This window comes from Haladaptatus sp. T7 (assembly GCF_026008575.1).
Taxonomy (GTDB): Archaea; Halobacteriota; Halobacteria; order Halobacteriales; family Haladaptataceae; genus Haladaptatus; species Haladaptatus paucihalophilus.
The window spans coordinates 508,868-563,920 of record NZ_BROP01000001.1 but is presented as its reverse complement, the minus strand read 5'-3'; the positions used below and the strand labels follow the sequence as shown (position 1 = coordinate 563,920).

At 62.2% G+C, this 55,053-nt stretch carries 59 protein-coding genes and 1 tRNA gene (1 of these 60 running past the window's edge); 27 read left to right on the top strand and 33 right to left on the bottom strand.

Annotated features, from left to right (window positions below; translation table 11 throughout):
- Positions 1-54 precede the first annotated feature (54 nt).
- Complete coding sequence (locus OPC11_RS03120; protein ID WP_264780980.1) at positions 55-537, bottom strand: NYN domain-containing protein; 483 nt, start codon at positions 535-537, stop codon at positions 55-57.
- A 214-nt stretch (positions 538-751) separates the two neighbouring features.
- On the opposite strand from OPC11_RS03120, the gene OPC11_RS03115 reads away from it, so the two are divergent.
- Positions 752-2,332, top strand: a complete 1,581-nt coding sequence (locus OPC11_RS03115) for a S8 family peptidase (RefSeq protein WP_007977833.1) — start codon at positions 752-754, stop codon at positions 2,330-2,332.
- A 176-nt stretch (positions 2,333-2,508) separates the two neighbouring features.
- On the top strand, positions 2,509-4,200 hold the full coding sequence (locus OPC11_RS03110; protein WP_264780979.1) for a Na+/H+ antiporter: 1,692 nt from the start codon (positions 2,509-2,511) through the stop codon (positions 4,198-4,200).
- A 34-nt stretch (positions 4,201-4,234) separates the two neighbouring features.
- Here OPC11_RS03110 and OPC11_RS03105 read toward each other — a convergent pair whose 3' ends face one another.
- On the bottom strand, positions 4,235-4,993 hold the full coding sequence (locus OPC11_RS03105) for a plastocyanin/azurin family copper-binding protein (RefSeq protein WP_264780978.1): 759 nt from the start codon (positions 4,991-4,993) through the stop codon (positions 4,235-4,237).
- 59 nt (positions 4,994-5,052) lie between these two features.
- On the opposite strand from OPC11_RS03105, the gene OPC11_RS03100 reads away from it, so the two are divergent.
- A complete protein-coding gene (locus tag OPC11_RS03100) occupies positions 5,053-5,340 on the top strand; it encodes a hypothetical protein (RefSeq protein ID WP_264780977.1) in 288 nt (95 codons plus the stop codon).
- Here the strand turns inward: OPC11_RS03100 and OPC11_RS03095 are convergent.
- The gene (locus tag OPC11_RS03095; RefSeq protein ID WP_018128771.1) at positions 5,337-5,780 is read right to left on the bottom strand and encodes a hypothetical protein; all 444 of its coding nucleotides are present in this window, start codon (positions 5,778-5,780) and stop codon (positions 5,337-5,339) included. The genes OPC11_RS03100 and OPC11_RS03095 overlap by 4 nt on opposite strands.
- A 73-nt stretch (positions 5,781-5,853) precedes the next feature.
- On the opposite strand from OPC11_RS03095, the gene OPC11_RS03090 reads away from it, so the two are divergent.
- The 5 genes from OPC11_RS03090 to gcvPB all read left to right on the top strand — a co-directional run bounded on the left by OPC11_RS03090 (position 5,854) and on the right by gcvPB (position 10,629).
- Entirely contained in the window at positions 5,854-6,021 is a 168-nt protein-coding gene (locus OPC11_RS03090) for a hypothetical protein (RefSeq protein ID WP_175424197.1), read from the top strand.
- Between the two features lie 88 nt (positions 6,022-6,109).
- Positions 6,110-7,207: a glycine cleavage system aminomethyltransferase GcvT gene (gene gcvT / locus OPC11_RS03085; RefSeq protein ID WP_264780976.1), complete on the top strand. Its 1,098-nt coding sequence runs from the start codon at positions 6,110-6,112 to the stop codon at positions 7,205-7,207.
- Positions 7,204-7,587, top strand: a complete 384-nt coding sequence (gene gcvH, locus OPC11_RS03080; RefSeq protein WP_007977826.1) for a glycine cleavage system protein GcvH — start codon at positions 7,204-7,206, stop codon at positions 7,585-7,587. Before gcvT ends, gcvH begins: the two co-directional genes overlap by 4 nt.
- A gap of 280 nt (positions 7,588-7,867) precedes the next feature.
- Positions 7,868-9,208 (top strand): aminomethyl-transferring glycine dehydrogenase subunit GcvPA, encoded by a 1,341-nt coding sequence (gcvPA, locus tag OPC11_RS03075; RefSeq protein ID WP_069451746.1) that lies wholly within the window; start codon positions 7,868-7,870, stop codon positions 9,206-9,208.
- On the top strand, positions 9,208-10,629 hold the full coding sequence (gene gcvPB, locus OPC11_RS03070) for an aminomethyl-transferring glycine dehydrogenase subunit GcvPB (protein ID WP_264780975.1): 1,422 nt from the start codon (positions 9,208-9,210) through the stop codon (positions 10,627-10,629). The genes gcvPA and gcvPB overlap by 1 nt, the downstream gene beginning before the upstream one ends.
- Before the next feature lie 225 nt (positions 10,630-10,854).
- Here the strand turns inward: gcvPB and OPC11_RS03065 are convergent, their stop codons facing one another.
- The 5 genes from OPC11_RS03065 to OPC11_RS03045 all read right to left on the bottom strand — a co-directional run bounded on the left by OPC11_RS03065 (position 10,855) and on the right by OPC11_RS03045 (position 15,547).
- A complete protein-coding gene (locus OPC11_RS03065; protein WP_264780974.1) occupies positions 10,855-11,187 on the bottom strand; it encodes a hypothetical protein in 333 nt (110 codons plus the stop codon).
- 153 nt (positions 11,188-11,340) lie between these two features.
- Positions 11,341-11,508, bottom strand: coding sequence for a hypothetical protein (locus OPC11_RS03060; RefSeq protein WP_007977818.1), 168 nt, complete (start codon positions 11,506-11,508; stop codon positions 11,341-11,343).
- 48 nt (positions 11,509-11,556) lie between these two features.
- Entirely contained in the window at positions 11,557-12,561 is a 1,005-nt protein-coding gene (locus tag OPC11_RS03055; protein ID WP_264780973.1) for a bifunctional oligoribonuclease/PAP phosphatase NrnA, read from the bottom strand.
- A gap of 294 nt (positions 12,562-12,855) precedes the next feature.
- Positions 12,856-14,085: an orc1/cdc6 family replication initiation protein gene (locus tag OPC11_RS03050; protein WP_264780972.1), complete on the bottom strand. Its 1,230-nt coding sequence runs from the start codon at positions 14,083-14,085 to the stop codon at positions 12,856-12,858.
- Between the two features lie 976 nt (positions 14,086-15,061).
- Positions 15,062-15,547 (bottom strand): pyridoxamine 5'-phosphate oxidase family protein, encoded by a 486-nt coding sequence (locus tag OPC11_RS03045; protein WP_264780971.1) that lies wholly within the window; start codon positions 15,545-15,547, stop codon positions 15,062-15,064.
- Between the two features lie 128 nt (positions 15,548-15,675).
- Here OPC11_RS03045 and OPC11_RS03040 point away from each other — a divergent pair, with 128 nt between their 5' ends.
- The 3 genes from OPC11_RS03040 (at position 15,676) to OPC11_RS03030 (ending at position 16,781) form a co-directional block, all read left to right on the top strand.
- On the top strand, positions 15,676-15,918 hold the full coding sequence (locus OPC11_RS03040) for a glutathione S-transferase N-terminal domain-containing protein (protein ID WP_264780970.1): 243 nt from the start codon (positions 15,676-15,678) through the stop codon (positions 15,916-15,918).
- Entirely contained in the window at positions 15,915-16,448 is a 534-nt protein-coding gene (locus tag OPC11_RS03035) for a cob(I)yrinic acid a,c-diamide adenosyltransferase (protein WP_264780969.1), read from the top strand. The genes OPC11_RS03040 and OPC11_RS03035 overlap by 4 nt, the downstream gene beginning before the upstream one ends.
- A 165-nt stretch (positions 16,449-16,613) precedes the next feature.
- On the top strand, positions 16,614-16,781 hold the full coding sequence (locus OPC11_RS03030) for a hypothetical protein (protein ID WP_264780968.1): 168 nt from the start codon (positions 16,614-16,616) through the stop codon (positions 16,779-16,781).
- A gap of 38 nt (positions 16,782-16,819) precedes the next feature.
- Here the strand turns inward: OPC11_RS03030 and OPC11_RS03025 are convergent, their stop codons facing one another.
- Positions 16,820-17,962, bottom strand: a complete 1,143-nt coding sequence (locus OPC11_RS03025) for an acyl-CoA dehydrogenase family protein (RefSeq protein ID WP_264780967.1) — start codon at positions 17,960-17,962, stop codon at positions 16,820-16,822.
- A gap of 307 nt (positions 17,963-18,269) precedes the next feature.
- On the opposite strand from OPC11_RS03025, the gene OPC11_RS03020 reads away from it, so the two are divergent.
- From OPC11_RS03020 to OPC11_RS03010, 3 genes are all read left to right on the top strand, one after another.
- The gene (locus OPC11_RS03020; RefSeq protein ID WP_264781327.1) at positions 18,270-19,097 is read left to right on the top strand and encodes an RIO1 family regulatory kinase/ATPase; all 828 of its coding nucleotides are present in this window, start codon (positions 18,270-18,272) and stop codon (positions 19,095-19,097) included.
- 113 nt (positions 19,098-19,210) lie between these two features.
- Entirely contained in the window at positions 19,211-19,714 is a 504-nt protein-coding gene (locus OPC11_RS03015) for a cupin domain-containing protein (protein WP_264780966.1), read from the top strand.
- 190 nt (positions 19,715-19,904) lie between these two features.
- A complete protein-coding gene (locus OPC11_RS03010; RefSeq protein WP_264780965.1) occupies positions 19,905-21,443 on the top strand; it encodes an aldehyde dehydrogenase family protein in 1,539 nt (512 codons plus the stop codon).
- A 552-nt stretch (positions 21,444-21,995) separates the two neighbouring features.
- On the opposite strand, the gene OPC11_RS03005 is transcribed toward OPC11_RS03010, so the two are convergent.
- From OPC11_RS03005 to OPC11_RS02970, 8 genes are all read right to left on the bottom strand, one after another.
- Positions 21,996-23,657, bottom strand: a complete 1,662-nt coding sequence (locus OPC11_RS03005; protein WP_007977794.1) for a tRNA uridine(34) 5-carboxymethylaminomethyl modification radical SAM/GNAT enzyme Elp3 — start codon at positions 23,655-23,657, stop codon at positions 21,996-21,998.
- Between the two features lie 143 nt (positions 23,658-23,800).
- Positions 23,801-25,897: an OB-fold nucleic acid binding domain-containing protein gene (locus tag OPC11_RS03000; RefSeq protein WP_264780964.1), complete on the bottom strand. Its 2,097-nt coding sequence runs from the start codon at positions 25,895-25,897 to the stop codon at positions 23,801-23,803.
- Between the two features lie 271 nt (positions 25,898-26,168).
- Positions 26,169-26,363: a hypothetical protein gene (locus OPC11_RS02995; protein WP_007977790.1), complete on the bottom strand. Its 195-nt coding sequence runs from the start codon at positions 26,361-26,363 to the stop codon at positions 26,169-26,171.
- A 66-nt stretch (positions 26,364-26,429) separates the two neighbouring features.
- The gene (locus tag OPC11_RS02990) at positions 26,430-26,666 is read right to left on the bottom strand and encodes a hypothetical protein (RefSeq protein WP_264780963.1); all 237 of its coding nucleotides are present in this window, start codon (positions 26,664-26,666) and stop codon (positions 26,430-26,432) included.
- A gap of 115 nt (positions 26,667-26,781) precedes the next feature.
- Positions 26,782-27,045 (bottom strand): hypothetical protein, encoded by a 264-nt coding sequence (locus OPC11_RS02985; RefSeq protein WP_007977786.1) that lies wholly within the window; start codon positions 27,043-27,045, stop codon positions 26,782-26,784.
- A gap of 27 nt (positions 27,046-27,072) precedes the next feature.
- Complete coding sequence (locus OPC11_RS02980; RefSeq protein ID WP_264780962.1) at positions 27,073-27,684, bottom strand: YIP1 family protein; 612 nt, start codon at positions 27,682-27,684, stop codon at positions 27,073-27,075.
- A gap of 8 nt (positions 27,685-27,692) precedes the next feature.
- On the bottom strand, positions 27,693-28,280 hold the full coding sequence (locus OPC11_RS02975; protein WP_007977781.1) for a thymidine kinase: 588 nt from the start codon (positions 28,278-28,280) through the stop codon (positions 27,693-27,695).
- A gap of 41 nt (positions 28,281-28,321) precedes the next feature.
- Positions 28,322-28,903 (bottom strand): NAD(P)H-dependent oxidoreductase, encoded by a 582-nt coding sequence (locus OPC11_RS02970; protein WP_264780961.1) that lies wholly within the window; start codon positions 28,901-28,903, stop codon positions 28,322-28,324.
- Between the two features lie 66 nt (positions 28,904-28,969).
- Between OPC11_RS02970 and OPC11_RS02965 the strand changes: the two genes are divergently transcribed.
- Positions 28,970-29,767 carry a hypothetical protein gene (locus tag OPC11_RS02965; RefSeq protein WP_264780960.1) on the top strand — a complete coding sequence of 266 codons (798 nt, stop codon included), beginning with the start codon at positions 28,970-28,972 and terminating at the stop codon, positions 29,765-29,767.
- Here the strand turns inward: OPC11_RS02965 and OPC11_RS02960 are convergent.
- On the bottom strand, positions 29,757-30,662 hold the full coding sequence (locus OPC11_RS02960) for an A/G-specific adenine glycosylase (RefSeq protein ID WP_264780959.1): 906 nt from the start codon (positions 30,660-30,662) through the stop codon (positions 29,757-29,759). The genes OPC11_RS02965 and OPC11_RS02960 overlap by 11 nt on opposite strands.
- 144 nt (positions 30,663-30,806) lie before the next feature.
- Here OPC11_RS02960 and OPC11_RS02955 point away from each other — a divergent pair, with 144 nt between their 5' ends.
- Complete coding sequence (locus tag OPC11_RS02955) at positions 30,807-31,082, top strand: hypothetical protein (protein WP_007977771.1); 276 nt, start codon at positions 30,807-30,809, stop codon at positions 31,080-31,082.
- A gap of 39 nt (positions 31,083-31,121) precedes the next feature.
- A complete protein-coding gene (locus OPC11_RS02950; protein ID WP_007977769.1) occupies positions 31,122-31,445 on the top strand; it encodes a hypothetical protein in 324 nt (107 codons plus the stop codon).
- Here the strand turns inward: OPC11_RS02950 and OPC11_RS02945 are convergent.
- From OPC11_RS02945 to OPC11_RS02930, 4 genes are all read right to left on the bottom strand, one after another.
- Positions 31,442-31,795: a hypothetical protein gene (locus OPC11_RS02945; protein WP_264780958.1), complete on the bottom strand. Its 354-nt coding sequence runs from the start codon at positions 31,793-31,795 to the stop codon at positions 31,442-31,444. The two genes, OPC11_RS02950 and OPC11_RS02945, sit on opposite strands and share 4 nt — an antisense overlap.
- Positions 31,796-31,865: 70 nt before the next feature.
- Positions 31,866-32,516: a helix-turn-helix domain-containing protein gene (locus OPC11_RS02940; protein ID WP_264780957.1), complete on the bottom strand. Its 651-nt coding sequence runs from the start codon at positions 32,514-32,516 to the stop codon at positions 31,866-31,868.
- A 30-nt stretch (positions 32,517-32,546) separates the two neighbouring features.
- The gene (locus tag OPC11_RS02935; RefSeq protein WP_264780956.1) at positions 32,547-33,878 is read right to left on the bottom strand and encodes an aminotransferase class III-fold pyridoxal phosphate-dependent enzyme; all 1,332 of its coding nucleotides are present in this window, start codon (positions 33,876-33,878) and stop codon (positions 32,547-32,549) included.
- Between the two features lie 46 nt (positions 33,879-33,924).
- Positions 33,925-35,196, bottom strand: coding sequence for an MgtC/SapB family protein (locus OPC11_RS02930; RefSeq protein WP_264780955.1), 1,272 nt, complete (start codon positions 35,194-35,196; stop codon positions 33,925-33,927).
- Between the two features lie 93 nt (positions 35,197-35,289).
- Between OPC11_RS02930 and OPC11_RS02925 the strand changes: the two genes are divergently transcribed.
- A complete protein-coding gene (locus OPC11_RS02925) occupies positions 35,290-36,534 on the top strand; it encodes an AI-2E family transporter (protein WP_232423737.1) in 1,245 nt (414 codons plus the stop codon).
- Positions 36,535-36,545: 11 nt separating this feature from the next.
- On the opposite strand, the gene OPC11_RS02920 is transcribed toward OPC11_RS02925, so the two are convergent.
- Complete coding sequence (locus OPC11_RS02920; RefSeq protein ID WP_007977762.1) at positions 36,546-36,818, bottom strand: PadR family transcriptional regulator; 273 nt, start codon at positions 36,816-36,818, stop codon at positions 36,546-36,548.
- A 120-nt stretch (positions 36,819-36,938) separates the two neighbouring features.
- Here OPC11_RS02920 and OPC11_RS02915 point away from each other — a divergent pair, with 120 nt between their 5' ends.
- Positions 36,939-37,217, top strand: coding sequence for an amphi-Trp domain-containing protein (locus tag OPC11_RS02915; RefSeq protein ID WP_007977761.1), 279 nt, complete (start codon positions 36,939-36,941; stop codon positions 37,215-37,217).
- 241 nt (positions 37,218-37,458) lie between these two features.
- The gene (locus OPC11_RS02910; protein ID WP_264780954.1) at positions 37,459-39,684 is read left to right on the top strand and encodes a glycoside hydrolase family 3 N-terminal domain-containing protein; all 2,226 of its coding nucleotides are present in this window, start codon (positions 37,459-37,461) and stop codon (positions 39,682-39,684) included.
- Positions 39,685-39,998: 314 nt separating this feature from the next.
- Here the strand turns inward: OPC11_RS02910 and OPC11_RS02905 are convergent, their stop codons facing one another.
- The 3 genes from OPC11_RS02905 to OPC11_RS02895 form a co-directional block, all read right to left on the bottom strand.
- A complete protein-coding gene (locus OPC11_RS02905; RefSeq protein WP_171970517.1) occupies positions 39,999-40,145 on the bottom strand; it encodes a hypothetical protein in 147 nt (48 codons plus the stop codon).
- An 86-nt stretch (positions 40,146-40,231) separates the two neighbouring features.
- Complete coding sequence (locus OPC11_RS02900) at positions 40,232-41,215, bottom strand: DUF1028 domain-containing protein (RefSeq protein ID WP_264780953.1); 984 nt, start codon at positions 41,213-41,215, stop codon at positions 40,232-40,234.
- Positions 41,216-41,263: 48 nt separating this feature from the next.
- Complete coding sequence (locus tag OPC11_RS02895; protein ID WP_007977756.1) at positions 41,264-41,689, bottom strand: hypothetical protein; 426 nt, start codon at positions 41,687-41,689, stop codon at positions 41,264-41,266.
- 291 nt (positions 41,690-41,980) lie between these two features.
- Between OPC11_RS02895 and OPC11_RS02890 the strand changes: the two genes are divergently transcribed.
- Positions 41,981-42,697: a TFIIB-type zinc ribbon-containing protein gene (locus OPC11_RS02890; RefSeq protein WP_264780952.1), complete on the top strand. Its 717-nt coding sequence runs from the start codon at positions 41,981-41,983 to the stop codon at positions 42,695-42,697.
- Between the two features lie 20 nt (positions 42,698-42,717).
- Here the strand turns inward: OPC11_RS02890 and OPC11_RS02885 are convergent, their stop codons facing one another.
- The 4 genes from OPC11_RS02885 to glyA all read right to left on the bottom strand — a co-directional run bounded on the left by OPC11_RS02885 (position 42,718) and on the right by glyA (position 45,680).
- The gene (locus tag OPC11_RS02885) at positions 42,718-43,611 is read right to left on the bottom strand and encodes a bifunctional methylenetetrahydrofolate dehydrogenase/methenyltetrahydrofolate cyclohydrolase (RefSeq protein WP_264780951.1); all 894 of its coding nucleotides are present in this window, start codon (positions 43,609-43,611) and stop codon (positions 42,718-42,720) included.
- A 97-nt stretch (positions 43,612-43,708) separates the two neighbouring features.
- Complete coding sequence (locus tag OPC11_RS02880; protein ID WP_264780950.1) at positions 43,709-43,891, bottom strand: hypothetical protein; 183 nt, start codon at positions 43,889-43,891, stop codon at positions 43,709-43,711.
- A 283-nt stretch (positions 43,892-44,174) separates the two neighbouring features.
- A complete protein-coding gene (locus tag OPC11_RS02875) occupies positions 44,175-44,345 on the bottom strand; it encodes a hypothetical protein (RefSeq protein ID WP_175424088.1) in 171 nt (56 codons plus the stop codon).
- 87 nt (positions 44,346-44,432) lie between these two features.
- Complete coding sequence (gene glyA, locus OPC11_RS02870; protein WP_007977751.1) at positions 44,433-45,680, bottom strand: serine hydroxymethyltransferase; 1,248 nt, start codon at positions 45,678-45,680, stop codon at positions 44,433-44,435.
- Positions 45,681-45,786: 106 nt separating this feature from the next.
- Here glyA and OPC11_RS02865 point away from each other — a divergent pair, with 106 nt between their 5' ends.
- The 4 genes from OPC11_RS02865 (at position 45,787) to OPC11_RS02850 (ending at position 51,341) form a co-directional block, all read left to right on the top strand.
- Positions 45,787-47,880 (top strand): hypothetical protein, encoded by a 2,094-nt coding sequence (locus tag OPC11_RS02865; protein ID WP_264780949.1) that lies wholly within the window; start codon positions 45,787-45,789, stop codon positions 47,878-47,880.
- Between the two features lie 451 nt (positions 47,881-48,331).
- On the top strand, positions 48,332-49,177 hold the full coding sequence (locus OPC11_RS02860) for a DUF5821 family protein (protein ID WP_264780948.1): 846 nt from the start codon (positions 48,332-48,334) through the stop codon (positions 49,175-49,177).
- Positions 49,178-49,258: 81 nt separating this feature from the next.
- Positions 49,259-50,986, top strand: coding sequence for a YcaO-like family protein (locus tag OPC11_RS02855; RefSeq protein WP_264780947.1), 1,728 nt, complete (start codon positions 49,259-49,261; stop codon positions 50,984-50,986).
- 193 nt (positions 50,987-51,179) lie between these two features.
- Positions 51,180-51,341, top strand: coding sequence for a hypothetical protein (locus OPC11_RS02850; protein ID WP_007977747.1), 162 nt, complete (start codon positions 51,180-51,182; stop codon positions 51,339-51,341).
- Here the strand turns inward: OPC11_RS02850 and OPC11_RS02845 are convergent.
- The 3 genes from OPC11_RS02845 to OPC11_RS02835 form a co-directional block, all read right to left on the bottom strand.
- On the bottom strand, positions 51,338-52,471 hold the full coding sequence (locus OPC11_RS02845) for a DUF63 family protein (protein WP_264780946.1): 1,134 nt from the start codon (positions 52,469-52,471) through the stop codon (positions 51,338-51,340). The two genes, OPC11_RS02850 and OPC11_RS02845, sit on opposite strands and share 4 nt — an antisense overlap.
- Before the next feature lie 43 nt (positions 52,472-52,514).
- Positions 52,515-52,982: an Lrp/AsnC family transcriptional regulator gene (locus tag OPC11_RS02840; RefSeq protein ID WP_007977744.1), complete on the bottom strand. Its 468-nt coding sequence runs from the start codon at positions 52,980-52,982 to the stop codon at positions 52,515-52,517.
- 86 nt (positions 52,983-53,068) lie between these two features.
- Entirely contained in the window at positions 53,069-53,875 is an 807-nt protein-coding gene (locus OPC11_RS02835) for an inositol monophosphatase (RefSeq protein WP_264780945.1), read from the bottom strand.
- 88 nt (positions 53,876-53,963) lie between these two features.
- Here OPC11_RS02835 and OPC11_RS02830 point away from each other — a divergent pair.
- Together OPC11_RS02830 and hisD are read left to right on the top strand one after the other, a co-directional pair.
- Positions 53,964-54,048: transfer RNA gene (locus OPC11_RS02830), tRNA-Leu, on the top strand.
- A gap of 309 nt (positions 54,049-54,357) precedes the next feature.
- Positions 54,358-55,053, top strand: partial view of a histidinol dehydrogenase gene (hisD, locus tag OPC11_RS02825; protein WP_264780944.1) — the 5' portion only. The gene runs 573 nt beyond the window's last position; the window shows 696 of its 1,269 coding nt (coding positions 1-696); its start codon is at positions 54,358-54,360; its stop codon lies off the right edge, out of view.

Here is a 55,053-nt window from a genome sequence, read left to right as displayed (position 1 = left end):
CCCCCTTGGGTTCCACGGAAAAAACGCCCGTGGTTCGCCGCCGCGCTCGGTTCGTCATTCGGTCCCGTTCGCTTCCTCGTCTTCGATGACGAACGCCTCGTGGGCCGCGTTCTGGAGGGCGTCGGACCGTCCGTACTCGCCGGGCGCGATGGCGACCGTGCGCACGCCGTTTCGTGCCGCCTTTTCGAGAACGGGTTTGAAATCCGTGTCTCTGGACGCGATGGCGAGGACGTCAACGCGCTCGTCGAGCGCGAGTTCGGTCGCGTCGATGGCGAGTTTCACGTCGACGTCGCCGCTCGTGATGACGACTTCGAATCCGCGCGCTTCCGCCGCCTGAATCAGTCCCGGTGTCGCGTGCTCGTCTAGATAGAGACGAGTCGTCGCGAGTTGGCCAAGCTGCCGTCCGGCGGTCCGTACGTCGTCCAAATCGACATCGAAGTCGTCCCGGAGCACGTTCGGACCGTCGACGAAAAGGGCCACGGTTCGGTCGTGTGCGTCGTCGTCTTCCTCGTGGAGAGACCGCAAGCCGCCGCTCATGCTCCGAGCTAAACGATAGCGGGACATAGCGGTGGCGATTCGTTCGTCGTCCACTCCGTTTCCGGGGTTTTGTCGGTATTCCTATGTTGTATGAATCGTTACTATTTATTAGTTCTCGAGAATTTTGTATTCATTTATTACTTTAGGGATGCAGATTTCAGCATCCTAAATGAATAAAATTTAAATATGTGTGCGGACTTCGTTAACCTGCCGTATGGCAGACGACAACACATCGCGGTTTGACAGACGAACATTCCTCAAAGCAACTGGTGCGGTCGGTGCTGCAGCGGCCCTGAGTGGCGTTACGGCGGCGACGCCGGGTCGTAATCCGGGACCGAAAGAAGACGAAATCTTGGTCGGTGTTTCGGCGGGTCACGGTGACATCGAGCAGGCCGTCATGCAGAACGCACCGATGGACGTCAACGTCGTCCACAAGAACGAACACCTTCGCTACGTTGCGGTCGAGCTTCCGAGCGCGATGCCCGACTCCGCGCGACAGAGTTTCATCGACGCTATCGAGCAGCGCGAAGGAATCAAATACGCAGAGGAGAACTCGACGCACGAAGCGCTTCTCACGCCGGACGACCCCAAGTTCGGCCAGCAGTACGCGCCGCAGATGGTCAACTCCGACTCCGCGTGGGACACGACGCTCGGCAGTTCGGACGTCACCATCGCCGTCATCGACACCGGCGCACAGTACGACCACCCCGACCTGGCGGCGAACTACAAATCCAACCCGGGCAAGGACTTCGCCGACAGTGACAGCGACCCGTACCCGGACGTGCCGCAGGACGAGTACCACGCGACCCACGTTTCCGGCATCGCGGCCGGTGTCATCGACAACGGTACCGGCGTCGCCGGGCAGGGTAACTCCTCGCTCATCAACGGCCGTGCCCTCGACGAGGGCGGCAGCGGTTCCACGTCCGATATCGCGGACGCCATCCGCTGGGCCGCGGACCAGGGTGCCGACGTCATCAACATGTCCCTCGGTGGCGGTGGCTACACGAGCACGATGAAGAACGCGGTCACCTACGCGTCCAACAACGGCGTCTTCATCGCCTGTGCGGCGGGTAACGACGGCTCCGGCAGCGTCTCGTACCCGGCGGGCTACAGCGAGTGTCTCGCCGTCTCGGCCATCGACTCGAACGGCAACCTCGCTTCCTTCTCGCAGTACGGCAGCAAGGTCGAACTCTGCGCGCCCGGTGTGGACATCCTCTCGACGACCACCGAGACGCGCGGTTCCTACGAGAAGCTCTCCGGTACCTCGATGGCGACGCCCGTCGTCTCCGGTGTCGCCGGACTGACGCTCTCGCAGTGGGACCTCACCAACTCGGAACTCCGAAGCCACCTCAAGAACACGGCCGTCGATATGGGCCTGTCCTCGGACGAACAGGGCAGCGGCCGCGTCGATGCCTACAACGCCGTCACTACCCAGCCCGGTAGCGGCGGTGGCGGTGGTGGTGGCGGCGGCAGCGACTCCACGACCGATTCGGTCAGCGGGTCGCTCTCGGATTACTCCGACTACGACGACTACACGTGGTCGTGGGAGTACAGCAGCCCGAGCCAAATCGTCGTGGAACTCGACGGACCGAGCAGCGCCGACTTCGACCTCTACCTCAACACGGGGACGACGAGCGCCGCGAGCCCGAGCAGCTACGACTACTCGTCCACCACCACGAACAGTCAGGAAACGGTCACCATCGACAGCCCCGACACGTCGACGGATCTCCAAATCGACGTCGACTCCTACAGCGGGTCGGGTAGCTACACCGTGACCATCACGGAATACCAGTAATTCCCACTTTCAATTGGTCCCCTTCTCTCGTGTGCACCTCGGACCGCGAGTGACGGCGTTCATCGACGATCATCCCCGAGTGACGACGCTCACCACCGGTCAGAACGAAGCCCTATGTAACTTCTCCCCGCGATTACACCACGCGGTTTATCCCTCGCTACGACAAATTCTCGCCCATGGTCGCGCCGACTGGAATCACCGCCGGACTCATCAATCTCCTCGAAGTCTTCATCATCGCAGCGAGCGTGGGTATCTTCGTCGCCAAGGTCGGACGGTTTCCGTACACCATCGCCCTCCTCCTCGCCGGACTCGCCGTTTCGATACTCGGTATCAACATCGACATCACACTGACACACGACCTCATTCTCCTCGTACTCTTGCCGCCGCTTCTGTTCGAAGGCGCGGCGACGACCGACCTCGACAGCTTTCGTGAAAATCTCGTTCCGGTGCTCGTTCTCGCCGTCCCCGGACTCATCGTCTCGATTCTGGTTCTCGGCGTGCTGGGCCACTACGCGTTCGGCTATCCGCTCTTACTCGCCACGCTGTTCGCCGCGATGATCCTCCCGACCGACCCCGTATCGGTGCTCGCGCTCTTCGAAGAACTCGGCGCGCCCGAACGACTGTCGGTGTTGGTCGAGGGCGAAAGCCTCCTCAACGACGGCGTGGGCGTCGTCGTCTTCTCCGCGCTGTTCGCGTTGATCAGCCAGACGCCCCCGAACACGGACCTCTCGGAACTCATCTCGCCGGAGGTCATCGCCGAGACGGGACTCGAAATCGTCGTCGCCAGTCTCGGTGGGCTCCTCGTCGGCCTCGCCGCGGGGTACCTCATCTACCGCGTCATGGTCAATCTGGACGAGCACATGACCGAAATCGTCCTCACGCTCATCCTCGCCTACGGCAGTTTCCTCCTCGCGGAACACTACTTCCACGTCAGCGGCGTCATCGCAACCGTCACCGCGGGACTGCTCACCGGCAACCGCGGCGCGGAGTACGCAATGAGCCCCCAGACGAAGATTTCGGTGTTCAACACGTGGGACACCGCCGCGTTCCTCGTCAACACGCTCATCTTCGTCCTCATCGGTGCGAAGACGCCTATCCACCAGATGGTGGACAACTGGCAACTCATCGCCATCGCCATCGTCCTCGCCATCTTCGTCCGCGCGCTCACAGTCTACCCGTTCACCGCCGCCGTCAACCGGTTCAGTCGGCGCGACATCCCGTTCTCCTACCAGCACGTGATGGTCTGGGGCGGTCTGCACGCCTCCATTCCCATCGCGCTGGTGCTCGGACTTCCGGGCGACTTCCCGAACATCTCGGAACTCCGGTCGATGGTGTTCGGCGTCGCAGCGTTCAGCCTCGTCGTCCAAGGGCTGACGATGAGCAACCTCCTCGACAGCCTCGATATCGTCACGCGAACCGAAACCGAGGAACTGTACGAACTCCTCCTCGGGCGCGCTCGTGCCGTCGATTCAGCGCTCGACGCCGCCGAACGCCTCCACGACCGCGGCGACCTCCCCACGGACGTGTACGAGGACTTCCGCGGCGAGTACAGACACGAAAAGGAAGACCTGAACACGGCCATCTCCCGCCTGCTTCGGGAGAACCCCGAACTCCGACGCGAGGAACTCCTCGTCGGCGAACGCCGCGTCCTCAAACAGGAAAAGAGCGCCATCATGGACGCCACCCACTCCGGCGTCATTAGCGACGACATCGGCGAACGACTCCTCGAAGAGGTGGACCTCAAACTCGACCGCGTTGACACCGGTCGGAGCACCGTTCGCGACGACCCCGAGAACGAGGCCTACGAGGAGTTCTGGCGCGCCCGCGTCGCCGAGTACGGCCTCGATTTCTCCCCCAGCGACGACTAGCGCGACGGGTGAGATCGAGCTGAACGCCGAAACCCTACTCCGTGATGTATATTCTCCCGACCATTCCCGCGCTCTCGTACGGTGCGCTGTGGAATTTGTAGAACCCCGGAACGTCGAAGGTGTGGCTGTACTCGTACCCCTCGTCGTAGAGACTGCTCGGCCCACCGGGCGTTCCCCGCCAGTTCGCGCCGTCGGGTTGCTCGTCAACGACGAGATTGTTGCCGTCCGATTTCCAGACGAAGGTGACTTCCGTTCCGACGGGGACGGCGAGCGGACGGTCCGTGCCGGGCGCGAATTCGAGGTTCCCGTCGGGACCGACTTCGACCGGAAGGTCGGCTTTCGTCGCGTGGTTTTCCGGCGGTTTCGCGTCGTCGTCCTTCGATTCGGCGACCGTAACCGACCCGGTCGCCCCCGCCGCCTTGTGCGGGGCGCAGTAGTACTCGTACCTGCCGAGTACGTCGAAGGTGTGGGCGTAGCGATAACCGTCATCGTACACCTTCGATATTTTGCCGGGCGTCCCCTGCCAGTTCCCGCCCTCGGGTTGGTCGTCCACGTAGATGTTGTGGGTGTCGGAGTCCCACACCCACTCCACCGTCGTTCCGGGGAGTATCGTGACGTCTCGGGGTTCGAACCCGAGGTTTCCGTTCCTGCCGACGGTCACGGTGACGTCCGCCTCGGAATCGTCGTCGTTCGAATCGGGTTGACCGAGCGCGAGATAGCCACTGAAAGACGCCCCGAGGGCCAACGCGCCGGTCGCCTTCAACATCGTCCGTCTGTCGTGATTGGTGGTCATGCGAAAGTACAGGACTACCAACAATTACGTGGCAAAAAATACCGGTATCCTATTCCCAGTTGTTGAAAATCGAACACCACTTCCTTCTTCCCGGCGGTCCGAACGTTCAAGTAGCGAAACGGGACCACTTCTGGCTGGCCGACAACGTGAATCCACCAGTCGGCTCGCTACCCATGAATTGCCAGAACTGTGGTCACTCCGATTCGTTCGTGTTGCTTCTCGACCTCGCCATCCGTGTCTCGGACGCGGAGACGACGCCGCTCGACTGGTCGTTTTGTCTCCAGTGCCCCGCGTGTGAGAGCACCGACGTCGATGGCGACCCGTCGAAACTGTTCGCCCGGCTTTAGGACTCAACGGTGTCGTCGTAAACCGCATCGTTGGCGGTCGTCGTCGCGTCCGTCCACGTCACCAGTGTCGTCCCCGTATCCGCGGCGATGTCGGCTAGCCGTCTCTCAAGCGCGCCGACGCGAACCGCGTGCAAGCAATCCACGAGATGTGGATGCTGTCGAAGCCAGAGACCGTCGAACCCGTCGTCACGGAGCACCTCCGCTACGTAGTCGATGGCATCCAGCAGGGTTCGCGTGCCGAATCGCTGTCTCGTTCGACCGTCCGTGGTGGGCGTTGTGACGTAGAGCGGGAGATACGGACAGTCGCCGCGATACGTTGCGACGAATCCGGCATCGAACGTCACGACGGTATCGGGCGGTTCGAGCGGTGATTCCCATCCCCGGACGAGGATACTCTTCGCGTCCCGCTCGTGTATCTCGCGGATTCGCTCTTGTGTCATTATCGTCATATGTGACTATATAGTCGAAATAGCTAAGAATCCATAACGGTACCGATTGTTTTGGGGGGAGTAGATGACGTCCGAACAGATACTCGGGACGACGACCGTGACGCAACGTTGGCGAATCAGCCTCATCAAGGCCGTTCGAGAGGAGTTCGAGGAAGCGGGCGAGGAGGTAAAGGAAGGCGACCGACTCGTCTTCAAGAAGCGGGACGGCCAAATCGTCGTCGAACCGGCGTGAGAACGTCACCGAGTGCGGTCCTGAATCGCCCCCGGCAGGCGCGGGGGAGAAAACAAAGCATTACTTACTACGCTTCGAGGGTTCGGGTATGCCCCTTCGGAAACCGCCGTTGCGCGACCGACACGACGAGCGGGGCGCGACGTTCACCGAGTTCGGCGGCTGGGATATGCCCGTCGAGTTCGATTCGATAAAGCAAGAACACGAGAGCGTCCGGCACTCCGTCGGCATCTTCGACGTCTCCCACATGGGGGAAATAGAGGTCAGCGGACCCGATGCCGAGCGCCTCATGCAACGACTGACGACGAACGACGTGACCCAATTGTCTCCCGGCGACTCCCAGTACGCGATGATCACCGACGAGGACGGCGTCATCATCGACGACACCGTTGTCTACCGACTTTCGGAGGACGACGACGCGGAGTTCCTGTTCATCCCGAACGCCGGTCACGACGAGATGATGCACGACCGCTGGAAGCGATTCCGTAGCGAGTGGGATATGGACGCGGAAATCCGCAACGCGACGGACGACTACGCGATGTACGCGGTCCAAGGCCCGGACGCCGCCGACGCCGTGAACGAGGCCGCGGACGAGTCGGTCGCCGACCTCTCGAAGTTCGAAGCGATGTACGCGAGCGTCGCGGGCGTTCGGTGTTGGGTCGCCCGCACCGGTTACACGGGTGAAGACGGATTCGAACTCATCCTGCCGTCGGACGAGGCGGAAACCGTTTGGGACGCGTTCGACTGCCAGCCCTGTGGACTCGGCGCGCGCGACACCCTTCGGACCGAGATGGGCTATCTCCTGTCGGGACAGGATTTCGACTACGAGGACGACCCGCGGAACCCCTACGAGGCCAAAGTCGGTTTCACGGTGAAACTCGATACAGAGTTCGTGGGCCGTGATGCGCTCGAACAGGCGAAAGAGGAGGGCGTCGAGGAGACGTTCGTCGGTTTCCGACTCGTGGACAGGGGCGTCCCCCGACACGGTTACGACATCACGAGCACCGAAGACACCATCATCGGGACGGTCACGAGCGGAACCATGAGTCCGACGCTTAGCGAACCCATCGGATTGGGGTACGTTCCGACGGACTACGCCGACCCCGGAACCGTCATCCGCGTGATGGTGCGCGGGCAGTCGAAAAAGGCAAAGATTGAGAGCACACCGTTTCTGAAAGACAAACAATGAGCTTCGAAGTACCAGAAGACCGGAACTATCTTGAATCGCACGAATGGGTGGCAGTGAACGACGGAACCGGAAAAATCGGCATCACCGACTTCGCGCAGGACGAACTGGGCGACGTGGTGTTCGTCGAACTCCCGTCGGAGGGCGACGAACTCGAACAGGAAGGCAACCTCGGCGTCGTCGAGAGCATCAAAGCGGTTTCCGACCTCTACTCGCCCGTCTCGGGCACCGTCACGGCCGTCAACGACGAGTTGGAGAATACGCCGGAACTCGTCAACGACGACCCGTTCGGCGACGGATGGATGCTCGAAGTCGAACTCGACGACGAGAGCGAACTCGACGACCTGCTCTCCGCGGACGAGTACCGCGAGCAGATCGAATAGCGTTTCGGCGGCAGCCGTTTCGATGTTTTTCTTCTGCACTACCTCACGACGAGAGCGGAGCGACCGCCGACGGTAATTCGGGCGCCGCCGACGGAGAATCGGGGCGACCGCCGTCGGCGGAACCCGAATAACTAACCGGGAAGGATACCAAGTAGTTTGCGTTTCCGTGCATACTTTTCCGCCTCTCGTCGCGGCGACGCCACAAATATGTACACGAATGTGCAACTCGCGCGAACGCTTTCCTCCCATATTAAAAGGGTGCGCTCCCTAGCCGAAGGCAATGACCGGAGGCAAGGCGAGTACGGGAAGCCCGTACGCACCGCACACGGCCGAGGAGACGGCGGCGATGCTCGATGCGGTCGGCGTCGAGAGCGTCGAGGACCTCTTCGACATCCCCGAACCGGTTCGCTTCGACGGCGAGTTCGGCATCGAAAAGCGCACCGAACAGGCGACCCGCCGAGAGTTACAGCGAACGCTCGGCGAGAACCGAACCCTGACGGAGTTCCTGGGTCGCGGCCACTACAGCCACTACGTCCCCTCGCTGGTGGACCACCTGGCGGACCGATCGGAGTTCCTGACCTCGTACACGCAGTATCAACCCGAAGTCACGCAGGGGTTCCTGCAGGCGCTGTTCGAGTATCAGTCGATGCTGGTCGAGTTGACCGGCCTCGAAATCGCCAACGCTTCGATGTACGACCACGCGACCGCGTTGGCCGAGTCGGCGCTGCTCGCCGCGCGCGTCCGGCAGACCAGCGGTAACCGCGTCCTCGTCCCCGATTCTATCCTCCCCGAACGCCGGAGCGTCCTCGAAAACTACACCGACGGACCGGGCCTCGTCGTGGACGAGTACGCGACGGACGACGCGAACGCCGATATCGACTCCCTCGCCGAGACTATCGACGAGGAGACCGTCCTCGTCTACGCCGAAAACCCGACGACTCGGGGGACCATCGAGGAGAACCTCGCCGAAATCGGCGACCTCGCACACGATAACGACGCGCTGTTCTGCCTCGGCACCGACCCCGTGGCGCTGGCGCTGCTGCAGGAACCCGCAGCGGTGGGCGCCGATATCGTCGTCGGCGACGCGGCCGCGCTCGGCCTCCCGACGAGTTACGGAATGGGCCTCGGACTGTTCGCCACGCGCGAGGAGTTCGTCCGACAGGTTCCGGGCCGACTCGTCGGCGTCAGCGAAGACGGCGACGGCAACCGGGCTTTCACGCTCACGCTCCAGACGCGCGAACAGCACATCCGCCGGGAGCGTGCGACCTCGAACATCTGTACGAATCAGGCGTGGGTCGCCCTCCGAACCGCCATCCACATCGCGTATCTCGGCGCGTCCGGGTTGGTCGAACTGGCCGAAAAGTGCGTCACGATGGCCGACGACCTCGCCCAGCGACTGGACGACATCAGCGGCGTGCAGGCACCGGTCAACGACAGACACCACTTCCGCGAATTCGTCGCCCACACCGACCAACCCGCACCGCCCATCGTCGCGGATCTGGAGGAACGCGGCTTCGCGGTGCACGAAGTCGGCGAACACGAGGTACAGGTCTGCGTGACCGACGTGAACGAACACGCCGTCGATGAGTTCGTTACGCTGTTTACGGAGGTGGCCATCTGATGAACTATACACAAGCGAAGTGGGAACACGACGAGGACGACCTGTACGAGCCCCTCCTCTCCGAGAAGGACGGCGTCGAAGTCGAAATCGAGTCCTCGCTCCCCGACGAGTTGACCCGCGACAGTCTCGACCTGCCCGAACTGTCCGAACCCGAACTGGCGCGCCACTACACCCGGTTGAGCCAGATGAACTACGGCATCGACAGCGGACCGTACCCGCTCGGTTCCTGTACGATGAAGTACAATCCGAAGTTCACCGAGGACGTGGCGGCGCTCCCCGGCGCGAGTGTCCATCCCGACCGCTCCGAGGGGAGCGTGCAGGGCACCCTCGAACTCCTCTACGGATTGCAGGACTACCTCGCCCGAATCGGCGGGATGGATGCGGTCAGCCTCCAACCCCCGGCTGGCGCGGCGGGCGAGTTCACCGGCATCCTCGTGGCGAAAGCCTTCCACGAGGCGAACGGTGAGGGCGACCAGCGGACGGAAATCATCGTCCCGGACAGCGCCCACGGAACCAATCCCGCGAGCGCGGCGCTCGGCGGGTACGACGTGGTCGAACTCCCGAGCGCGGACGACGGCCGCGTCGATATCGAAGCCTTGGAAGCCGCGGTCGGTGACAGCACCGCGCTGTTCATGCTCACGAACCCCAACACGCTCGGGTTGTTCGAGCGCGATATCGAACGAATCGCCGAAATCGTCCACGAAGCGGGCGGCCTGCTCTACTACGACGGGGCGAACCTGAACGCCCTGCTCGGACGCGCCCGCCCCGGCGACATGGGCTTCGACATCATGCACTACAACGTCCACAAGACGTTCGCCACGCCGCACGGCGGCGGCGGCCCCGGTGCCGGACCCATCGGCGTCCGCGAAAAGCTGGCAGAGTTCCTGCCCGCACCGCGGGTCAAGAAGATGAACGGAACGTACGAGCGGTTCGACCCCGAGCGAACCATCGGGAAGGTCCACGGCTTCACGGGCAACTGGCTCGTGTTGATCAAGACCTACGCCTACATCGCCCGCCTCGGCGACGAAGGCCTCTCGGACGCCAGCGCGAAGGCGGTCCTCAACGCGAATTACCTCGCCTCGCAGATAGAGTACGACGTGCCGTTCTCCCCCTTCCATCACGAGTTCGTCGCCAGCGCGGGCGACCAAGACGCCGCCGACGTGGCGAAACGGATGCTCGACTACGGCGTCCATCCGCCAACGACGAAGTGGCCCGAAATCGTCTCCGAGGCCCTGATGACCGAACCGACGGAGATAGAAAACCGCGAGACGCTGGACGAACTCGCGGACGCGTTCAACGCCGTCATCGCGGAGGACGACGAGACGCTCGAAGCCGCACCGCAAAAGACGACCGCGAAGCGCATCGACCAAGCGAGCGCCGCGCGGAACCTCCGCCTCTCCTGGCACTCGCTGGACGACTAATTCCCTCGACTCGCTTCGTATCACAAGTCGTTCCGGCGTCGTCACGTATCACAACGCGTATCGTTCGTTTCCACCTCGGTTGGGAGGTGAACGAAATCCTGAAACCGTTTTGTCTCGTCCTCCTCTTGCTTCTCGCTGGCTGTAACGGCATGGCCACCGACCCGTCTTCGACGACTCACGCTCCGACCAGTCGAACGACGGTCGACACCGTGGTTTTGAACCGTACTACTTCCACGACGACACTCCCGACGAGTCGATAGCCGAGGCGTTCCGCGCCCGCGAGTTCACCGTCGAGACGGCCGACTGGTACGGAACGCCGGCGGCCATGGACGACCCGACCGTGTTCGTCGCGTATCGTGGCTTCCACTGACGCGAATCGTATCGGCGGTATTGGCGTGAAACGTCGATTTCGTATATCTGAATTCGGTTTATCAGTTCCGACCCGACCGACGTGAAACACCGCCGTTCAGCGGTGAGCTGTCGTTGAGCGGGAGAGCGGGGCCTCGTTGGGATGGATGCCATCGAAAAGTGGAGGGGTTGGTCATCAGCGAGAGTCATCAGCGTGAGCCACCGCCGCGTGTGAAAATTGGATTTCCTTTCTCCCGATGAGGAACTTCCCCTTCGACCGAGAGGAAATTCCCCTTTTGGTCGATGAGGAGAGTCGCCACTGAACGGGGAGAAATCGGTGCGAAAATCGAGATTCGGGCCGAATTATGCCGACGCGGAGTCGATATCGCCGTCGATGCGGACGAGTCCGAAATCACATTCCGAGCAGCGCCACTTCGTCTTCTCGCCGAGGTGGAGGTTCGTGCTCGCGCTCCGCCAGAACGTCTGTTCGCTTCCGCACTCCGGGCAGTCGTGCTGCATTTCGAGGCTCATACGTGCTTCTCCGTGACTGACGAAGTTGAAGATACTGGTTTCACCCGGCTAGTCCTCCCCGCGTTCGAGATGCAGGGCGTCGAAAAACCGGTGTAACACGCGCCGGGACGCGAACTGGACGAGCTTCTCGTCGTCGGCATCCGAATCGGCGAACAGGCCGAGCGGAATCTGTGCCCCGGCCATGTCAGCGTGGCCACCCGCGCTTCCGACGTCGCCAAACGCCTGCTGGAGGACGTTGCCCGCGTGAACCCGGGGGTCGATGGACCGCGCACTCATCTCCACGGACCCGTTGACGACGCCGAACACGAGCACCGTATCTACCCCTTCGACGTTGAGGAGGTAGTCCGCGGCTTGAGCGAGCGCGTCGCGCTCGCTCGTTCGCCCGGCCGAAGTGGCGAGCGTCGCCCCTCGTTGGACGCGATTGCGAATCGCCTCGCCGATCGCGTCGACCGTCGCCGGGGAAAACGCCGCACCGTACAGCTCTTCGAGCAGGTCGAGGTCCGCATCCCGACAGACGTAGAGTGCGGCCTCGTACTCGTGGGGCGTCGGATTACGGATGAAGTCGATCCGTTCCCGATGGAGGGCGAACAACAGCGCCGACCCGAGTTGAACATTGACTCCGATGTCGAGGTCGCGCAAATACTCGATGAGGATGGTCGCAGTCGCGCCGTAATCCTTGCGCACGTCAACGAACTCGGCTGTCGGGTTCTCCGTGGAGTGATGGTCGATGACGATATCGGGTTTCACTGAGTCGAGTTCCGTATGTCCCGCCGGTGTCGAGTGGTCGACGAAGGCAACGCGGTCGAACTCCTCGGGGTCGAATGTATCGAGGTGGTCCAACTCGACGTGAAGCAGGTTGACGAACGCCCGGTTCTGCTGGTGGGAAATCGCACCCCCGTAGAAGAGTTCTACGGTGTCGACACCGCTCGACTCGGCGATGACCGAGAGCGCGAGCGCACTGGCGATGCAGTCCGGGTCGGGGTTGTCGTGGCAGACGACCGCGAGCGAGTCGACCCCCGCGAGGTACTCGACTAACTCCTGGGCGCGGGTCATGATAGCCGTTCGACGCGAGACGGTATCAAACCGTGGCTGGGTATCCGGTACCCTCACGAGAAATAAACCACATAGCACGATACAAAATGATCGGGGTCGGACACGGTCGGACGCTGCATTCTCGCCTCACGCATGCCTCACGTACCGGTGTTCCGCGCGTATTCGGTCATGACGCGGCGTTCGATACGAGCTATCGAAGCATCGGCCAAATCCGGAATGTCATCGACGGAGTATCATCGATCGTCCGCCGAATGTCGTCGTTCGTTCCGATGAGTCATCGGGCGCGCTTGCGCCTCAAAAATCGTTCTGACACGCCTGAATGACCAGCTTTGGCTCGTCGTACAGGCTGTTTACCGTGTGTTTGCCCTTTCCCCTCCCGCGTCCTCGCTGGTCCTGTTTGATGAGGTCGAGGAACTCCAACTCGGTGAGCAAATCCCTGACGCGTCGTTCCTTCAGGGGTTCGGAGTCCATCTGTTCACAGATTTGGCGGTAGGAGTGCTGGACGACTTTGTTCGGAATCTCGGGGTCCCCCTCGTTCGACTGTTGGACCTGCGAGGCGAGCGCGAGCAGCACGTAGCGCGCGTGCGGTGGCTGCTTGGAGATGAGTTCCGAGATGCGGTTCGCTCCTTCGCGGTCCTGTGCGACGTCGACGTGTTCGTCCCGGACCACCGATTCGCGTTCCTCTTCTGCGACTTCGCCAGCGAACCGGAGTACGTCTATCGCTTTGCGGGCGTCGCCGTGTTCTCGTGCCGCCAGCGCGGCGACCTTCGGAATTACGTCAGTTTCGAGGACGCCATCGACGAAAGCGTCGCGCCGTGATTCGAGGATTTCTCGGAGTTGCGTGGCGTCGTACGGCGGAAAGACGTAATCGCGTTCACAGAGGCTGCTTTTCACGCGCTCGTTCAGTTCGTCCTTGTACCGTATCTTGTTCGAGATGCCGATGACGCCGAGGTTACAGTCGTCTATCTTCCCGGCCTCGTTCGCGCGCGAGAGGTTCATCAGGAGGTTATCCCCGGCGGTGTCGCCGCTCTTGTCGCCGATTCCTTCGAGCTTGTCCACCTCGTCGAGGATTATGATGGCGACGTCGTACATGCTTTCGAGGACGGTCCACAGTCGGTTGTAGTACATCGAGGTGCTGATTCCCTGCTCGGGAATGGTCGTCCCGCTCCGTTCCTCGTCGTTGAGTTGCGCGGCGATGGATTGGACGACCTGCGTCTCGGTCGAATCCTGCAGGCAGTCGATGTAGGCGAAACCCGCGTTGACGTCGTTTCGACCGGCGCGTTGCATCATCTGGCGGCTGATGAATTTCGTGCAGAGGGATTTTCCGGTGCCGGTCTTCCCGTAGAGAAAGATGTTGTTGGGGGTGTTCCCGTTCAGCGCGGGACGGAGCGCGGTACCGAGCCGTCGCAGTTCGTCTTCACGGCCGATGATTCGGTCGCCGTCGGGGAGGTGTGAGACTTGCAGAAGCTCCTTGTCGTTGAAGATTGCCGTATCGTCTCCGAAATAGTCCACTGACTCGGACATCTATAGAATCGTATGTCGGGAGAGATTATATAAACGTACCTCCTCATTGCCGCTGTAAATTTAGTATACCGACAGTAGAACGGTTCTATGGCTTATTCCTAACCCCTCGTTGCCGTTGTAACGACACCGGATTGCCGCTGTAACGGCCGTCCACAAGCGACGAGAGGACACCGCATTGCCGTTGTAAAGTCCGGCTTTGTTTAAATATGTGTGGATTTGGATTGGCACTGAGACACCCCGTGTTGCCGCTGTAAGTTGGGGGGTGTGGGGTGGACGGGAAGGAGGGGTGTGTTCGTGCACCGATAAACGAAAAACGGAGAAGTAGAGTGATTAAAAGGGCGAAAAACCACTTTCTCTCGTTCCGAGTCTCACAACCATTCGCTCTGAGTGATGTGGAATTTCCGCTGGAGTAAGAACGCGACCGAGTCGCTCCCTATGGTTTGCGACTCTTCTACGGTGCAGTTAGGAGATTGGCTATTTAGTTCTATTGTTCTCACTGTAGCAGGAATTGCGTGCACCGAGCAGTATGGTGTTCGTCGAACATCGAGTAGTACGGTGTTCATCGAACTGTGCTCATTAGTCTCGTCACCGTTCATCGGTGCCGCCGTCCTCCCGACGTCACACCATCGTCGCATCATCCCCATCGTCACCACGTCTCCACCGTCACATCATCCTCCCGATCACAACTGGTTGTTATCGTTACTATTTCATCAGCACACCATCCGTCAATCTTATATCTATTCGTCCAACATTCGAATCGATATTTCACGACGATTCTCGACGATTCACACTACACTCCCCCTCTACCGCCCTCTTACAGCGGCAACGTGGGGTGTCGGACGACCATCTCTGAAATCGACAACTCCTCTCGACAAATCAACAACTTCTCCCGACAACTCACCTCGATATTCCCCCTCCCATTTCACAACCATCTCTGGAAATATGACGGCCTCCGAACTCACGACTGTTCCCGGAACTATCCGAACTGCCACTTCGTGGCGTCGTTCGGGTAGTCGCTCCACGCGTAGACGGTTTCCGGTTGCACCGTAAAGAACGGCGCTCCGTGGTGAATCCCGTATTTTCCTTGATAGGCCGAATCGAGTCTGTCTTCGAGGTCCGTATCGGTGACGCGCTCCGCGGTGCCTTCGATGATGACGACCGCTTCACCACTCTCCCGATGGACGACGATTCTGGAATCCAACTGGAGATTTCGAACCCAGCGCGTCCGTTCTCCGCCGCCGCAATGAACGGTGTCATCGACCCAGACGCCCCAGACGGGGCGGGCGTGAGGGTGGCCGTCCGGTCGATTCGTGCAAATCCAGTAGTACTCGTCGTTCGCCATCTGCTCGCGCACGAACGTCCACGAGAGCATCCCCGCCTCCTCGTCGGGAATGCCATAGCTCTGTTCGGTCCGTGGCCGACTCCGATGGGAGTCGAACTCCTCGACGTCGTTCCCCACCATCGACGGACATACGACACGGATGGGCAAAGAGGTATCCGCCACTCCGCAACGATAGTCCACTCCGCAACGATAGGGTCGTTCACTCCGCGACGATAGCTTACTTTACGCTCGCGTTCCATTGCTCGCGTATGAGTTCGATAACCCTGTACTCGCTCGACGGCTGTCCGTTCTGTGAGAAGGTGCACGACGCGCTCGACGACGCCGACATCGCGTACGAAACCGAGTGGGTCGAGCCGCTCCATTCGGATCGAAACGAGGTCAAACGCGTCAGCGGTCAGCGCGCCGTTCCCGTTCTCGTGAACGAGAATTCGGGCGTTACGATGGCCGAAAGCGACAAAATCGTCCAGTACGTGGAGCAGTCGCTCGCATGAAGATATACACCGGACGCGGCGATGCGGGCCAGACGGACCTGCAAGACATGTCCCGCGTCTCGAAAGCCGACCCGCGAATCGAAGCCTACGGCACGGTGGACGAACTGAACGCCCTCGTCGGTCGCTGCCGACCGACGGGCCACGACGACGTGGACGACCACCTCCGCGAAATCCAGAATCACCTCCACATCGTGCAGGCCGACTTCGCTAACCCGGACCCCAACGAGGACGACCCACAGGTGAAAGACGAGCACGCCGACCTCCTCGAATCGTGGATGGACGCCTACGACGAAGAGCTGGACCCGCTCACATCGTTCATCCTCCCCGGTGGAGGCGAACCCGGGGCGAACCTCCACCACGCCCGCGCCGTCTGCCGCCGTGCCGAGCGCCGGGCCGTCGCGCTGGCGAGCGAACAGGACATCAACGACGCCGCCGTCACCTACCTGAACCGGCTTTCGGACGCGCTGTTCATCTTCGCCCGCGTCGTGAACAAACGCGACGGGGAGCGCGAAGAGAGCCCGTCGTACTGACGGACCTTCTTTTACTACCGCGTCCGATATTCACACGAAAGAGTGTTCAATCTACTCACAAGATTATGCCTCGAAACGAGAATCGTGGCGATATGCCTCCCGAATTCTTCACCCTCTTCGTGGTCGTCTTCGTCGCCATCGGCGCGTTGAACGTGTAGAAACCCCGTGCGATGGCGTGACACCAGATGCGAGTGCGATACGGCGCGAAAGGAGAGATACGGCGCGAAAGGAGACATCGTGTTCAGCGATACGCGCAACATGCTCCAGCGATTGGTGTCGCTCATCGTCCTCGTGGTCGGCGTCTGGACGATGCTCTCGTGGGGAGTCTGGTAGAGTAAAAACAGCTTCCGACGAAGATTCTTTTGCGCGACTTACAGTCCCAGCTCGCGCCCGATAACGAGGTGCTGAATCTCGCTGGTACCCTCGCCGATTTCCATCAGTTTCGCGTCGCGGAGGAACCGCTGCGGGGCGAAATCCTCGGTGTAGCCGTAGCCGCCGAGAACCTGTACGGCGTCTTCCGAGACCTTCCGCGCGGACTCGCTGGCGTCGAGTTTCGCCAGCGCGCTCTCGTGGGAGACGGAGTTGCCTTCGTCGTACTTGCACGCCGCTTTGTGGGTCAGCAGGCGCGAGCGCTCGATTTTGCGGTCCATGTCCACGATTTTGTTGCGGATGGCGTCGAACTTCGAGATGGGCTTGCCGAACTGCTCGCGCTCCTGACTGTACTCGTGGGCCGCCTCGTAGGCACCCTGCGCGATGCCGGTTGAGAGCGCGGCGATGCTAATTCTGCCGCCGTCGAGGGTCTTCTTCGTCTGTTCCCAGCCGTCGCCCTCCTCGCCGAGCAGTCGGTCCTCGGGAACGCGGCAGTCGGTGAACTGGATTTCACAGGTGGGCGAGGCGTTCAGTCCCATCTTGTCCCAGACGGTCGTGACCTCGAAGCCGTCGTCCTCTTCGGGGTCCACGATGAACGTCGAGATGCCGCCGTAGCCCGCGTCGGAGTCCGTGACGGCCTTCACGAGGACGCTTCCCGCGACGCTGGCGTTCGTGATGAACTGCTTCGTGCCGTTGATGACCCACTCGTCGCCGTCCTTCTCCGCGGTGGTGTCCATGTCGCTGGCGTCGGAGCCGGAGCCGGGTTCGGTGAGCGCCCACGAGCCGAGGTATTCGCCCTCCGCGAGCGGCGTCAGCCACCTCTCTTTCTGTTCTTCGGTGCCGAACATCTCGATTGGTTTCGACGCCAGCGAGATGTGCGCAGCATACGAGAGGCCGATGGACCCGGACACGCGACCCAGTTCCTCCGCGACGAGGGCGTACATCAACTGGTCGCCGCCCAGTCCGCCGTACTCCTCGCTGACGGGAACGCCCATCATGTCGAGAGCGGCGAGTTCGTCGAAAATCTCCGCGGGGAATCGGTGTTCGGTCTCTATCTCCTGTGCAATCGGTTCGATTTCCTCGTCACAGAACTCCCGAACGGTGTCCCGCACCATCTTGTGTTCGCCGGGAAGGTTGAAATCCATGCGCAATTTTTGCGCGGGTTTGGCTATAAAGACACCGCCATGTCTTCGACATGGCGAGCCTTCAGTCGCTCCGCTCCTGAAGACACCGAAGCAACGTACGTTGCTTCGAGCCTCCGCTCGTTCCACTCGCGGAGACACCGCTACAGCGTAGCTGTAGCGAGGTCCCGCTCACTTCGTTCACGGGACCACCGCAACGGCGTTGCCGTTGCGAGCCCCCACTCACTCCGTTAGTGGGGACACCGAAGCACAAGGGAAGGGTCTCGTGCAGCGAGTGACTTTATCAATGGGGGGGACTAACCAACCCCCGATGGGTATTCGGCGACTGGTTCGTGGCACGATAGAGTGGCCGCGCATCGAGGCGGTCATTCGGGAGATTGCGGAACGGTACGACCGCGAGGAAGTTCGCGTCGAGTTCATCGACGCGGATAACTGGCTCTCGACGCCGTGCGTCGTGGACGACGAGTGGTTCGTCAAGATAACGACGGGGCAGAACTCGCTCGTGCACGCGCTGTTCACCAGCGCCCGAAACCTCGGCGCGTTCACCAGCGGCACCGAGGGGTTCTTCGAGCACTTCGCCGGGCCGGAGGAGATGGCCGAACACGAATTGGAAGCCACGCGGAAGATGCGCGAAATCGGGCTGAACGTCCCGGCACCGATAGAGTCGTTCGAATACGACGACCTCGGCGTGTTAGTGATGGAGTACCTGCCGGACTTCGAGACGTTCGAGCAGATGCCCGAGACGGAAGTTCGCGCGTACGCTCCGAACCTGTTCGCGGCGCTGTCGCGCATGCACGAAAACAATCTCGCACACGGCGACCTGCGCGGCGAAAACGTCCTCGTTGCGAACGGGGAGATATATTTCATCGATGCGACCAGCGTGAACGGGGAGCGAATCGACGAGGCGCGGTCGTACGACCTCGCCTGTGCGCTCGCCTCGCTCACGCCGCTCATCGGTGCTCGTGACGCCGTGGTAGCCGCCCGGGAGCATTACACGGCCGAAGAACTCCTCGCCGCCCGCGAGTTCCTCGACTTCGTGAACATCCGCCCCGACCACGATTTCGACGCCGCCAGCGCGAAGGGGGAGATCGAAAAGCTCGCCGAGACGGAAGACAGGGAAGAACGGGAAGCCAGCTAATCGCTCGCCAGTACTTGAACGGGAAGCCAGCTAATCGCTCGCCAGTACTTGAACGGGAAACCAGATGATCGCTCGCCGGTGCCTTCTTGTTCGCACTCCGCGAGCGGACGGATATGACCGACGAGCGACCGCGAATTATCAACGAGTCGAATCTCGATTGGGAGGAAAAATCACACGGCCAGGATTTTCACGCGCGCCGAAAACGACTCGGAGCGATGGCTGGCGGCGAACAGTTGGGGTGTAGCCTCTACGAACTTCCGCCGGGCAAAAAATCGTGGCCGTATCACTACCACACCGGCAACGAGGAGGCAATTTTCGTCCTCGACGGGAACGGAACGCTCCGAACAGAAGACGAGGAGACAAGCCTCGAAGCGGGGGATTACGTCGCGTTTCCGGTCGGCGAGGAGTACGCCCGTCGGGTCGTCAACGATTCCGACGACGAACTTCGCTACCTCTGTTTCTCGACCATGCGCGAACCCGACGTTTCGGTGTATCCCGACTCGGGGAAGTTCGGCGTGTTCGCGGGGTCAGCACCGGGGGACCACGAGGGTCGAACGTTGGCCGGGTACTTCCCGCTCGATGCCGAAGTCGGGTACTGGGACGGGGAAGACGAGTAGCGGAACGAAACGGGGAGACGAATAGTGGAAAAACGGGTCGGAAGGAAGAGAGAAACTTCGGGGAAGGAAGAGAGGAAAAATACGATGTGATGGTCGTCGCCGGTTATCACATCGGGCCGATAAAACCCGCTTCGTTCGTTAGGAATTGGGAGTCTTTTTTAGCGTACCCGTCCGAGTTCTTCTCGAAGATATGAGTCAACAAGCCAGCGAGCAGGTTTACAGCCACTACATCGGCGGCGAGTGGCACGACGGCGCGGGCGATGAGACGTTCGAGAGCGTCAACCCGGCGACGAAGGAGTCGCTCGGCGAGTTCCAGCGCGGGACACCCGAGGACATCCAGGCCGCCCTCGACGCCGCGGAGGAGGCGAAAGAGGAGTGGCGCGACCTTTCGTACGTTAACCGCGCGGAGTTCCTCTGGGACATCTACCACGAACTCCGAGAGCGAACGGACGAACTCGGCGAAGTCATCACGAAAGAATGTGGGAAGGAGATTTCCGAAGGGAAGGCCGACGTCGTTGAAGCCGCGCACATGGTCGAGTGGGCCGCGGGCAACGCCCGTCACCCGCACGGCGACCTCGTACCGAGCGAGATTCCGAGCAAGGACGCCTACATGCGCCGCAAGCCGCGCGGCATCATCGGTTGCATCACCCCGTGGAACTTCCCGGTCGCCATTCCGTTCTGGCACATGGCCCTCGCGTTGGTCGAAGGGAACACCGTCGTCTGGAAACCGGCCGAGCAGACGCCGTGGTGTGGGCAGATAATCGCCGAGATGTTCGAGGACGCGGGCATCCCGGACGGCGTGTTCAACATGGTCCAAGGCTTCGGCGACGCCGGAAACGCCATCGTCGAGGACGAGCGCGTGGACACCGTGCTGTTCACCGGTTCCTCGGAAGTCGGTCACAAAATCGCGGGCAAAGTCGGCGGCGAACCCGGAAAACTCGCGGCCTGTGAGATGGGTGGCAAGAACGGCATCGTCGTCACCGAGAACGCGGACCTCGACGTCGCCGTTCACAGCGCCATCATGTCCTCGTTCAAGACGACGGGCCAGCGTTGTGTCTCCTCCGAGCGCCTCATCGTCCACGAGGACGTCTACGACGAGTTCAAGGAGCGCTACGTCGCAACCGCGAAGGAAGTCTCCGTCGGCGACCCGCTCGACGAGAACACCTTCATGGGACCGATGGTCAACGAGGAGCAGGTCGAGAAGTTCGGCAAGTACAACCAACTCGCCAAGGACGAGGGCGCGAACGTGCTCGTCGACCGCGAGGAACTCGACGACGACGAAATCCCGGACGACCACGAGAAGGGATTCTGGGTCGGTCCGTTCGTTTACGAAATCGACTACAGTCCCGACCTGCGCTGCATCCACGAGGAAGTGTTCGGCCCGCACGTCGCCCTGATGAGTTACTCGGGTGACATCGAAGAGGCAGTCGAAATCCACAACGACACGCCCTACGGACTGGCCGGAGCCATCATCAGCGAGGACTACCGACAGGTCAACTACTTCCGCGACAACGCGGAGATCGGCCTCGCCTACGGCAACCTCCCGTGCATCGGTGCGGAGGTCCAGTTGCCGTTCGGCGGCGTGAAGAAGTCCGGCAACGGCTACCCGAGCGCCCGCGAAGCCATCGAGGCGGTCACCGAGCGAACGGCGTGGACGCTCAACAACTCGAAGGACATCGAGATGGCACAGGGCCTCTCGGCGGACATTAAGACTGAAGACGAAAACTAACCGGGATGAGTCGAGCGGTGCGAGACGATTCCCCGTAGTTTTCGTCTTCACAAAGGACGAAAACTAACCGGGATAAGTCGAGCGGTGCGAGACGATTCCCCGTAGTTTTCGTCTTCACAAAGGACGAATAAACAAGCCCAATTTTCCGATTCTCTTCGAAACCGAGCGCTGTCGCTGACGTTCGAGTTACGACGCGGAACGAGACCGCTCTCGAAGAAGATAGTGTTTCGATAGGAGACGCCGTTTCGGTTTTGACTTGCGAAGGTGGAAGACGGCGAGAGGCGAGACGGGTGGGTGGTGGCTTCCGGAAGCCAATGTGGGTCCGACCAGTTCCCACGCGACGAAGCGCACAGTCCCAGTTGTTGCCAACACACGACGAGAAAAGCGTCGCATACTGGCGTTTATCCCTTTTTTCTTCTCGGTTATAAATCTGTGCAACTCGCGCCGCTCTTTAGGCGGTCGTCGCCACCGACGAACGACGTGGCTGGACGAGGGTCCATTTTTGACGCATCGAAAACGACAGCGAGGCGCAAAGCGTCTCGTTCCGGGCGACTACACCTGCTTGCTGACGTACGGGCCGTCCTGGTGGTAGCCCAACTTGTTCCGGTAGTACTCCCGCGCGCCGATGCCGGAGATGACGCTCACCTTGTCGTAGCCCGCGTCGGCGGCGATTTCCTCGGCCTTTGCCATCAGCTTCCGCCCGTAGCCGCGGTGTTGGTGCTGGGTTTCCTCGCTCGCCGCGCCGACGCCGACCTCGCTGCCGTAGACGTGAAGTTCGCGGACGACGGCGGCGTTGTCGAGTTCGCGGCGTACCGGGTCGCCGGGGAAGCGAAGGCGACAGAAGCCGAGCAGGAGATTCTTGTCAAAATCTTCGAAGCTGATGAAGTGCTCCGTGCCGCCCGCGGCCTCGTAGGTCATCACGTCGAGTTCGACGTTCTCGGGTTCTTCGTCGTTCATGCCGACCTCGCGGCAGCGGATGCAGTCGCACGTCCAGCCGTGTTCTTCCATCCGCTGGCGGGCGAGTTGTCGGAGGTTGGACTTCCACACGCCGCCGTCGATGAAGTCCGCCGGGATGTCGCGTTGGACGCGCTGGAGGCGGACGTACTTCGGAATCATCGACTTGATTTCCGCGACGAGTTCCGCGGCCTCCTCGTTGCGGAGCGGTTCGTACTCGCCCTTGTACCACCAGTCGTAGGTCGCGGTGCCGCGGACGACCAGCGTGGGATAGATTTTGAGGTAGTCCGGCTTCCACTTCTCGTCCTCGAAGATTCGACGGAAGTCCTCGACGCACATCTCCTTCGACATGCCGGGTTGGCCGGGCATCATGTGGAAGCCGACCTTGAACGCCGAGTCTCGGAGGCGCTGATTGGCTTCGATGGACGCTTGTGCGCCGTGGCCGCGGTGCATCTCGCGGTTGATGCGCTCGAAGGTGGTCTGGACGCCGACTTCGACCTTCGTCCCGCCCAACTCGAGCATCCGGTTTATCTGCTCGGGGTCACACCAGTCCGGCTTCGTCTCGAACGTCGTCCCGATGTTGCGGATGTCGCCCGTCTCGTTCTCCGCGATGACGTCCTCCAGATATTTGAACTCGTACTCGTCGGGATTCTGGGCGAAGCTTTCCCCCTCCGCCGGTTCGGGTTCCTTGTCTACGTCGTAGTCGTTCATCGCCTCCAGCGCGCGCTTGACGAACCACTCCTGATAGTCGTGGCTCCGGGCGGTCATCGTCCCGCCCATCAGGATGAGTTCGACCTTATCGACGGGGTGGCCGATTTGGCGCAGTTGCTCCAAGCGGAGCGTCACCTGCCCGTACGGGTCGTAATCGTTCTGCACGCCTCGCGCCGCCGCGGGTTCGTGGCCCGTGTAGCTCTGGGAGGAGGAGAACTCCGAGGACGGACCGCCGGGGCAGTAGAGACATTTCCCGTGCGGGCACTGCTCGGGGCTGGTCATGATGGCGATGGGTGAGACGCCCGACGCGGTTCTGACGGGTTTGCGCCGCAACACGGCTTCCAGTTCCTCGCGGCGCTCGTCCGGCGCGTGATCGAGAATCTCGGAGTTCTTCGGCACTTTCGGCGACGAGTACTCCGAACAGGCGTCGAGTTTGGCGCTCTCCACGTCGTCGCGCTCCACGTCGCCCGCGAGGATGCGGTCTATCAGCTCCTCGCAAACCTGCTCGAACGCCTCCGTCTCCGTGGCGTCCGGCGTCTCGGTACTCATTGCTACGTAATCGTCGATTCCGCCGGATAAGCGTGTCGTCTACGACCGATTCCGTGGTGGACGAAGGGAACGGTGGTGATCGAGGAAGTGAGGGCAGAAAGAGAAAGATGAAGAGACGAACGTCCGCGCGAACCGGCGGTTCCTTAGTTCAGCTTTGCGCTGACGGCTTCGATGACCGCATCGAGCGCCTCATCGCGCTCGCCGCGGAGGAATTCGAACTTGCCGTCGCGGGTGCCGACGGGGACGATTCCGGCTTCCGGCGCGCGGTCGCGCACCGAATCCGCGATGTCGCGGACGTTGATGGCACCGTCGCTTCGGATGTGAACTTCGTCGTCCGCCAGTCCGAGGGTGACGTTCTGGCTGCCGGGCTGGCCGGTCATGTCGCGGCGGTGGAGCGCGTCGAGGAGGACCGACGACGACGGGAAGTCGAAGCGGTGCGTGTAGGCGTCCGTGTCGAGGACGGTGAAGGTGACGCCGTTCGCGCCGCGGACCGTGAGGTTCGGCTCCGCGGTGTCGAGTTCGTTTTCGAGCTTCTTGCGGAACTGCTCGCTGACGTGTTCGGCGAGGTCGCGCTTCGCGTGCTCGAAGAGGAGGTCGGTGATGAGTTCGCGTTTGTCCTCGTAGGACTGGTAGTAGGCTTCCAGCGCGACCGCCTCGCGGAGCGCGGTGACGTGGGCCTCGTCGTAGCCCGCGTCCGTCGCGAGTTCGACGTACTCGCTCGGGGTGTCCTCCCAGTAGCTGACCGCCGGGAGGTGGGACACGTCGTCGCGCACCTCGTCGTTGACGTGGGCCGCGACGTTCGCACCGAGGACGCCCGCCGTCACGCTGTCGCCCGACTCACCGAGGTACGGATTGACGACGCTATCCGCGGTTTCGGCGACGTCGTCGTCCGGGTAGTGCGTGTCGATGACGACGTGGGGCGCGCCGTAGATGTCGAGGAGCGAGAGTCCGTCGCTCGATTCGACGGTGCTTCCGGCGTCCACGAGGACGAAGAGGGGGAGTTTCTCGTCGTGGCGCTCGCGGTTGTCGAGCATCATGGTCGCGTCCTTCGTCGCGTCCTGCATGTCGTAGAACCCGTCTTCGAGCGGTCGGCGGTCGAAGTAGTGGTACTGGGCGTCGCTTCGTGCGTGTTCGTCGCGCACGAGCGGGAGGACGGCGCGTTCGATGGCCGCACCGGCGACGTAGCCTTCCGCACTCGCGTTGTGCCGGACGATGACGGGGCGGGACTCGATGACCGCGCGGCGAATCGTACTTGCGGCGTCGCGGATGTCCTCGTGAATCGCCTCGACCGCGGCGTCGTCGGCGAGCGGTTCGACGTCGGCCGGGCGGGCTTCGTCTTCGAGCGCCTTCGCCAGTCGGTCTTCGACGGTGGCTTTCTCGTCCTCGGTGAGCGCGTCGAGCTGTTCCGTCTCGACTTGGAGTTCGTTGTTCCGGAGTTCGACCTCGCCGGTCAGTCGGGCGATGTCGCCCGTATCGACTTCGGGGTAGGCGCGAACGCCAGCCTCCTTGAAGGCGGCACAGTCGACGACGGCGGTCTCGTCGCGGAGTTCGAACACCGTCGGACCGCTCGTCTGGCTCGTGCTGACGATTTCGCCTTCGATTCGAACGCGGTCCCCAACGCGGTCGCCCAGCGTTTCGATGGCGACGCGTTCGGGAACCTCCATCTGGGAGGACACCGTGGCGCTTCCGACCGCGTTCCCGGAGCCGTCGGTCGTCGCCGACGGGTCCGACGAGCGTTCGGGCGTGGGTTCGGATTTCGGTTCGGCGTTCGATTCGGATTTCGACTCGGTGTTCGAATCGGAGTCGGATTCGTCAGCGGCGGACGAGTCTTCGGTTCGCTCCGCGTCGTCGCCCGCGTCCTCGTTCGGGAGGTGAACGTCGGTCCCGTCTTGGATGAGTTTGCCGCGGAACTCGCGTTCCGATTGGCGGATCGACCAGCTGAGGTCGACGTTGCCGTTGTCGCGCACGCCGATGACCTCCACGTACACGGTGTCGCCTTGGTCCCAATCCAGACTCTCCAGTCTGCGGTCGAGCTCGCTCTTGTGAAGCAATCCGGTTACGTGGTTGCCGATGTCGATGAAGACGCCGAAATCGGCGAAGCCGTCTACGGTACCTTTGTAAAATCGTCCCGAGGTGAGCTGTTCCGGGCTGCTACCTTCGAATTCAAAGAGAACGTCCTGCTCGTGGCTCGAACAAATCGGGCCGTCAGCAGGCGTCCCGCAAATGACGCAGTTACCCATTTATACTGGCAAAGAATAGTCCCGGCCTAAAACGGTTGTCGAATTCCCGACGCCGTTCTCGGCCCGTCACGCCGGGCCGACCGACCCGGAGGCCCGTGCAATGGGCTGGTTGAAGAAACATTATTCAAACAATATTTTTAAATATAAAATCAACTTGTGGATTCGAGAACGAACGTACTGTAACGGATGGGGCTGTTCGTTGTTCGAAATTATTATTCATACTGTTTGGAACGCCGAACGCGACGCGACCGACCGTGCGCCACCTGTCGGCTTAGTAGTAATAGAACGAAAAGTCGTCGCCGCAGTGATGACAGTGAACGAGTTTCCCCTTCAACTGGTCGTCGTCGGACGACGCTTCGACGCGTCTTCGACGGCCGAGGTCCACGTTCGCTGCCGAGCCACAGTGCGGGCAACCAATGCGCATGGCTGACTGGGACATGCCCACGACTTCGACGATGAAAGCCATAGTTATACTCCGTCTAATCACGTGACACTGTGTATTGCTACCATGCAACAACATCCTACGGGTCCGTCAGTCCCGTTCGCGGTGTCGGTGGCCGAAGACGAGCGCCACCACGTTCAACAGCAGCAGCAGGAAAAACGTCTGTTGTTGACCGGCTGTGTCGAGCCCATTGACGAGGAGCGGCACGTAGAGGAACGGCAGCATGACCGCCGCCCAGAAGCCGATAAAGCGTATCGAGGAGACGAACGAGTGGGGGGACGAGAGATGCGTCTCGTCGCCGTCCACGTCGTTCGAATCGGTAATCATGGACATGTGAGTCGTACCATGCTACTATCTACCACGATATTATTATTTGTCCCCTAACGAGCCGAAAAGATAGTACACGATGAGCCGGACGGTCGGATGGCCGTCCGTTCCGTCGCTATTCGAAGACGGGGCTGTCGTCTTCCAGTCGCTCGATGTCCGCCGCTATCTTTCTAACGTCCTCGGGAAACAGCGAGACTTGCACCTCGTTGCCGTCCTCGTCCTCGAACACCAGTTTCACGCGCTTGTCGCCGAACTCCCGTGCTTCCGCCGATTCCACGTCGAACAGCTTCGCCGTCGCTTTCTTGTTCGTCGGACCGACGTTCTTCAGCGAACCGTCCTTCAGTTCGACCATAAAATCGTCCAGCCGTAGGTTGAGCATACCGTCGATACGGCTTCCGTCCCTTAATTACCACGGGACGGCGCTCGCCAATCCGGGAACCGCGACCACGAGGGCGCGGAACCCGCCGAAACCGTAGCCGAACACGACTGCGGCCGGGAGCGCGCCCACGACCGCCGCGCGGAGGTAGGACGTGTTGTGAACTTCGCGCATCCCGATGACGAGCAGGACGGCCCCGTAGACCGTACAGGCTGTACGTAGCTCCGGGATGGGAAGTCCGGCCAACAGGCAGGGTGCGACCGCGTACCCGAGGACCTGTACCGTCTCGCTGATGCCGCCGCGTTCGGGAACGAGCAGCATCAGGATGACCGTCTGTAACGCCGCCGTCAGGTGGAGGACGGCGGGCGCGATGAACAATCCGACCAACGCCAGCGCGAGGAGTTTCGTGAGGAGCGGTCCTCCCGCGATGGTGCCGACTGTCAAGTCGCCGGTCGCCATCCGCGTTGCGACCTCTATCAGCGTTACGAGGACGCCGAACACCATTCCCGGGGCTTGGTCGCCCGGCGCGACGCCGGTTCGGAAAAAGCGGCGCGGCCGCACGAGAACCTCTATCCACGCGCGGACGATAGCCTGCGGTCCGCGGTCGCGTCCACCGGTCGGATTTTCGACCCACTGCGTCACGGTTCCCTCTACTCGCTCCGAAGGGTATGACAGTTCCGACACCGCGCTTCGTAGGACTCCTGTGCCCCGACCAGAATCGTCGGGTCGTCCACGTGCGCCGGTTCGCCGTCGATGAGACGCTGATTTCGCGTCGCGGGTTCGCCGCACGTCGCACAGATTGCTTGTAGTTTCTCGACGTACTCCGCCAGCGCGATGAGTTGCGGAACCGGGTCGAACGGTTCGCCGCGGAACGTCTGGTCGGTCCCGCTGACGACGACGCGTCGCCCGTCCTCCGCGAGAAATTCACAGACCGAGACGAGTTCCTCGGAGAAGAAGTTGGCCTCGTCGATGGCGACAACCTGTTCGCCGTTCAACCCGTCGGGAATCGACCACACGCCGTCGTCGTCCGGTTCGACGACGGTCGCTTCCCACGAACTGCCGTCGTGCGAGCCGACGGTATCCTCGCCGTAGCGGTCGTCCAGCGCGGGCTTGAACACCGCCACCTCTTGCCCCGCGATTTCGGCGCGACGAAGCCGCCGAAGTAGCTCCTCCGTCTTCCCGGAGAACATACAGCCGGTGATGACCTCGACCCACCCGCTGTTCGTGATTTTGTGCATGCTCGAATGGCGCTCAATCCGACGGCAAAAGGATTGCTCATTCAATCGACCGCGCCGATATTTTCCCCGCTCTCGAAACTCTCCGGGCAGGGTTCGATGTTCGCGTACAGGACGATCTGTCGCCCGAGCGCGACGACCCGGCTTTCCAACTCCGCGTCGGTGAACGCGCCGTTCACCACCGCGCTGTGCGAGCGCGGTATCGCGGCCTCGTAGGGGAGCACCCACGCGTCCAGCGCCCGACAGACCGACCGGAGGTGGTCCATCGCCGTGATGGGAAATCGTCCGCCAGCCACCGCGAGCAAGCCGACCGTTTTCCCCTCGAACTCGTCGAACCCGCAGTAATCGAGCGCGGTCTTCAGCGGCGAGGAGTACGACCCGTGGTACACCGGCGTCCCGAGGATGACCGCGTCCGCCTCGCGCACGCGACGTTTCAGTTCCGCGGCGTCGCCAGCGTCCCGGTTCGAGGGGTCGAACAGGGGCAGGTCGAACTCGCGCAAGTCGAGCAGTTCGCCGGTCCCGCCCTCCGATTCCACCCCGACGAGCGCGTTTTGCAGCGCGACCCGGGTGGTGCTCTTCTCGTTGAGACTGCCGCAGATGGCCACGACCCGGAGTTGGTTCGTCATACCATGACATGGGTGCGCCAGAGCGAAATACGTTGTCGGCGAACGTCCGTGTCGAGGTTCCGAACGATGGCCGCGAATCCCCCCGACACGACGACCTTCGAACCCTCCCACACGCTGACGGCTGCAGACTTCCACGGGTCGGCGGGTGCGATTTTCCGACTCGCGCTCGACCGCGCCACCGACGGCTACGTCGGCATCGACCACGACGAACTGGAGATGGACCTCCCGGACGCGCCGCGCTGTCGAACGACGTGGAACGCGGTGCGCGACTCGCTCTCGTGGGTCGATGACGAGCATCCGGGCGCGTGGTATCACGCTTCCCTCCCGGACGCCAGCGCCGAATTCCGCGACCTGTGGTCGCTCGAAGACGGCGACAGCGGCGCCTTCTTCCTCCATACCGTGGTGCTCACCATCGACGACGAGTGGCTCTTTTTCGCCGTGCCACACCACTCGCTCTGCTGGCTGAACGCGCCCGACGAGTCGTTCGTCGATGCGGTGGACGATGCGCTGGCGAAGCACCGGGCTTGCGTCCTGCCGGAGAAAACGCGCGTCGAGTGGACCGGCGATGGTCGAAACTATTCCATCTCCGGCACGTCCCTCTGCGTGGAAGGCGGACGCCTTCGGACCCGCGGCTGCTACGGCCTGTCGAATCTCGAAACCGTGCGCGCGAACGAGGACGAACGAACGCTCTCGCTCACGTGGCAACCGGACCCGATTCCGGGGGCGGTCGGACGGGCGCTGATGAGCGCGATGTCGCTGGTCTACAACCCGCCGGAGCGGTTGCAATTCGAGGACGAAGCGACGTTTCGGGACGCCGAGTCTATCCTCCGAGAAATCATCGAGAAGCGCGACCCTACCGTCTGAGTCGCGCGACCCACTCGTCTCGCTCCTCCACCTCAACCAACCCGTCGTCTGCCAAATCCGAACACAGCTCTCGGAGCCACTCCTCGCCGTAGTCGCCGCCGTAATCGATGCGGACGCGGGGGCCGAGTTTCGAGAGCGGGAGCTCGTCGTACTCCTTCAGAATCGAGACGACGCGACCGCGCATCTGCCGTCTGCTTCCTTCGAATTTGGGTTGCGTGGGCACGTCCGGGGCGGTGAAGTCGCCCGTCTCGTAGGCGTGACACCACTCGCGCCACGGACAGCCCGCAGTGTCACAGGAGGGCGTCTTCTCGCACGCCACCCCGCCGAGTTCCATGACGGCGTTGTTCCAGACGCGCGATTCCCCGTCGGGCATGAGTTCGCTTGCGGCCTCCTCGAAGGCGGCATCGTCGTCCGGTACGTCGAAGGCGCGGTACAGGACGCGCTTGACGTTGGTATCGACCACGGCGTCCCCGTTGTTGAACGCGAACGAGGCGACGGCGTTCGCGGTGTACGGTCCGACGCCCTGCAGGTTCTGGAGTTCGTCCGGCGTCTCGGGGAACGCGCCGTCGTACTCGGAGACGACTTGGTTCGCCGCCTCGTGGAGATACTTCGCGCGGTTGTTGTAGCCCAAACTGTGGGTCGTCCAGAATCCCACGACAGCGGAGCGGTCCGCGTCCGCGAGGTCGGCGGCGGTCGGCCAGCGGTCGAGGAACGCCTCCCACGCCGTGACCACGCGGCCGAGTTGCGTCTGTTGGCTCATCACCTCGGAGACGAGGATGGCGTAGGGGTCGTCCGTCTCGCGCCACGGGAACGTCCGATGGTCGGACTCGTACCACGAAACGAGGGCGTCGCGCACCGCGTCGATGTCGGGAATCGACCACGCCGTGTCGGTCATCAGTGGCGGTTTCGGACGGAGGCGTTTTACGCTAGCGGTTTTCGGAACGTGAACTGCCCCCGTCATCGTGCGGTTCACGACAGTATTTGGCACAGCGGAGTGTAATCTGAAGGCTTATTGCACGGTCGTCGTAATCTCCGCAAGATGCACGTACGGCCCTCCACGCTTTTCCTCATCGGTGTCGCCATCATCGTCGTTCCGGTGGCACCGCTCGTGTTCGCCCGCGGTCCGTCCGTGTGGGTCGCCATGGGTGGGACGTTCATGCTCGCCGGGATGGGAATGTCGCTCCAAGAGAGTCGGGGGAAACGGTCGGCGCGCGAGTCGAGTCCCCAGTCGTATCACTACATCATCTGTCCGAACTGTGACGCCCGTAATTTCGCCAGCAGGGACGTCTGTCGGCTCTGTGAGGAGCGCTTCTAGAACGAAAGCCGTATCCGACTCCCGACCAACCTCACGGCAATGAGTCTGGACGACCTGACGGACGACGTGCAAACCGCCTATTCGTCGCTCGACGAGGAATTTTCCGTCTCGCTCGACCGCGAAACGCGCAACGAACTCGCCATGCTCGGGACCGCGTTCGACACCGACGACCCCGAGGAGATCGTCCGCCGTGCGATACACATGCTGTTTCAGACGACGGTGGAGACGGGCAACCTCGATTTCCACCTCCGAAGCGCGTACGACGTCACGTACGACGAGTATCTCTCGGGGATGACGTTCGAAGAAATGACGGGTGCAGACCAGTTCCCCCAGCGAGACGACGAGCGCCGCTATCAGTTCTAACGGACGAGCCGCACCATCCCGCTCTCACGGTTCCACCGGATAAATTCGGCCGTGTCGAGTTTCGGGAGGTGCGTGTGATAGAGGTTCGTTTTCACGCGCTGACGGTCAAACTCGCTATCGGCCGCGGCGAGGTAGTCGGCCAGTTCCGCGATGGCCACCTCCCGTTCGATTCGGTACAGGTACGCGACGATTTCCTGTCGCGGTTCGGCCGCCAACACGTCGTGTATCTCCGGTGGGATGTGAAGGAGGACTCCCAGCCCGAGGGACTCCACCGTATCGCTGACGGTCGTCGAACGATTTACTGACGCTGTGGCCTCGCTCCGTCGTCGGTCGTTTGGCGCTTCCACCATCGTCTGGTCGGAAGTGTGGGGTGACAAATAGAGAATTGCCTGTTATTACAGCCCTCTTTTACGTGGTTCGTTATCGATTCCCGTCCGCTTCGAGGAGCGCCGCTTCGAGCACGGTTCCGGTTCCGCGCCGAACGCGTTCCGAGACCGACTGCTGTGTGACCCCGAGTTCCGCGGCGAGTTCGGTCAGCGTCACACCGCGGGGGACGTCGAAGTATCCCTCTTCGATGGCCAACACGAGCGTCTCGCGTTGCTCCTGCGTCAGCCCGAACTCTTCGCGTTCGACCGCGATATCCGTCGCGACCCGGTCCAGCGTGTAACGGATGTCGTGGGCCACGCAGTAGTCGTGGAACTCCGACAGCGCGGCGTGGTCGTGGAACCGAAGTCGGAACCGCCAGACTCGATTGCCGGTGGCTTCGAGGATAGTCGCACCGACCGCCGCGATGCCGTGGATGAAACTCTCGACTTCCTCGCTCCATTCGGCCCGGTAGAGGACGCGCCCCTCTATCCTGTCCAACGCCACGAGCGATTGAACGTTCGGGTTGCCACGCACGTCTCGCTCGAACGTCTCGAAATCGGTCCCGATAGCCCAGAAAAACGGGAGTACCTGTTGGGAAGACGGGACGACGCGCTCCAGTTCGACGTGAACGTCGGCGTGAGTATGCAGGGCGGTTCCGAGAACGAACTCCTCACCCGAAATCGACAGATCTGCCATGACGCTCATACGGGAGAAACGTCACGGACGGACATAGCGTTACGCGACGTCCTCGATGGCGTCGAGCAGGATGTTGACACCGAGGTCGATTTCGCGCTCGGTCACGTCGAGCGGCGGGAGGAGACGGAGCGTCTTGTAACCACAGCCGAGCGTGAGGAGGCCGCGAGAGAGTGCGGCGTCGACGACCGCTTCGCGTCGGTCCTTCGTGTCGAATTCGACGGCGAGCATCAGGCCTCGGCCGCGCACGTCGACCACGGATTCCGGCGCGGCGTCGGCGATGAGTTCGCGCGTTTGTCGGCCGCGCTCCTCGGCGTTGGTGAGCAGGTCGTGTTCGTGAATCGCGTCGATAGTGAGCGCTCCTTGGAGCGACGAGAGCACGTCGCCAGCACCCCACGTGGAGGAGAGTCGGCCCTTCTCCTCGGGGAACACGTCCGAGCGCGAGATGGTCGCGCCGACGCGCAGCGCCTTCGCGCTGGTGATGACGTCGGGTTCGAGGTCGAGGTGGTCCACTGCCCACATCTCGCCCGTCCGACCCATGCCGGACTGAATCTCGTCGGCGATGACGTTGATGTCGTAGGTGTCCTGAATCTCGGCGATGTCGCGGATGAACTCGTCGTTCGGGACGCGATAGCCGCCCTCTCCCTGTACCGGTTCGAGGATGATGTAGGAGACCTCTTCGGGGTCGATGACGCCTTGGCCGGGGTCGAGTTTGTCGGCGATGACGTTGCCGCCCGGTCCGTTCGTCTTCCAGCCACACTCACACTGCCCCTCACAGGAGCAGTACGGAACGCTCACGATGCCCGGAATCTCGGGGTAGCCCTTGCGGTGGGCGACTTTCGAGCGGTTGAGCGAGAGCGCGCCGAGCGTCCGCCCGTGGAACGCGCCGTCGAAGTTGAACGCGCGGTGGCCGCCGCGGTTGTAGCTGATTTTGATGGCGTTCTCGACGGCTTCCGCGCCGGAGTTCGACAGGAACACGGTGTCCATGTCGTAGTGACTCGTCACATCGACGAGTCGCTCCATCAGTTGCGTCGGTCCGGGGAACTCGGGGTCCTCCGGCGGCCACCCGCCCGCGGCGTAGAAGTCCTGCCCGGCGATTTTCGTCGGGTCGGGGAGCGGGAACTCGTCGATTTTATCCATGATTTTGGGGTTGTTGTACCCCAGCGGCGCGGCGGCGACGTGGCTGGTAAAATCGAGGAGAACGTTCCCGTCCACGTCGGTACAGAACGGCCCTTCAGCGTCTTCGGTCAGATCCCAGACGAAATCGTAGACGTACGTCGTCGGGGCGGCGAACTGGTGATGGTAGTCTGCCCATTCTCGTGCTTTTTGGCCCGGCATGTCCCGAACCTGTGGCTCGGCCGTTTCTCGGTCCATGTAGCGGGTACGGATAGCCCCATTTTAAAAAGTTCGTTGTGTGCCCTCACACGACAGCGGCGATAGCGGCGACCCCCGCCCCGGCGAGCAGCACCGTACTCCAGACGGCGATTCGGTAGGCGAACGTCCGGTTCGGTGCGGAGATGGTCAGCGCCGCCTTGACGAGGATGCTCGATGCGGTCGCCAGCAGGATGCCGAAGACGGCGGTCTGCTGGCTCAGGTTCCCGCCGCTGTAGAGCGTTACCGCGGAGGCGGTCACGCCCGCGCTCGACACGAGTCCGGAGAGGAGCGCGGTGAGGTAGAATCCGGCCTGTCCGAACTGGCTTTTCGCCACCGCGCCGCCGACCACGACGAGCAGGAAGATGGCGCCGAACCCGAGCGCGTTTCCGAGCGAGAACGGGCTTTCCAAGTCGATGTCCATCTCCTGCGACCAGTCGGCCGTGTAGGCCGCGATGGCGACGCTGCCGACGATGATGGTTCCGAGCGGGATGATGGCACCGTAAAGCGTCTTGTCGGGATTGCCCAGGGTGAACGCCAGCGCGATGACGAGGTTTCGGAGCGCCATCGCGGCGTCGGCGAGGAGGATGGCGGCCACGCCGTAGGTGGCCGCTTCGGGTCGCTGGCGAACGTGGTCGAGCATGGTGCCGACTACCGCGGTCGAGGACGCCAACCCGCCGAAAAAGCCGGTGACCGCGATCCCGCGACCGCCGTACGTCTCGACGACTGCGTAGTTCGCGATGCCGATACCGGCGACGGTGACGACCATCAACCAGATGAGACGGGGGCTCAACGTGACGCCGCCGAACCCGACTTCGCCGGGCGGGAGGAGCGGGTAGATGACGAACGCGAGGATGGCGAACTCCGCGGCGGAGCGGAGTTCCTCGCGTGACATCCCCCACGCGAACGAGTGGAGTTCGCGCTTCAACACGAGCAGGAGCGACGAGACGACGGCGACGGTGACGCCGACGAGGATGTAGCCTTCCGCGACCAGCACGCCGACGCCGAACGTAACGAGCATCGAGACCGACGTTGTGAGCGACAGGCCGGTGTCCTCGTCGTCGTCCATCAATCCCTGTACCGCGAGCAGAATCCCTTGGACGATGACGAGCAGGCCGCCGAGCGCGAGCAACACGTCTTTATTAATGATAGTGAACGCCGCGCCGAGGAGGCTGATGAGCGTGAACGTCCGAATCCCGGCGGACTTCTGGGACCATTCGCGCTCCAACCCGAGGAAGAGACCGAGCGCTCCGGCGAGCGCGATACGGACGACATCGCTGTCCAACGTAGCCGACGCGACCAAAGTTTCGAATCCGGACACTCCCCGTACTACGCCGGTAGTCGGTTAAAAGGGTTGTTGCTATCTCCGTTTCGGGCGCGAAATCTTTAAGCCCGGCCCGCAAACTTCTGTTGTATGGTCTCCGGATGGAACATTGACAAATCCCGTGCGGCGTGGTGGGCCGGTGGTGGGATGCTCGGCCTCGCGGCGCTGTTCGTAATCTACTCGTTTATCGGGACGTTTGTCTTCGGTCTGTTTCTCTACTACGCGACGCGGCCGGTGTATCGGCGGCTCCAGCGACGGATTCGCCCGCGGAGCCTCGCCGCCGCTGTCGCGTTACTCGTGCTCGCCCTCCCCGCGATTTTGCTCGTCGCGTACACCCTCATCATCGCGTTTCACGAACTGACGACGGTCGCGCGGACGGCCAATCTCGGCGCGCTTCCCCAACCGGTACAGCAGTACGGGGACATCTCCAGGCTCGCCCAGAATCCCGAACAACTCCTCGAAAACGCGGACAACACGAAGCTCATCGAGCAGGCGTTCGGTTCGACGTACAAATACCTCGCCTTCGTCGGGAACGCCGCCCTGCATCTGTTCGTGATGATCGCCATCGCGTTCTACCTGCTTCGTGACGACCACAAACTCTCGCGGTGGTTCCATCGGACCTTCGCGGACACCGGCGGCGTCCTCGAAGCGTACGTCCACCGCGTCGATTCTGACTTCAACAGCATCTTCTTCGGCAACATCCTCAACGCCTTCATGACGGGGACCATCGGGGCTATCTCCTACAACCTCCTCGATATGGCGGCCCCGCCCGGAATAGGAATTCCGTACCCGACCGTCGTCGGGTTGTTGACGGGCGTCGCCAGCCTGATTCCGGTCGTCGGGATGAAGCTCGTCTACTTCCCGGTGACCGGCGTCATCGGCGCGGAGGCGTTGATGGCCCGCGACCCAGGCCTTCTCTGGTTCCCGGCCGTGTTCGCGCTCGTCTCGTTCGTCATCGTGGACACCATCCCTGACCTCGTGTTGCGACCGTACGTTTCGGGGCGTAACTTGCACGTGGGGATGGTGATGCTCGCGTACATCTTCGGTCCGCTGCTGTTCGGGTGGTACGGCATCTTCCTCGGACCGATGATACTCGTGCTCGTCGTCCACTTCGTGAAAATCGTCCTCCCGGAACTCATCACCGGAAGCCCCATTCAGCCGTGGGCGGTGGACCCGACGTATCTCCGTGACGGGGAGGAGTTTCCGGAACCGCCGCACGATTCCGCGGAATCGAAAGAAACGGATTCACCGACGGACCCCGACTCGTCAGTGGCCGCCGACGGGATGGCCGTCCAACCGCCGACACCAGGCGAGAGCGACGACGCCGACTGGTAGACCGACGGTGCTTAGTCGATGAACCGCGCTTCCCACTTGCGGCGCGCTTCGATGTGTTCCCGGCCGCGCTCGGTCAGGGCGTAGTAGTTCGTTCGCTTGTCCCGTTTCCCTTTCTCGACGAGTCCGTCCTCGACGAGCGTGTCGAGGTTCGGGTAGAGACGTCCGTGGTGTACCTCCGTCTCGTAGTACTCTTCGAGGTCCTCCTGAATCGCAAGCCCGTGCGGTTCGCCGTGTCCGGCGATTACGTACAGTATGTCCCGCTGAAATCCCGTCAACTCGTGCATCGTCAATATCGCCGATGTGTCTGTTCTCCATAAGGATATCGGTTCCGACAGTTTCGGAGGTCGGCACACGATGTGGTTCGGGGGATTGGACTTATCACCGTCCGCGTCGTTTCTAGTACCATGCCAGAAGAAGTTCTGTTCGAAACCGAGGAAACACAGAGCCGCAGCGACATCGCCGACTATCTCCGAACCGTCGCGGACAAACTCGACGGCGGGGAAGCCATAACGTTGACTGCAGGCGGTCAATCGGTGACGCTCGACCCGCCGAGCCGCCCGTCGTTCGAAGTGAAGGCCGAACGGGAGAGTTCGGCCTCCGGCCGAAACGAACTCAGCGTCGAGTTCGAACTCGAATGGAAGGAAGGGCAAGACGACACGGACGGCACGCTCGAAATCGAGTGACCTGAATCGGCCGCGCTCACCCTCGATAGCGATTTTCGGGTGGCATCGGTAGTCTCCATTTTATCGAGTGTGGTGGTGATTAGTCGGTATTGTTCAAAAAATCCATCCAATCATGGAAAATTAATATTTTGTAGAGAAAAAATTTTATCCACTCACCTTTCTCAGGTTTCGGAGCATGCGAAAGGATACCACAAATGGTTCGTCGCGGCGGGATTTCATGCAGCATTCCGGAGGAATCGCATTGGCAGCGGCCCTCGCGGGGTACATCGGTGAATCGGCGGTTGCCACCGGTCGGACCGCGCCCAGCGACCGGGTGACGAACCTCGTCGACGAGATGACGCTCGAAGAGAAGGTGGGACAGATGACGCAGATGGCCGCCAGCGAGATTCCGTCGGAGAATCCGGCGGAAGCGCTCCGCAACTACAAGCCCGGGTCGCTCATGTATCTGCCGTCGTTCGACCCGAAGGAAGTGGCTCGTGAAAGCAACGTGCGCCAGAAGGCGATGGTCGAGGACACCCGTCTCGGCGTCCCCTTCGTCTACGGCATCGATTCGGTTCACGGCAACAACAACATTCAGGGCGCGACCATCTTCCCGCACAACCACGGCGTCGGCGCGGCGTGGGACGCGGACGCCGCCGAGGAGATGGCGTCGATAACGAGTCGGACGATGCGCGTCACGGGCACGCACTGGAACTTCTCGCCTATCGCCGACCTCCAGCGCGACCCGCGCTGGGGACGATTCTACGAGGGATTCAGCGAGGACCCGTACCTCGCGTCCCAGTTGGTCGCCGCCAAGGTCCGGGGATACGAGGAGCGGACGAACGGCTACAAGCGAACCGGTGCCAGCATCAAACACTTCGCCGGATACTCGGAACCGGCGAACGGGAACGACCGCACGTCTGCTCTGTTGCCCTATCGCACCTTCGCGAGTACCTTCCTCCCGCCCTACGCCGCGGGAATCACCGCCGGAGCGGAGACGGTGATGGTCAACAGCGGATCGTTGAACGGCGTCCCCGCACACGCCTCGAAGGAACTCCTCATCGACATCCTCCGCGACCAACTCGGCTTCGAGGGGATGGTCGTCTCCGACTGGCACGACTTCTTCCGGATGATAAAGGTCCACGGCTTCGCCGAGGACCTGAAGGAGGCGACCCGGTTGGGAATCAACGCCGGTATCGACATGTACATGGTTCCGGCAGCGGGCATCGAGGGCGACGACGCCGAGGGCTACCAGCGACGGCTCATCGAACTCGTCGACGAGGGAAGCGTCTCGATGGAGCGCATCGACGAGGCGGTGACGAACATCCTCGCGTTCAAGGAGAACGTCGGGTTGTTCGACGACCCGTACGCCGAACCCGAGAAAGTAGAGGGCGTCGTCTCCGAGGGCCGTGACCTCGCACGGGAGGTGGCGACGGAATCGATGACCATGCTCACCAACGACGGGACGCTACCGCTCGGTTCCGACACGGGGTCGATCCTCGTCACCGGACCGAGCGCCGACAGCGTGGCGAACCAGATGGGCGGTTGGTCGCTCGGCTGGCAGGGCGTCGGCGACACCGAGCCACCCGCGACCACCGTTCTCGACGGCATCTCCGAGGCGGCACCCGGTTCCACGTCGGTCACGCACGTCCCCACCGGACTGCACGAGTTCTCGAACGAAGACGACGTCCGCGCGGCGGCGGAGTGTGCCGATGTGGTCGTCGCCGTCCTCGGCGAGGGACCGTACGCGGAAGAGCAGGGCGACACGGACACGCTCGCCCTCCCGGACGCACAACGGCGACTGGTCGAGACGGTGGCGGAGACGGGAACGCCGACGGTGGGCGTCATCATGGCCGGTCGGCCGCGCGGCACGTCGGTGTTCGACCACCTCTCGGCGTCGTTGATGGCGTATCTGCCCGGAACCGCGGCGGGACCGGCGGTCGCCGCCACCCTGTTCGGCGACGCCAATCCGAGCGGCCGATTACCGTTCACGTGGCCGAAGGGAACCGGTCAACTGCTCAACCTCCATAACAACTTCCCGCCCGACGAGTTCAACGAGGAGGGCAATACGGAACCGCCACAATCACACGAGACGCCGCTGTTCCCGTTCGGCCACGGCATGAGCTACACCGAGTTCGAGTACGGCAACCTCGAAGTCCGCCCGCCGAAGCTTCCGCAAAAGGCGGCGACGGACGAGCTAACCGTCTCCGTCTCGGTGCACAACACGGGCGATAGGGCGGGCGAAACCGTCGTCCCGGTCTACGGCACCCGCGAGCACGGCGAGGTGCTCTACCCACAGCAGGTCGTCGTCGGCTTCGAGCGCGTTTCCCTCGACGCGGGCGAGACGACTCGCGTCGATATTCGTTCGACGGTGCTCCCGCTCGCCACCGTCCTCGGCGACGTGTTCTCCCGCGGCGAACTGGTCGTCGATACGGGCGAGTATCAGCTTTCGGTCGGCGATATGACCGAAACGCTGACCGTCGTCTGAGCGCTACGATTCGGCGTTCGTTTTCGTCCGCCCGCGGCGCGCGCGGTTCGGTGTCGGTCTCTGTTTCCGGTCGAACGAGAGAAATGACTGGTCGTTGGTATCTGTGGTCTGTACGAAGCAGTCGCTTGCGAGTTTGTTTTCGAAAGGAAAGCGGAACACGCGGGGGCGAAAAGACCCCGCGTACCGCTTGCCGCCCTGAATTGGTCCCCGCTGACGCTTCGGCCCTCCAAAGCGAAGCGTCAACTGCAACAATACGGCGTAATGACTTAAAGGTAACGATTTCGATAACTGCCGTCAACCGGATGGAAAAAAGGTTAGATGTACTCCTCTTCCAGCGTCCACCCCAACGCCCGCTTGTAGTGCGTAAACATCTCTCGGATTCCTTGGTGGTTCATATCGTCGCTTTCGAGCTGTTCTTTGAGGAACTCGTACTGCTCGCGGATCTCTTCTTCGTCGCGCATATCGCGTCGTTTCGTGGTTCTGTCGGTTATGCGTGTCGGCGCGAGAACGGTCGTCGGTCGAAACGCCGCCACCCGGTTTCGTCGCGCTATTTTCTGTCGAGTCGGGACAGGCCGTGCCAGATGGCATCGACCATCCGCTCCTCGCCGTCCCCGTCGGCGTCGTCCCACCCTCGGGCGAGCGCGTCCTCCAGCACGGGAATCGAGTGATTCTCGAAGTTGTTCATCCCCCGGAAGTCTTCGAGGGCGTCGCGTTCGTCGTCGTCGAACGTCCCCGAGGGTGTGCCGTCGAAAAAGCCGAGGTCGGCGAGGGTTTCGGACACCTGTTCCGCCGTGCCGTCGCTCAAATCCCGCGTTTCGTCGGGTTCCTCGCGCTCCAGCAGGGTCACGTCGTAGATTTTGAACACGCGCTCCAGTTCGTCGATGGGCGTCTCGTGGTCGTCCACGCGCACGTCCACCCAACGGTCGTTGCGTCCCTCGTACCCGCCTTGGGGTTTGGCGATGTACAGCGCGGCGCTCTGCTCGCCGCGTTTGTCGCCACCGGCGTCGTTGCCCGCGTGGAGCGCGGCGATGAGCCGTTCGGGGAGGCCGCCTTCGGTTTCCTCGAAGGCGTCCGCCATCGCTTCGAGCGTCTCGCGGTTTTCGAGGATGTTTCCCTGGACGGTGTAGTGCTCGCCTTGGATGTCGCCCGCGTAGTCGAAACAGTCCGCGCCCGTGAACGCCGCGATGGTTTCACCCTCCTCCCCCGCGTCGTCGATACCCTGGTCTCGCATGGCAACCGGCGATTTCACGACGCCGAGTTGCCGCGACTCGAACTCCGGGTCCGCGCCGGTGAGTTCCATCACGACCTCCTTCGCGGACTTCCCCCGTCGGAGGAGATCGTGTCCGTCCGGGCCGTACGCGACGTTGGCGAAGCTTTGGGTGGCGACGGCACCCGCGTCCGCGCTGACGAACGGGACGACGCTCCCGACGCTGACGAACTTCGATTGGACGGCGACGCCGACGGCGTCCTGTTCCGGGTCGCGTGCGACGATGGAGAACGTGGATGGTCGCGGCGCTGATTGTCGTGACATACGCGGGACGAAGCAGTCCATCCCGAAAAGCGTTCACCACCCGGTAACTCAGTTCTCCACTTCGTCCTCCTCGGGAGGGTTCGTCCTTCCGTCGCCGGTATCGCTCTCCTTTCGCGCCGTGAGCGGTTGCCGGGAGACGAGTTCGCAGTCGAAGTCGGGATGTTCGGTGAGGTGATGAACGAGTATGTGCCGTCGTCCGCCGGTCAGTCCCCGTTCGCCCACCGTCTCGGCCGTGAACGTCCCCGGAAGTCGCTCGTACAGGTCCACCAGCGCGTCGAACCGTTCGAACACCTTTCGGTGCCCGGCGGAGTCGGCACCGCGACGCGAAACGACGTAGCTCCCGTCGTCGCGGTGCTCCCCGGCCGTGCGGAAGAACTCGCGGCGTTCGGTCAGCGCCTGACCGAGCGCCTCGCGTAACTGGTCGGCCTCGCGTCTGGAGAGGTCGTGTTTCTCTCCGAAAACGGTCAGCGACACGCCGTCGTCCGTGCTCTCGGCAGAGACTGTCGTCTCTCCGGAAACGAGCGACTCGTTCGACCTGTCCGAACACTCCGCAGAATCAGCAGTACGTGCGGCCGAGAATTTCTCGACCAGCCGCGACGGGGCGACTTACTCTATCCTCCGAGCGAGTTTCACTCGACATGGTGATTGCACGTAGTTCGCCGCCGCTGATAAATCCACGGGGTGGCGAAGTCGGTGGAAGCCGAAGTCAGTGGGAGCGGTGGGTCGCGCGTGAGAGTTTTCACCCCGGAAGCGCAATCGGTGGACATGAAAGTCCGCGGAACCCGCGAGTGTAAAAACTGCGGGACCCAGTGGTCGTACTACGAGACGGGGAGCGTCGCCTGTCCGAACTGCGAGAGCATGCAGAGCGTCGGATTGGACGAAACCCGGATGCAACACACCGACAGTCCGGCGACCCTCGAACTGGCCGAGATACGCGACGCACTGGACCGTGAACCGGCGCGCGAGGTCGCAAACAGGGCGGCCGACGAGGCGGGCGAGTACGTCAGAAAGCGCGGATTCATCAGCGGGGGCGAACTCCTCCCGCTCGACGACACCTACCTCGCGGCGAACGAGCTCCGACACGCCGGACAACTGTTCAGCCGGTCGATGCGGATGACCGACGACGAGGAAATATACTTTTTCTCGCTCCTCCGCGGTGCCGACGAGGGTGAACGCCCGGACGCCCGCGACCTCCCGGAGTCGATTTACGAGGTGCGAGGGCTGGCGGACGCGGAATCGCTCAAAGAATACCACGGTGAGATGGGCGAGTGGGCGAGAGAACACGACGTGGACCGCGAGGGACGGAACACGCTCGAAACCCTCGGCGAACACGTCCGTCGCGCACAGGCGCTCGAAGGCGGAGTCGATATCGACACCGCCGAGGCGCTCGTCTCGGCGGCGCGCGACTTGGCGCGGTATTTCGACGAGGACGATATGGACGCCCTCGCGAGCAGTCGGGACACGCTGTCTCGATTGGCGTAGTCGGGCCGGTACTTCGACGACTAAGGAAGTTCGACTTCGACGTCCGCCTGTTCTCCGGCGGCTTTCACCGTGTTGTAGAGCAACATCGCACGCGTCATCGGGCCGACGCCGCCCGGAACGGGCGTTATCGCGCTCGCTTTCTCCTTCGCGCTGTCGAAGTCCACGTCGCCGACGAGTTCGTAGCCCTTCTCGTTATCCGCATCCACGCGGTTGACGCCAACGTCGATGACGGTCACGCCGTCGGAGAGCATCGACCCGTCGATGAGTTCGGGGACGCCGCAGGCCGCGACGACGACATCCGCATCGCGGGTCTTCGCGGCGAGGTCGTCGGTGCGCGAGTGGCACACCGTCACAGTCGCGTTGCCACCCTCGGCTTTCTGAATGAGGAGGTTGGCGAGCGGTTTGCCGACGATGTTCGACCGACCGACGATAACGACGTCCTTGCCCTCCGGGTCCACGTCCGCCGATTCGAGGAGTTTCTGGACGCCGTGGGGCGTGCAGGGTTTGAAGCGCGGGTGGCCCGCCACGAGCATGCCGACGTTCTCCGGGTGGAAGCCGTCCGCGTCCTTTTTCGGGTCGATGGCGCGGAGGACCTGCCGTGAATCTACGTGGTCGGGAACGGGCATCTGGACGAGGATGCCGTGTACCTCGGGGTCCTCGTTCAGGTCGTCGATGGTGTCGTACAGCTCCTCGGCCGGTGCCTCGGGGTCGATTTCGATGTGAATCCCGTTGATGCCGACCTCCTCGCAGTCGCGCTGTTTCATCGAGACGTACGTCTCGCTCGCGGGGTCGTCGCTCATGAGGACCGTCGCCAATCCCGGCGTCACGCCCTCGTCCTTCAGCGTCTGGATACTCTCGCCGAGGTCCGTTCGAATGCCCTCCGCCACCGCGCGTCCGTCGATGATGTCCGTCATTGTCGAAGAATGCGACTCGAAGCCCCTTCAACATTCGGGTTCGTGCGTATTTCTGGGATTTAAAATACGAATATATGCACGATTGTGTCTATTGGTGTCAGAGGAACTCCGCTTCCTCGCTGTCCATTTCGACAGGAACCGAACACGAATATGTTTTGTCGAGGTATTTCGCGGTTACGTCGATTTTCTTCGGCGTGAGTTCTTTCAACCGGTCGAACGAAACCGACGGTTCCGTAACGGTGCCGTCGGTGTTCCGCCATCGTTGGTGGTATATTTTCACGGCCGTCGTAGCGCCGTCATCGGTAGAACCGATTCCGATAGCGACTCCGGAAATTTTCCCATTCACTCGATTTTCCAATTCCTCCCGGACAGCATCCTTCGCGGCCTCGGCAGCCCGAAATTCGACCCATCTTTCGACTGGCATCGTGCCGTACTCCAGTATTTCATCGCCGGCTCGAACACGCGGAAAGCGAACTAGGTCATCACGTTCGACGTACTCGACGCTCTCGTCATCCACATGTATCGTCACCCGGAGAACGTCCGAATCGTCGGTCATCGGTATGTCACCGACTCGACTGAATCCTATCGACTTGCTCGCGCGGATGGAACTGGTTCGCCGATTCGGTCTGGATTCGAATCCACCCCGGGTAGATGGCGACGGTCACGTCCGCGAGGGACGTTCCGTCGGTGAACACGATGTCGGCACTTTTGAAGCCTGCAAGTTGTTCTGGCATGGTCGAACCTCACGGCGTGTCGAATTAGATGTGTCGCTCGGGAAAAAGAAACGGCCGAGAGCCGCGAATCGTCTTTCGGGAGTCGCGTTACTCGTAGAGCGGGTTCTCGTCGCAAAGCGCCTGCACTTCTTCGGCGACTTCCGCTTTCACGTCATCGTCGTCTATATGATTGATTGTGCGCGCGATGAGGTCGCCGACGCGTTCGATGTCGTCGGCGTCGAAGCCGCGGGTCGTCAGCGCGGGCGTCCCGGCGCGGATGCCGCTGGCGACGAAGGGCGAGCGCGTCTCGCCCGGAACCGTGTTGGCGTTGAGGACGATGCCGACGTCTTCGAGCGCTTCCTCGGCGTCCTTCCCGGTCACGTCCTCGTGGGATTCGCGCAGGTCCACGAGCACGAGGTGGGTATCCGTGCCGCCGGAGACGAGGCCGAAGCCGTGGTTCTGGAACGTCTCGGCCAGTACCTTCGCATTCTCGACGGTCTGGGCGGCGTACTCTTCGAACTCGGGGTCGAGCGCCTCCTTGAATCCGACCGCCTTGCCCGCGATGTTGTGCATGAGCGGACCGCCCTGCATACCGGGGATGACCGCCGAATCGACGGCATCCGCGTACTCCTCGTCGCACATGATGATGCCGCCGCGACCAGAGCGGATGGTCTTGTGCGTCGACCCGGTGACGAAATCGGCCACGCCGACCGGGGACGGGTGTTCGCCCGCCGCCACGAGACCGGTGATGTGGGCGATGTCCGCGAGGTGGTACGCGTCCGCCGCGTCCGCGGCCTCCTGAATCCGCTCCCATTCGACCTGCCGCGGGTACGCGGAGTAGCCGGAGACGATGATGTCGGGTTCGAACTCGACCGCGTGCTCGTATATCTCGTCGTAGTCGAGGTAGCCCGTTTCCGGGTCCACTTTGTACTGTTCTACCTCGTAGAGCTTTCCGGCGAAGTTCACCTTGTGACCGTGGCTCAGGTGCCCCCCGTGGGTCAGGTCGAGCGAGAGGATTTTGTCGCCGGGTTCGAGGACGGCGAGGTAGACGCCCATGTTCGCCTGCGACCCGCTGTGCGGTTGGACGTTGACGTGCTCCGCCCCCCAGAGTTCCTTCGCACGCTCGATGGCGAGGCTCTCGACCGTATCGATGTGCTCACAACCGCCGTAGTAGCGCTCGCCGGGATAGCCTTCCGCGTACTTGTTCGTCAGGGTGCTCCCCTGTGCTTCGAGCACCGCCTCGCTGACGAAGTTTTCGCTAGCGATCATCTCTAATGTGTCGCGTTCGCGCTCGACTTCCGCTTCGAGGGCGTCTGCGACGTCCGGGTCGACCGCCCGGATGTGGTCGTACTCCATGTGAAACACCCGGACACGACGGAGTATAAGTGTACCTTTCGCACAGTACGGATACATCCCCGACAGAAATATAAACTAACAGTGAGATAACGATTCTATTACCGGTATGATCGAATGGGAGGAGACGGAAACAGGGGTTCGTGCGTTCGACCGGACGAAAACCGGCGTTACCATCGGTGCGTCCGATTGGGAATCCGGTGGCGGAGCGAAAGCTATCGACCGTCCGATAGACGTAACGGTCTCCGGTCGTGCGTCCCGACTTTCCTTTCCTCCGAGTTTGGTAAACATCACGAACGTCGAGACGGGGGAGCAGTACAAACACGGTAACGACACCGAACCCCTCGAGCTTTCCACGGGAGAGTACCTCGCAAATATTCACGGGAACATCAAGACGTATCTCCGATTTTCTGGCCCAGCAAGAGTCTACAAAACTGATGATTTTGAGACGTTAATCATCGATTTCCACGAGCGGATTCCGATTACGCTCGGCTTTCGGAGCCATCACGAAGTTCCCGTCGATACGATAACCGTCCCGCCGACCGTCGAGGGGGTAGCGACCGCGATTTCGTACGCCGCTTCGTCGCACAAGACGACCGGCCCGGACAGGTCGTATCCGACCCTCCGCGGACATCCGCCGCGGTTCGAAGTCGGCGAGGAGTTACACATCCCGGACCCGGTGCGCGAGGAGAGAAAGGACAGTGGAATCGAGATGCGGATTCCCGACGACTTGGCGACGACGTTCGTCACCGCACCGCTCGCCTACTATTTGCAAGCGGACGTTCACGTCGAGGAGCGCGATGCACCGATGCTCTCGGTGCCGGAAGCCAACTTCACGTATCACTTCAGTTCGCTTCCGTCGTATCAAACCGAGGTCGCGGATATGCTTCGACGGGTATTCTTTTTGGATTGTCTCGTTCGGAACGCCGGGCCGCACAGTTGGGACCTCGCGGAACTATCCCTGTTGGACGAACTCGACATCGACGCGGCGGCGACCTACGAGGCCACCCCGGGTGAGCAGTTCGTCGAGTACGACCTCCTCGATTTCGCGCGAATCGACGACGACCTCCCCGAGTGGCATCTGGCGATGTACGTCGAACCCTCGGTGGAGAACATCTCGGCGCTCCCGTACCTGCTCGCCAATTTGAGCGCCGTCTACCTCCCGGAATCGACCCCGTTGGAGCGCGACGAACTACTCGACGCCTCCCTCGGTGACTTCTACCGCGATGGGCAACGAGCACCGGAAGTGGCTGCCGCCGGTGGTTCGTATCGAGCGTCGGAGACCGTTTCCTCGGTCGAGCGGGTCAAACCGGAGTTACAACAGGGACAGGTTCACGGTTGGTTGGCGAACGGCGTTCCCATCGACGTGTTCAAGACCGACGTGACCGCCTACGAAAATCGCTTCAAGTACTTCGACCGGTCGAACGGCGACATCGACGTGACGCTGATACTGAACGACGAGATGATGGGCGACGAACACGAGGACGTGGCAGAGATATACATGGAGCGGTCCGAGGAGTTGCCTATCGACGTAACGGTCCGTGAACATCTTTCGCGCGCCGAACTCGCCGAGACGCTCGAAAGTCCGTGCGATTTCGTCCACTACATCGGTCACTGTGAGGAGTCGGGACTACGCTGTACGGACGGTAATCTCCCGGTTTCGAGCATCGAGGAGAGTAACGTCCAGACCTTCTTTCTGAACGCCTGTGGCTCCTACCACGAGGGAATGGAGTTGGTCAGAAAAGGGAGCGTCGCGGGCGCGGTGACGTTCAACAAGGTGCTGAACAAACAGGCGGGAAAAGTCGGCGTTTCCTTTGCACGGCTGTTGATTAACGGATTCAGCATTCAGCGAGCGCTCCAAATCGCTCGTCGGCGGATCATGATGAACAAGGATTATGCCGTCGTCGGCGACGGGACACACCAGTTGACGCAGTGTGCTAGCTTCTTCCCAGTGGTTGGAAAGTTAACGCGACTGGACGAAGACAGATTCCATTTGTCGTGTGATTTGATGACCGAGCGGTTGCCCGGTGGCTACTTCCAACCATACTTAAAGAGCAGCAATACGGGATATCTAGCCGGGAATGACGCAGTATTCTCACTCGATTCCGATGAACTCAAATCCTACCTTCATCACGCAGAAATACCGGTTGTGTTTGACGGTGAGCTGTACTGGTCGGCCGAATTAGTATCGCTTCTCGATTAGGGACCTGCGCTGCCCGCACCGCTTATTAACGGTGAAAAGATTCCTCCGGAATAGACAGTCGTTACGAACATGAGGCCGAATGCTGCGCTGATCGTCCGTGGATGTTCCGTAAGCCACTGGTGGATTTTATCCCGCATGTCGCATGTTGATACTTCACATTCTTACTTCATTCTTTCGGACTGTTCACGCAATATGGAATTGGTAATTAGGTCTTACTCGACGGAATTATGCCGTTATCGTCGTTCGGCAACGCTTGACGGACGGAAAAGAGGCCGATATTGTGCGTTTTGGACACTCTCGCGGCGAAGCTCAGAAATTCACGTTCACTGAAGAGATTTCGGACTTCAGGGTGGTATTATACAAAATAGCCGGTTATAATTACGACGTTGACTAATTGTTCATACTACATAACCTATGATTTCCGTTGATTTCGAACGTTAAAATTAAATAGATGAATCTCGTCCGTCCCACTATGGAAACAAAATCGAACCTCTTGAACCAAAGCGTCCACGAGATCCTTCAGACGGTGATCGATCAAGGCCCCGACGTCATGCTCGTCGTGAATCCATCCGCGAGCGCGATTGAAGACCTTATCGATGCCGCGACGGAGTACGAAGGCGACCTCCCCGAGATGCGCATGCTCGCGGACGAAGGTATCCTCAAAGACGTCATGGAAGACTTCATCATCGCCAGCAACGCCGCCGACCTCATCGACGAGGGCGCGCTCACGCTGCGCACGACGGAGGATTCCTCCGGCAACTCGCTCCTCGTCACCGAGGACGTCGTCATCGCACTCGTCACCGCGGGCGACCGCGTTGGTGGCCTGACCTCCGACGACGACGAGTTCGTGGACGCCGCCTACGGCACGTACACGGACTTCTGGGACGATGCGAGCGACTTCTCGCTCCGTACGCCCCCGATTACGCGCGTCCGCGAGACGCTCGGCGAAGAGATCAGCCCCGAGGCGGAAGACGACTTCAACAGCGTCCTCTCCTCGCTCGAAACCGCTCGCGGTGACGGCGACGGTCTCGACGAAGTGACCATCAGCCTCCTCGTCGCGGCCAAAAACGAGGCGTTGCTCTACGACATCAGCAAGTGGGGCGAGGACGTCGGCATCGCAAGCAAAGCGACGTTCTCCCGAACGAAGACCAAGCTCGAGGACATGGGCCTCATCGGTACCGAGAAGGTCCCCATCGACGTCGGTCGCCCGCGTCTCCGCCTGAAGCTCGCCAACGACGACCTTCAGAACGCGGACACCGACCAGCTCGCTGGCGTCGCACAGAGCATCCTCAACTAAGCGCAGTTCGTCCCGTTTTTTCTCGTCTTCGAGCGGCGGCTATCCGCCGTACTTTTGCCATCCGCACGTCTCGTCTCGTGCATGAACACCGTGCTGGGCGTTGTCGGTCGAGGTCCCGGTGCCGATGCGGTCACGTCGGCGCTTTCGGACGCGGACGGAGCCGTCACCGAACTCGACGCCGATTCCATCGGCGATGCCGATTTCGCCGTCGTCATCGACGAGGTGGGAGCATCCGTCTTCGAACGCGCGAATCGGGCGGAAATTCCGTGGATTGCGGTCGAACTCGGCGGCGTGGGTGGCCGACCGCGTTCCGACGTGAACGCCGCCGTTTCGGGATTTTCCCCGGAAACCGCCTGTTTCGATTGTTTGCGTGCGCGTGTCGCGGCCAACGCGGAGGAAGCCGACGGTACGGGAGGGGACACCCCTGAAACCGCCGAGTACGATGCCGTCACCGAACGGTTCGCCGGTGCGGTCGCCGGGAGGGAGGCGGCGACGCTCGCTGCGGGTGGCGAATCGGCGATACTCGGCGGCGTCACGGAACTCCCGCACGCGGAACGACGACTGCTTCCGGTTCCGAACTGCCCGACGTGTGGGGAACCGCGGGACCGAACGCTCGGCATCGAGTACGAGGAGCGGACGCTGGACGAGGCGGTTTCCCACGCCGAACTGGCGCTGGACGAGCGCCTCGGCGTCATCCGCTCGCTCGGCGAGGTGTCGTCGTTTCCCGTCCCGTACTATCTGGCGACCGTCACGGACACGAACGGATTCAGCGACGCGAGCGCACCGGGACAGTCGGCGGGGGTCGCCGACGGTTGGGACGCGGCGCTCATGAAGGCGTTGGGCGAGGGAATGGAACGCTATTGTGCGGGCGTCTATCGAGAGGACGAGTTCGCGGTGGCGCGGCCGTCCGATCTCGGCAACGCGGTGTCTCCCGCCGAGTTCGTGCGGCCCGCCGGATGGCCCGACGCGAACGACGACGAACTCGCGTGGGTCTCCGGGCGAAATCTGGCGACCGGCGAACTCGTTCACCTTCCGGCCGAGTTCGTCCACTTCCCGCCGCCGTCGGCGCGATTCAAGCCCGCCATAACCACCGGTTTGGGGTTGGGTAACTCGACTGCCGAGGCGATTCTGTCCGGGTTGTACGAGGTCATCGAGCGCGACGCGACGATGCTCGCGTGGTACTCATCGTTCGAACCGCTGGGATTGCACGTCGAGGACGACGGGTTCGAGACGTTGGTAAAGCGAGCACGCGCGGAGGAGTTGGACGTAACCGCCCTGCTCGTCACGCAGGACATCGACGTTCCCGTGGTCGCCGTCGCCGTTCACCGGGACGGAGAATGGCCGAAGTTCGCGGTGGGGTCGGGTGCGGATTTGGACCCGGACGCGGCGGCCCGCTCCGCGCTCGCGGAGGCGCTCCAGAACTGGACGGAACTGAAGTTGATGGGGAAAGAAGACGCCGCGGAGGCGGAGGGGTCCATCGCCCGGTACGCGTCGTTCCCCGGGTCGGCACGGCGCTTCGTCACGCCCGAGACGACGATTCCGAGTTCCAGCGTCGGTTCGCCGGTGTCGGACGGAACGGCGGAGTTGGAAGCGGTCGTCTCGCGGGCGAGCGAGGCGCTTTCGGTGTACAGTGCCAGGGTGACGACGCGCGACGTGGCGTCGCTTGGGTTCGAAGCGGTCCGCGTTCTCGCTCCCGAGGCACAACCGCTGTTCACCGGGGACGCGTTCTTCGGGAAGCGCGCGCGGACGGTCCCCGACGAACTCGGCTTCGACGCGCGTCCCGACCGGGAGCCGCATCCGTATCCCTGACTTCGAACGGACGACGAGAAACGAGCGACGAACGGCGAACGGCGAACGGCAACCGACGAACGATGAGTGACGAGCGTCGCTAGACTCGTGCTACCGAGACACAAGGGTTTTATATCAGTTCTACTCGTAACTCACGACATAGAGGGAGATTAATAGTGCCTAATATTGCTCACACGGTCAGCGTGGTGACGGTATGACGACCGAGTTCGACCTCTCGTGTGCGACGTGCGGGTCGTCGCTGTCGAAACAAAGCGTCTCCGTGGACCATCTGAACGCACAGCGCGTCGAAGCGGCGGTGTGCCGGAACTGTGGGGACCGGTACTTCCCCGAATCGACGTTGGAACGACTCGACTAAATTCCGAACGTCGCCCGGAGCATGTCGCGGGTTCCCGGCCCGAGTCCGACCGCGACGATGGCGATGAGGAGCAGGATGGCGTAGCGCGGGCTCTCCTCGAATATCTGCTCGTCGAACACCCAGACGACGGCGAGCGCGGCGGCGATTTTGACGAAGAGGAACGGCCACGCCGTCCCGATGACGTCCGTCACCGACGCCGGGAACACGTTCGTCGTGATGTCGATGATGGCCCGGTTGACGGGGTGTTTCGCGCCGTACTGCCCGGCGAGGCCGAGCGCGCCCGCCCAGTCGAGAACCGCGACGTTTGCGACGCCATCCACGGCGTGACCCCAGATGACGACCGCGCCCATGGCGGCCGTTCCGGCGTTGATTTCGGGTGCGTATCGGTTCACCGCCCACCAGACGACGGCGGTGACGAGCGTCGCGCCGCCGAGGACGACGACGAGCATCTGCGGGTAGAACCTGACAGTTTGGGTCGTCATCGCCAGCATCACCAGATAGCCGACCGTCGCGGCGAGGACGACCGTGCCGATTCCGGCGAGCGGATATTCGTAGTCCTCGACCACACCGCGGCGGGCGAGGGCGACGCTCACGACGAGGGCGGCGAGCGTGATGGCGAAGACGGTGAAGTAGATGATGGGGCTGATGATGAGCGTGTTCCACGGGAAGGGAATCGCGCTCTGGCCGACCTGTCCGAGCGCGTCGTTCGCGTCCTCAACGACGCGCAGCGCGCCGCCGAAGAGCATGAACGGGAAGAGCGCGTAAAAGAGGCGTCGCTCCTGTCCGACGTTCAGTCGGCGGAGGAGGTAGACGACGCCCATCAGCGCGACGATGAGCGTGACCGCGTAGCCGACCTCCGAGACGAGGGTGTAGCCGGGTTCCGCGACCGGACCCGGCGCCGTCGCGCACGTCGCCGCGTCGTAGATGTACTTCGTCGTGCCGCCGTCGCGGACGGCACAGGAGGCGTTGTTCGCGTCGGCCAGTACCGGACCCCAGAAGTAGTGCCAAATGAAACCGTCGTACACCTGTTTCGGGAACGCGAGCGCACCGCCGACCAGCGCCACGATGGCGGCGGCGACGGCCCCCATCCACAGGCGCTCGTTGTCGGCTTTCTCGCTTGCTGTGTCCATATCGCACGAACCGAAGCGAGCGGGTTTTAGGGTTCCGGTCTTGTCACTCCTCGAGACCCATTTCGAGGGGGAGTTCCTCGCTCTCGTAGGGGGACCCGAGGACGACCATCGTCTGTGAGCGGGCGAACCCGTCCATCTGGGCGATGTTGTCGAACATCAACTCGCGGAGGCTGTCGGCGTCTTCGGCGTACACCCGGGCCATCACGTCCCACGACCCGGTCGTCAGGTGAACCTCCTGAATCCCGTCGATTCCTTCGAGGCGTTTGAGCGTGTCCTTCTCGCGCCCCTGTTCCACGCGGAGACCGACGAACGCGGAGATGCCGAGCGAGACCTCTTTCGGGTTCACGGTGGCGTGATAGCCGGTGATGACGCCCGCTTCTTCCATGCGATTAACGCGGTCGTGCACCGTCGCGCTGGACATGTCTATCTGTCGCGCGATTTCGCTGAACGGTGTCCGGGCGTTCGCTTGGAGGGCTTTCAGAATGGCACGGTCTGTGTCATCCAGTTTCATATCGCTACGGTGAATCCCCACCGCTAAATAATTGTACACACCACGCTCGGTATACTTGCAATAAATAGATTATAAATTTCGTTCGTTTAATTTCCGTAGTATGGTTCGGCATCGCGGGCCGCCGCGAGCACTTCCTCGTGCGCTTCGCCGTTGGAAGCGACCAATCCGCGACTCTCCGTCGTCCACGGTTCGCCGTGGATGTCCGTCACCGTGCCGCCCGCCTGCCGAACCATGAACGCGCCCGCAACGGTGTCCCACGGGTTCGGAACGATGTTCGTCACGGTGCCGTCCAGCGCGCCGCTGGCGACCATTCCGAGGACGATTTGCGCACAGCCGAACCGACGCATGTCGCCGAATCGTTTCACGATTCCCTCCACCGTCGCGGCGTACTCTTCGCGGCGGTCGAAGTCCCACCAGACGGTCGGGCAGACCGTGAACGTCTCGGGGTCGGTGCGGTCGCTGACCGTGATTCGCTCGCCGTTCAGGTACGCCCCGTCCGCGTCCGCCGTGTACACGTCGTCCAGCGCCGGGCAGACGTTCGCGGCGGCGACGGCTTCCCCGTCCCGCACCGCGGCGACGCTGGTCGTCCACAGCGGAATCCCGCGCACGAAGTTGTTCGTCCCGTCGATGGGGTCGATGACCCACACGTCGCCCTCCGTCGGGACCTCCTTCAGCGCGTCCTCCTCCTCGCCGACGATGGCGTCCTCGGGGAACTCGTTCCGGATAACTTCGATGACGCGGCGCTGGCTGTTGCGGTCGGCTTCCGTCACCACGTCGGTCTTGTTCGATTTCGTCTCGACAGCGAGACCGCTTCGAAAGCCGTCCGCGGCGATTTCGCTCCCCGCTGTCGCGGCGCGCTCCGCCAGTTCGAGGCGGGATTCGACGTTCGTCATGGTTCGAGAGGCGGGGCGACATGGAAAAGGAGTGTCGTTTCTCGATTCGCAACGTTTTAACACCCGCACCATGCAATACAAACTGCGTGCGAGGGTAGCCAAGCCCGGCCAACGGCGGCGGACTCAAGATCCGCTCCTGTAGAGGTCCAAGGGTTCAACTCCCTTCCCTCGCATGTCCGCGCGCAAGCAACGAAGCGCGCGACTGCGAACGAAGGGCGTTGAATGAGGCCAGACGGAACGTCTGGACGTAGTTCAACTCCCTTCCCTCGCACTCACACGAGTGCAGGAAGACCGCACAGAGCGTTCTTCCCTCGCAAACTGCAGGCCTACACAGGCTCTCGCAACACTTCTGACGACGACCGATTCGATAGTGACCACTTCATTGCGGTCGAGGTTTCGCGGAGGTATTCGGAGAAGGGTCCCGACGTCTTTTGCCGTCCGAGAGCGCAACGTGTTTTTCCGCCCGCTTCGAAACCCCGTCCATGAAACCGAAGCCGATAGCCGACCTCGGGCCGGACGAGCGGCGGACGCTGTTCGACCGCGACGCCGGAATCGAGGGCGTGCGGAGCGACGTGCGCGACATCATCGACAAGGTGCGTGAGGAAGGTGACGTTGCGGTCAGGAATTTCTGCCGCGAGTTCGACGGCGTGGAGGTGGGCAACATCGACATCACGGACGACGCCGAGCGCGCCTACGAGGAGATCGACGACGACGTGCGCGACGCCATCGAGGACGCGGCGGCGAACATCCGCGAGTTCCACGAGGCGCAACTGCCCGAGGACTGGCGGGCGGACTTCGACTGGCGCGAACTCGGACGCAGGTTCCGCCCCATCGAGCGCGTCGGGGTGTACGCACCCGGCGGCACCGCGGCCTACCCCTCCAGCGCGCTGATGGGCGTCATCCCGGCGAAGGTGGCCGGTGTGGAGCAGGTGGCCGTCGCCACGCCGCCCGGCGAGCCACAGAACGACATCACGCTGGCCGCGATTCACGCCGCGGGGGCGGACCGCGTGTATCGCGTCGGGGGCGCGCAGGCCATCGCGGCGATGGCCTACGGAACCGAGCAGATAGACCGCGTGCAGAAGGTCGTCGGTCCCGGAAACAAGTGGGTCACGGCGGCGAAAGCGGAGGTGCAGGGCGACGTGGCTATCGACTTCCTCGCCGGACCGAGCGAACTCCTC

What these genes read in the sequence shown, in the direction of transcription:
- OPC11_RS02905 (WP_171970517.1), bottom strand. Translation starts at nt 40,145, where the DNA reads ATGCGCGACGAAGAAGAGATCCGCGAGCAGTACGAGTTCCTCAAAGAA.
- OPC11_RS03020 (WP_264781327.1), top strand. Translation starts at nt 18,270, where the DNA reads ATGGGTATTCGGCGACTGGTTCGTGGCACGATAGAGTGGCCGCGCATC.
- OPC11_RS02940 (WP_264780957.1), bottom strand. Translation starts at nt 32,516, where the DNA reads ATGAGCGTCATGGCAGATCTGTCGATTTCGGGTGAGGAGTTCGTTCTC.
- OPC11_RS02935 (WP_264780956.1), bottom strand. Translation starts at nt 33,878, where the DNA reads ATGGACCGAGAAACGGCCGAGCCACAGGTTCGGGACATGCCGGGCCAA.
- OPC11_RS03090 (WP_175424197.1), top strand. Translation starts at nt 5,854, where the DNA reads ATGACGTCCGAACAGATACTCGGGACGACGACCGTGACGCAACGTTGG.
- OPC11_RS02920 (WP_007977762.1), bottom strand. Translation starts at nt 36,818, where the DNA reads ATGCACGAGTTGACGGGATTTCAGCGGGACATACTGTACGTAATCGCC.
- OPC11_RS02860 (WP_264780948.1), top strand. Translation starts at nt 48,332, where the DNA reads ATGAATCTCGTCCGTCCCACTATGGAAACAAAATCGAACCTCTTGAAC.
- OPC11_RS02900 (WP_264780953.1), bottom strand. Translation starts at nt 41,215, where the DNA reads ATGTCACGACAATCAGCGCCGCGACCATCCACGTTCTCCATCGTCGCA.
- OPC11_RS02885 (WP_264780951.1), bottom strand. Translation starts at nt 43,611, where the DNA reads ATGACGGACATCATCGACGGACGCGCGGTGGCGGAGGGCATTCGAACG.
- OPC11_RS03120 (WP_264780980.1), bottom strand. Translation starts at nt 537, where the DNA reads ATGAGCGGCGGCTTGCGGTCTCTCCACGAGGAAGACGACGACGCACAC.
- OPC11_RS03105 (WP_264780978.1), bottom strand. Translation starts at nt 4,993, where the DNA reads ATGACCACCAATCACGACAGACGGACGATGTTGAAGGCGACCGGCGCG.
- OPC11_RS02850 (WP_007977747.1), top strand. Translation starts at nt 51,180, where the DNA reads ATGACGACCGAGTTCGACCTCTCGTGTGCGACGTGCGGGTCGTCGCTG.
- OPC11_RS03055 (WP_264780973.1), bottom strand. Translation starts at nt 12,561, where the DNA reads ATGACCCGCGCCCAGGAGTTAGTCGAGTACCTCGCGGGGGTCGACTCG.
- OPC11_RS03035 (WP_264780969.1), top strand. Translation starts at nt 15,915, where the DNA reads ATGAAGATATACACCGGACGCGGCGATGCGGGCCAGACGGACCTGCAA.
- OPC11_RS02955 (WP_007977771.1), top strand. Translation starts at nt 30,807, where the DNA reads ATGCACGTACGGCCCTCCACGCTTTTCCTCATCGGTGTCGCCATCATC.
- OPC11_RS03000 (WP_264780964.1), bottom strand. Translation starts at nt 25,897, where the DNA reads ATGGGTAACTGCGTCATTTGCGGGACGCCTGCTGACGGCCCGATTTGT.
- OPC11_RS02945 (WP_264780958.1), bottom strand. Translation starts at nt 31,795, where the DNA reads ATGGTGGAAGCGCCAAACGACCGACGACGGAGCGAGGCCACAGCGTCA.
- OPC11_RS03045 (WP_264780971.1), bottom strand. Translation starts at nt 15,547, where the DNA reads ATGGTGGGGAACGACGTCGAGGAGTTCGACTCCCATCGGAGTCGGCCA.
- OPC11_RS02915 (WP_007977761.1), top strand. Translation starts at nt 36,939, where the DNA reads ATGCCAGAAGAAGTTCTGTTCGAAACCGAGGAAACACAGAGCCGCAGC.
- OPC11_RS02845 (WP_264780946.1), bottom strand. Translation starts at nt 52,471, where the DNA reads ATGGACACAGCAAGCGAGAAAGCCGACAACGAGCGCCTGTGGATGGGG.
- OPC11_RS02950 (WP_007977769.1), top strand. Translation starts at nt 31,122, where the DNA reads ATGAGTCTGGACGACCTGACGGACGACGTGCAAACCGCCTATTCGTCG.
- OPC11_RS03110 (WP_264780979.1), top strand. Translation starts at nt 2,509, where the DNA reads ATGGTCGCGCCGACTGGAATCACCGCCGGACTCATCAATCTCCTCGAA.
- OPC11_RS02960 (WP_264780959.1), bottom strand. Translation starts at nt 30,662, where the DNA reads ATGACCGACACGGCGTGGTCGATTCCCGACATCGACGCGGTGCGCGAC.
- OPC11_RS03060 (WP_007977818.1), bottom strand. Translation starts at nt 11,508, where the DNA reads ATGAGCCTCGAAATGCAGCACGACTGCCCGGAGTGCGGAAGCGAACAG.
- OPC11_RS02965 (WP_264780960.1), top strand. Translation starts at nt 28,970, where the DNA reads ATGGCCGCGAATCCCCCCGACACGACGACCTTCGAACCCTCCCACACG.
- OPC11_RS02835 (WP_264780945.1), bottom strand. Translation starts at nt 53,875, where the DNA reads ATGACGAACGTCGAATCCCGCCTCGAACTGGCGGAGCGCGCCGCGACA.
- OPC11_RS02925 (WP_232423737.1), top strand. Translation starts at nt 35,290, where the DNA reads ATGGTCTCCGGATGGAACATTGACAAATCCCGTGCGGCGTGGTGGGCC.
- OPC11_RS03095 (WP_018128771.1), bottom strand. Translation starts at nt 5,780, where the DNA reads ATGACACAAGAGCGAATCCGCGAGATACACGAGCGGGACGCGAAGAGT.
- OPC11_RS03015 (WP_264780966.1), top strand. Translation starts at nt 19,211, where the DNA reads ATGACCGACGAGCGACCGCGAATTATCAACGAGTCGAATCTCGATTGG.
- OPC11_RS03010 (WP_264780965.1), top strand. Translation starts at nt 19,905, where the DNA reads ATGAGTCAACAAGCCAGCGAGCAGGTTTACAGCCACTACATCGGCGGC.
- gcvPB (WP_264780975.1), top strand. Translation starts at nt 9,208, where the DNA reads ATGAACTATACACAAGCGAAGTGGGAACACGACGAGGACGACCTGTAC.
- OPC11_RS02970 (WP_264780961.1), bottom strand. Translation starts at nt 28,903, where the DNA reads ATGACGAACCAACTCCGGGTCGTGGCCATCTGCGGCAGTCTCAACGAG.
- OPC11_RS03040 (WP_264780970.1), top strand. Translation starts at nt 15,676, where the DNA reads ATGAGTTCGATAACCCTGTACTCGCTCGACGGCTGTCCGTTCTGTGAG.
- OPC11_RS03025 (WP_264780967.1), bottom strand. Translation starts at nt 17,962, where the DNA reads ATGGATTTCAACCTTCCCGGCGAACACAAGATGGTGCGGGACACCGTT.
- OPC11_RS02875 (WP_175424088.1), bottom strand. Translation starts at nt 44,345, where the DNA reads ATGCCAGAACAACTTGCAGGCTTCAAAAGTGCCGACATCGTGTTCACC.
- OPC11_RS02840 (WP_007977744.1), bottom strand. Translation starts at nt 52,982, where the DNA reads ATGAAACTGGATGACACAGACCGTGCCATTCTGAAAGCCCTCCAAGCG.
- gcvPA (WP_069451746.1), top strand. Translation starts at nt 7,868, where the DNA reads ATGACCGGAGGCAAGGCGAGTACGGGAAGCCCGTACGCACCGCACACG.
- OPC11_RS02990 (WP_264780963.1), bottom strand. Translation starts at nt 26,666, where the DNA reads ATGATTACCGATTCGAACGACGTGGACGGCGACGAGACGCATCTCTCG.
- OPC11_RS02985 (WP_007977786.1), bottom strand. Translation starts at nt 27,045, where the DNA reads ATGCTCAACCTACGGCTGGACGATTTTATGGTCGAACTGAAGGACGGT.
- OPC11_RS02865 (WP_264780949.1), top strand. Translation starts at nt 45,787, where the DNA reads ATGATCGAATGGGAGGAGACGGAAACAGGGGTTCGTGCGTTCGACCGG.
- OPC11_RS03065 (WP_264780974.1), bottom strand. Translation starts at nt 11,187, where the DNA reads ATGACTCTCGCTGATGACCAACCCCTCCACTTTTCGATGGCATCCATC.
- glyA (WP_007977751.1), bottom strand. Translation starts at nt 45,680, where the DNA reads ATGGAGTACGACCACATCCGGGCGGTCGACCCGGACGTCGCAGACGCC.
- OPC11_RS02855 (WP_264780947.1), top strand. Translation starts at nt 49,259, where the DNA reads ATGAACACCGTGCTGGGCGTTGTCGGTCGAGGTCCCGGTGCCGATGCG.
- OPC11_RS02995 (WP_007977790.1), bottom strand. Translation starts at nt 26,363, where the DNA reads ATGGCTTTCATCGTCGAAGTCGTGGGCATGTCCCAGTCAGCCATGCGC.
- OPC11_RS03005 (WP_007977794.1), bottom strand. Translation starts at nt 23,657, where the DNA reads ATGAGTACCGAGACGCCGGACGCCACGGAGACGGAGGCGTTCGAGCAG.
- gcvH (WP_007977826.1), top strand. Translation starts at nt 7,204, where the DNA reads ATGAGCTTCGAAGTACCAGAAGACCGGAACTATCTTGAATCGCACGAA.
- OPC11_RS03050 (WP_264780972.1), bottom strand. Translation starts at nt 14,085, where the DNA reads ATGTCCGAGTCAGTGGACTATTTCGGAGACGATACGGCAATCTTCAAC.
- gcvT (WP_264780976.1), top strand. Translation starts at nt 6,110, where the DNA reads ATGCCCCTTCGGAAACCGCCGTTGCGCGACCGACACGACGAGCGGGGC.
- OPC11_RS02890 (WP_264780952.1), top strand. Translation starts at nt 41,981, where the DNA reads ATGAAAGTCCGCGGAACCCGCGAGTGTAAAAACTGCGGGACCCAGTGG.
- OPC11_RS02975 (WP_007977781.1), bottom strand. Translation starts at nt 28,280, where the DNA reads ATGCACAAAATCACGAACAGCGGGTGGGTCGAGGTCATCACCGGCTGT.
- OPC11_RS03115 (WP_007977833.1), top strand. Translation starts at nt 752, where the DNA reads ATGGCAGACGACAACACATCGCGGTTTGACAGACGAACATTCCTCAAA.